The organism is Streptomyces sp. NPDC040622, assembly GCF_055593965.1.
The window spans coordinates 1-52,123 of the sequence record NZ_JBVIXD010000027.1 but is presented as its reverse complement, the minus strand read 5'-3'; the positions used below and the strand labels follow the sequence as shown (position 1 = coordinate 52,123).

Sequence of the window (52,123 nt, the reverse complement as noted above, 5' to 3'; positions counted from 1 at the left end):
CGCTGATGCAGATTCTCCAACGACAGCTTCGCGTCCTTCAGGAAGATCTGCCGATCCGCCCAGTACCGCACCCGCGTACCCGTACGAGCCTTGGGCGTCCTGGCGGTCTTGCGCAGGCCGCTGGCCGGCGTGAAGTCCGCCGTGGGGCCCTCGCCGGCGAAGACACCGGGGGTGCCCCGGCGAAAGCTGACGGCGTGTGTGTGGCCGTGTCGGTCGACTTCCACGTCCAGCCGGTGGGCCAGGGCGTTGACCACGGAGGCGCCGACGCCGTGCAGACCGCCGGAGGCCGCGTATGAACCACCGCCGAACTTTCCGCCCGCGTGCAGCTTGGTGTAGGCGACCTCGACGCCCGAAAGACCCGAGCGCGGCTCGGTGTCGACGGGAATGCCGCGGCCGTTGTCCCGGACCTCCACGGACGCGTCGCCGTGCAGGATGACCTCGATGTGGTCGCAGTACCCGCCCAGGGCCTCGTCGACGGAGTTGTCGATGATCTCCCAGAGGCAGTGCATCAGGCCCCGGCTGTCCGTCGACCCGATGTACATGCCCGGACGCTTGCGGACGGCCTCCAAGCCCTCAAGGACCATCAAGTGGCGTGCCGTGTAGTTGGATCCGCCGGTGTCGGGCCCGGCCAGGGCGGCTGCGGACGGGGAGTGGCGGGACGCGCTCATGCGGGTGTTCCTCCGATGCGGCGACGGCGGATTTCGACGAACAGGAGATTCGTCGGAGGGGAGATTCGACGGACGGGGGTCTCGTCGGACAGAGGCTTCCGCGGAGGAAGCTTCGGCGGGCAGAAGCGATATGAGTGGTGTTCCGAATACGGCAGACCAAACCTCGCACGACTCCGGGGTCAGATGTCCAGGAAACGAACGTCCTTGGCGTTGCGCTGGATGAACGAGCGGCGGGCCTCGACGTCCTCGCCCATGAGAACGGAGAAGAGGTCGTCGGCGACGGCCGCGTCGTCCAGGCTCACTTGCCCGAGGACGCGGTGGTCGACGTCCATGGTGGTGACGCGCAGTTCCTCGGCGTTCATTTCGCCCAGGCCCTTGAATCGCTGGATGGAGTCGTCCTTGATGCGCCGCCCCTGGCTGCGGCCCTGTTCGACGAGGGCGTCGCGTTCCCGGTCGGAGAAGGCGTACTCGGCGTGCTCCCGGCTCCACTTGACCTTGTAGAGGGGCGGCCGGGAGAGATAGACGTGACCGTGCTCGATCAGGGGACGCATGAAGCGGAACAGGAACGTCAGGAGCAGCGTGTTGATGTGCTGCCCGTCGACGTCGGCGTCCGCCATCAGGATGATCTTGTGATAGCGGAGCTTGGTGAGGTCGAAGTCCTCGTGCACTCCGGTACCGAAGGCCGAGATCAGGGCCTGGATCTCCTGGTTGTGCAGGATCTTGTCGATGCGCGCCTTCTCGACGTTCAGGATCTTGCCGCGGATCGGGAGGATCGCCTGGAATGCGGGATTGCGGCCCGCCTTGGCCGAGCCACCGGCCGAATCGCCCTCGACGATGAAGATCTCGGACCTGCCCGGGTCCTTGGACTGGCAGTCGGAGAGCTTGCCCGGCAGGGCCGTCGACTCCAGCAGACCCTTGCGGCGGGTCAGGTCCCGGGCCTTGCGCGCGGCCACCCGCGCCGTGGCCGCCTGAATGCCCTTGCGGATGACGTCCGCGGCCTCGTTCGGGTTCCGGTCGAACCAGTCCGACAGCTGTTCGTGCACGATCTTCTGCACGAACGTGCGCGCCTCGGTGTTGCCGAGCTTGGTCTTGGTCTGGCCCTCGAACTGGGGCTCACCCAGCTTCACCGAGATGATCGCCGTCAGGCCCTCGCGGATGTCCTCGCCGGAGAGGTTGTCGTCCTTGTCCCGCAGGAGCCTGCGTTCGCGGGCGTACCGGTTGACGGTCGTCGTCAGCGCGGTACGGAAACCCTCTTCGTGCGTGCCGCCCTCGTGGGTGTGGATGGTGTTGGCATAGGAGTAGACGCTGTCGGTGAACTGGCTGTTCCACTGCATGGCCACCTCGACCGACAGCAGGCGCTCGGCATCCTCGACGGCGAAGTCGATGACGGTGGGATGGACCGGTTCGCCCTTGCGGGCGTTGAGATGCGTGACGAAGTCGCTGATACCGCCGTCGTAGCGGTAGGACACGGTCTTCGCTCGCTGCTCCTCGGCGGTGTCCGAGCCGGCCTCGTCCGCGGTCGCGGTGGCCCGCGCCCCGGGCCGCTCGTCGGTGAGGGTGAGCGTCAGTCCCCTGTTGAGGAACGCCATCTCCCGCAGGCGGCGGGACAGGGTCTCGAACGAGTAGTCGGTGGTTTCGAAGATGGACCCGTCGGCCCAGAAAGTGATCGACGTACCCGTTCGCGCGGTGACATCGTGCCGGGAGAGTGGAGCCACCGGCACGCCGGCCTCGTACTCCTGGGTCCAGCGGTGCCCATCCGTCCAGATCTCCACCGACAACCGCGTGGCCAGGGCGTTCACCACCGAAAGGCCCACACCGTGCAGTCCGCCGGAGACGGCGTAACCGCCGCCGCCGAACTTGCCGCCCGCGTGCAGGACGGTGAGCACCAGTTCCACCGCGGGCTTCTTCTCCACGGGGTGCATGCCCACCGGGATGCCACGGCCGTTGTCGACGACCCGCACCCCGCCGTCCACGAGGATCGTCACGTCGATCCGGTCCGCCACCCCGGCCAGGGCCTCGTCCACCGAGTTGTCGACGATTTCCTGCACCAGATGGTGCAGCCCCTTCTCCCCTGTGGACCCGATGTACATGCCCGGGCGCTTGCGGACCGCGTCGAGACCGTCCAGGACGGTGATGGCGGTCGCGTCGTACGACGGTTCGCCACCGGAACCCGGCACGGTGGACAGTGCGATGGAGATACCAGCCTCGGTCACGGAAGCTCCTTTTTCGGGCATGACGAGCAGCGCCCTCGGCACGGCAGCCGAAAACGCCAGATCACTGACGGGGAGGTCGCCTCGCGGGCACGACGAAGTCACCCCACGCGGGCGGAACCGGCCTCGGGACTCCGGGCCGGAACATCTCCAAGAGTACCGTCCGCGCCATCGCACACCAGGGCGCCAAGAGCCCTGAGTGGCCCTCTGGCGCCCGCGCACGGGCACTTGCTACTCCCCCTACCGCTATGCAGGCATCAGGCCGCCAGGAGGGCACCTAGGGGGCTTGGGGTGGGCGAACAGATCGATCAGGGACACAGAACTTCACCGGCCGTCCGGGCCGGTGTCGACCGCGCCAGGTCAGTGGGCGCCGGCGCCGTACTCGGCATGTGCGACGACGCGGGCGTCGCCCCGTCCCTCCGGAGGAGGTGGTGCGGGAAAGGTGCCCCGGCGCGCCTCCGCCCGGAGCCGGTCCATCAGCTCGCTGAATTCCTCGTCCGTCATCGCGACCACCTCGCATCGGCTTCACAGGTGATTCGTCGCCGACGGGTCCGGGGATGGGGCGTGACCGCGTCGTATGCGACGCGGATTGAGGGGTACTCGATGAGCAGGAGCCGAAAGGGGGAGCAACGACGCGTCGTGGACCCCGGAAATGAGAAGGGGGCGAGGACAACGGGATCGTATTACGACACCGAGCCCTGCCCCGTCTGCGGGTGCCACACCGACGGCCTCTCCAATCGATTCATCTGTACATCCTGTGACGCCGTGTGGACTTCCGGGAACCCCGATTCCATCGTCTTCGCCGGACCTGTCGCACTGCTGAATGGCTTTCCTCTCTCCACCACATTGCCCCGGAGCACCTGACGGGCCCATCCGGCGACGCGTCATGGGACGACGGTGCCCCCAGGAGCGATGAGGCCCCGCCTTGCGCCGCAGGTCGGCATCACAACGCGTTGCGGGAAAGACCACCTACCCGGCCTCCGCTTCTGGCACTGTTGATTCATGGCGGCACGTCGTTCCGGCGACACCGTCCGCAGGTGACAGGCACGCGGGCGTCCGCCACCCCGAACCGCGACGGCTGTGCTGGTCATCACTGGCTGAACAGGCATGGACAGCAGGGGCAGCAGTACTAAAAAGGGGCGTCGTGCGATGCGTTCGGAAGGTGGCCACCGCGAGCCGTCGGCGCGAGCCGGGACCGATGTGTTCGCCGCCGACGTCGAGGTCGGGCGGGATCTCGCGTCGGTGGACTGGGCCGCGACACCGCTCGGCCCGCCCGAGAGCTGGTCGCAGAGCCTGCGGGCCGCGGTCAACATCATGCTGTCGTCCCGGTTCCCCATGTGGATGGCGTGGGGCGAGGAGCTGACGTTCTTCTGCAACGCGGCGTACCGGCGCGACACCCTCGGCGGCAAGTACCCCTGGGCGCTGGGCAGACCGGCCCGGGAGGTGTGGGCGGAGATCTGGGGTGACATCGGCCCCCGGATCGACACCGTCCTGACCACCGGCCGGGCGACGTGGGACGAGGGCCTGCTGCTCTTCCTGGAGCGCTCCGGATTCCCCGAGGAGACGTACCACACCTTCTCCTACAGCCCGTTGCGCGACGACGAAGGCGCGGTCGTCGGCATGCTGTGCGTCGTCAGCGAGGACACCGACCGCGTCATCGGAGAGCGCCGGATGGCGACGCTGCGGGACCTCGGCTCCGATCCGAGCGTGGTCCGCACCGAGCAGGAGATGCTGACGTTCACGGACCGTCAGCTGAGCCGGAACCTCAAGGACCTCCCCTTCACGCTCACTTACCTCTTCGCGGGCGACGGCACCGCCCGACTGGCCGGCGTCTCCGGCCTCCCCGAGGGCCATCCGGCCGCACCGGCCACGGTCGACGGCGCCGACCCCGGGGCGCTGTGGCCCGTCGCACCCCTGGCGCGGGGCGAACAGACCCGCGTCAACCTGGAGGCCGTGCCCGAGCCGCCCCCAGGGGACTGGACGGAACCGCCCCGTGAGGCACTGGTCGTGCCGCTGCTGCGGCAGGGCAGCGCGCCGTACGGCTTCCTGGTCGCGTGCATGAACCGCTACCGGCCGCTCGACGAGAGCTACCGCGGATTCATCGAACTGACGGCAGGGCACATCGCGGCCGGCATCTCCAGCGCCCGCAGCTACGAGACCCAGCAGCGCAGGGCGGAGGCGCTCGCCGAACTGGACCGGGCCAAGACCGCCTTCTTCTCCAACATCAGCCACGAGTTCCGCACGCCCCTCACCCTGATCATGGGCCCCCTGGACGAGCTGCGCGGCCGGGCGGCGGACAGCGACCCGCGGATGCGCGAGGAGCTCGAGGTCGTCCACCGCAACGCGCTGCGGCTCAGCAAGCTGGTCAACACCCTGCTGGACTTCTCCCGCATCGAGGCGGGCCGTATGCAGGCCGTATTCGAACCCGTCGACCTGGCCACCGTCACCGCGCAGCTGGCCAGCGTGTTCCGTTCGGCCGTGGACAGGGCGGGCCTCACCTTCGACGTCGACTGCGCGCCGCTCCCCGAGCCGGTCCTCCTCGACCGCGACATGTGGGAGAAGGTGATCCTCAACCTGCTCAGCAACGCGCTGAAGTTCACCTTCACCGGCTCCATCCGTGTCGCCGTGCGCGTCGACGGGACGCACGCGCTGGTCACGGTCGAGGACACCGGCGTCGGCGTCCCCGCCGACGAGATACCGCGACTGTTCGAGCGCTTCCACCGCATCCCGAACACCCGCGCGCGGTCCAACGAGGGCAGCGGCATCGGCCTGGCCCTCGTGCAGGAGCTGGTCACCCTGCACAGCGGCACGATCACCGCGCACAGCACCGAGGGCGACGGCACGCGCTTCACGATCCGGCTGCCCTTCGGCAGTGGCCACCTGCCCACGACGGCGATCGCTCCCGGGGGCGACAACCGTACGGGAGTGACCTCGGCCGATCCGTACGTACAAGAGGCGCTGCGCTGGCTGCCCTCCGAGCCCGCCGACTTCACCACGGGCCTCGCCGCGGCCACGGCCGAGGGGATGTTCCAGGCGCCGGGAGCCACCGCGCCCCCCTCGGCGCGGGTACTGATCGCCGACGACAACGCCGACATGCGGGAGTACATGAGCCGTCTCCTGACGGGCGCCGGATACCGGGTCGACGCCGTCAGCGACGGACGGGCGGCGCTGGACGCCGTTCGCACCGACGCCCCCGACCTCGTCATCAGCGACGTCATGATGCCCCGCCTGGACGGCCTCTCACTGGTCCGCGTGTTGCGGGAGGACTCCCGCACGGCCTCGGTGCCGGTCCTGCTGCTGTCGGCGCGGGCCGGGCAGGAGGCGTCCATCGAGGGCCTGCAGGCCGGCGCGGACGACTACCTGGTCAAGCCGTTCGCCGCCGCCGAGCTGCTCGCCAGGGCCCGGGCGAACGTCGAGCTGGCGCGGCTGCGCGGCCATCACGCGCGGTGGCGGACCGCGCTGGTGGACTCGTTGCAGGAGGCGTTCTTCGTCTGCGACCAGGACGGGGCGGTCATCGAGATCAACGCCGCCTTCGCGGACCTGCTCGGCTACGGACCCGAAGGCCTGCCGTACGCGCCGGTCCACCCCTGGTGGGCGGCGGACACCACCCCCGACTCCGACGGGCCGGCCGGCGACCCGTTCAGATCGATGCGCGGCGGCGGCAAGGGGTCCCGCACCGTGCCCGTCACCCACCGGGACGGGCACCGGCTGTGGGCGACCGTCACCTACGCCCAGGCCCAGGACCCCGACACCGGACGCAGGGTCACCGTCGGCACCCTGCGCGACGTCACCGCCGAGCACTACGCCATCCAGCGGGAGAGCGCCCTCGCCTCGCTCAGCACCCGCCTCTCCCGGGCCACGAGCCTGTCCGAAACGCTGGCGGGCGCGCTCGACGAACTGCGGGCCCTGTGGCAGGCGCGCGGTGTCCTCGCGGCCGTCTTCGACCGGCCTGAGGAGCCCACCCTCACCGCCACCGAAGCGGTGACCTGGCACGAGCTGCCCGAGCAACGCCGGGACGCGATCCACGCCCTGCGCCGACGCCCCGCCCTCATCCCGGTTCCCGGGGACGCCGGAGCCGGCGTCGTCCTGGAGCACCCCCAGGGGCCGATGGTCGTCTGGATCGACCTCGGCGACCGCCCCTTCACCGAGGAGGACCAGCTGCTGCTCTCCCTGCTCGCGGGACATCTGGCCCAGGGGCTGACCCGGGCCCATCAGATCGATCAGCAGCGCGAGACCGCGATCGCCCTGCAGCGCGCGATCCTCGGCCCGTCCCGGCTGCCGGAGGGGTTCGCCGTCCGCTACGAGCCCGCCACCCGTCCCCTGGAGGTCGGCGGCGACTGGTACGACACGCTCACCCTGCCCGACGGCCGCATCGGCATCGTCGTCGGCGACTGCGTGGGGCACGGCCTCACCGCGGCCACCGTCATGGGGCAGCTGCGCAGTGCCTGCCGGGCCCTGCTGCTGCAGGACGCGAGCCCCGCGGGCACGTTGATGGCGCTCGACCACTTCGCCGCCGACCTGCCCGGCGCCATGTGCACCACCGTTTTCTGCGGGGTACTCGATCCCGACACAGGGCGGCTCGTGTACTCGACCGCAGGGCATCCACCGGGCATCCTCGCGGATCCCGACGGCACCTCGCGCCAGCTGGACGGGGCGCGCTCGCTGCCGCTCGCCGTCCGGCCCGGCAGGAGCCGCCCCGAGGCGGAGTGCACCCTGCCCGCGCGAGCGACCCTGATGCTGTACACCGACGGGCTCGTCGAACGGCGCGGCGTAAGGCTGAGCGACGGCATCGACGAGGCGGGCGAGGTCGTACGGAGCCGACGGCACCTCCCGGTCGAAGAGCTCGCCACACAAGTCCTTGGCCGACTGACACCGGCGGACGGCTACGACGACGACGTCGCGCTGCTGCTCTACCGCCACCCCAGTCCGCTGACCCTGGCCTTCCCCGCGGAGTCCTCCCAGCTCGCGCCCGTGCGACACGCCCTGCGCACCTGGCTGCACCGGTGCGAGATCCCCATGACCACCAGCCAGAACATCCTGATCGCCGCCGGGGAGGCGTGCGCGAACGCCATCGAGCACGGCCACCGCAACGCCCCGGGCGACGTCATCCGTCTGCGGGCCGAGGTCTTTCTGGAGGACATGCGCCTGACCGTCATCGACTCCGGTCAGTGGCGCACACCGCAGCCCGAGGCCAGCATGCACCGCGGCCGAGGGATCATGCTGATGCGCGCACTCATGCAGCAAGTCACCATCACCCCCGGCGTTTCCGGAACCGTCGTCGACATGCGCGCGAGGATTTCGCTATGACCACCCATCTGCTCCTCTCCGCGAGCCGCCTCCCGGACGGCACCCACCGGCTGACGGCGGCGGGTGAGATCGACATGACCAATGCCGGCACCCTCGACGAAGCGATCGTGGCCGTGTCCGGCCGTGTCGTCGTCGACCTCACGTCCGTCGGCTATCTCGACAGCGCGGGCCTGAACGTCCTGTTCGCGCACGCCGAGCGCCTGGACCTGATCGTCCCCGACCTCCTCACCTCGCTGATCCAGGTCTCCGGGCTGGGCGAACTGGCCACGGTGCGCGGCCCCGACGGGGCCTCCTCACCATTGGACTGACCGCCGGGACGGCGTCCCCACCACGCTCCGTGGCGCTCCGTTTCGAAGCCGCCGGCGAAGGTCCGTACCTGATGACGAAGATCATCCACGAGTCAACGGGCCGTTATGGGGGCCGCGTTCGGAAGGCCTGCGGCCCGGTGGGCGGGCGTGCCAGTATGGCGGGGCGTGGGGGTGAATCGCCGGTGGGTCCGGTCGGCACACCCGGCGCCGTGCTGGGTGGCGACAGTATGGAGTGCGGGTGAGCACAGCGAGGTTCCGGGAGCGGCCGATCCAGGAGGTGGGCCACGGCCACCACTTGTGTCTGCTGTTCGACGACGACGTCGTGCGACAGCGGCTCATCGGTGCGTATCTCTCGGCGGGTCTCGACCGCGGCGAGCAGGTGACGTACTTCGCGGAGCGGCGGCCCGTGCCGGAGGTGCTCGCCTGGCTCGAGAGGGCCGGCGTACCGGCGAACGCGGCCGCGGAGCGCGGTCAGTTGACCGTGGCCAACACCAGGGACGGCTATCTGACGGCCGGCCGGTTCGACCCGGACGCCACGGTGGAGCGGCTGCACCACGAGGTGCGCACCGCGCTGGCGACCGGCTTCTCCGGGCTGCGGGTCAGCGGCGAGATGGGGTGGGCGCTGGGTGACGAGACGGGCGTGGCGCACCTGGAGGAGTACGAGACGAAGGTGAACGCGGTGTTCGCCGGGCAGCGGGCCTCGGCCGTCTGTCAGTACGACGCCCGCCGGTTCACCCCCGAGCAGATGAAGCGGCTCGACCACCACCACCCCAACGTGGTGGGGCTCGAGCCGTTCCACACCACACCGACCCTGAGTCTCGTACCGGAGTTCCGTGCCGGGCAGCCCTGTCTGCGTGTCGAGGGCGAGATCGACTACCACACCACGGATGCCCTCGCGCTGGCCCTGGAGTCCGTCGCACGGCGGTCCGGGGACGTGTGGGTGGACATGAGCCGGCTGGAGTTCATCGACCTCGCCGGCATGCGCACGCTGGCGCGGGCGGCCGAGAACCTCGCGCCGGGCCGGCGCCTGCACGTCGTGGAGCTGGCGCCGACGCTGTGCGAGGTGATCCGGGTGATCGGCTGGGAGGTCGGCACGGCCCTGACGGTGCGTCCGCCGGGTGCGGACGTGTGACGCGTCGACCGGATACGAGCCGTGCCTGCGGTCAGCCGGGTTCGGCGAGCCGGAACAGGTCTCACAGGCGGATGCTGGGAGGCAGACCGCGCCGACGGGCGGGGTCGCCACGAGCCACGAGCACGAGGAGGCGGGCGCCATGAGCGGACACGCGGGCAAGGTGATCTGCGACATCACGGTCTCGGCCGACGGGTACGCGGCCGGGCTCGACCAGAGCGAGGAACGCCCCTTCGGGGACGACGGCGGCGACGGCTCGGGCGGCAGGCTGCACGCCTGGATGTTCGACACGCCCGAGGAGAACCGGGCCGAGATCGACCGGCTGGCCGCCGCCGGGGCCTTCATCATGGGGCGCAACATGTTCGGCCCGGTGCGCGGCGCGTGGGATCGCGAGTGGAACGGCTGGTGGGGCGACGATCCGCCGTTCCACGCCCCGGTCTTCGTCCTCACCCACCACGCGCGCGAGCCACAGCCGATGGACGGCGGCACCACGTACCACTTCGTCACCGACGGAATCGCCTCGGCGCTGGACCGGGCACGTGCGGCGGCCGGTGCCGGCGATGTCGCGGTGCACGGCGGCGCGAGCACCGTCAACCAGTACCTCGCCGCCGGCCTGGTCGACGAGCTGCGGCTGCACATCGTGCCGTTCACGCTCGGCGCGGGGACGCGGCTGTTCGAGGGCGTTCCGCCACTGGGGCTTGAGCAGGTGTCGTCGCGGGGCGCGAGCCTGGTCACGCACGTGACCTACCGCGTGACGGCCTGAGCGGTGGCCGTCGGCCGTGTCCCTGGCCTGCGGTGTCCCGAGCACCCGGCGCCGGATGAAATCATCGGGGCATGTCTGACCTGATCATTGCCGCCTGCGACGGAGCGGCCAAGAAGAACCCTGGGCCCGCGGCCTGGGCCTGGGTGGTCGCCGACGCCGACGGCACCCCGCAGCGCTGGGAGGCCGGTCCCCTCGGCCACTCCACGAACAACGTGGCCGAGTTGTCCGCGCTGGCCGAGCTGCTGGAGTCGACCGACCCCGCGGTGCCGCTCGAGGTGCGGATGGACAGTCAGTACGCGATGAACGCGGTCACCAAGTGGATCGCCTCCTGGAAGCGCAACGGGTGGCAGACCGCGGCGAAGAAGCCGGTCGCCAACAAGGAGCTCGTCGTACGCATCGACGCGCTGCTGCAGGGCCGTGCGGTGACGTTCCGGCACGTGGCCGCACACCAGGTGGACGGCGATCACCTCAACGCGATCGCCGATGTCGCGGCCAGCGACGCGGCGACGAGCCAGCAGCCCGCGGGCACGGCCCACGGCGCGCGGGACATCCCCGAACCGCGTGCGGAGCGTATGACCGGCTCCGCCACGAGCCGCGCCCCCAAGAAGGCCGCGGGCCGCGCGAAGGGCTCCGCCTCGGGCGCCGTCATCAAGGCCAAGTTCCCCGGCCGGTGCCACTGCCAGAAGCCGTACGCCGCCGGGGAGAAGATCGCCAAGAACGCGAACGGCTGGGGCCACCCCGACTGTCGGGACACTGCCGGCGCGTGACGCCGCGGGAGCTCGCGGGTGCGTCTATGCGTCTCCGCGAGCTTTTGGCCGGTTGCCGCTACGCGGGCGTGGAGGGCGATCCGGTGCCCGGCCAGTCGGCGCAGGGCATCACCTGGAAACCCCGGCTGGGGAAGACGGTGTCCATGAAGAAGTCGTGCATGGCTTCGTCGCTGTCGGCGCAGCCGTCGCGCAGCACGGTCACGCCGTAGTCGCGGTCTGCCGCGTCGTAGCAGGTCGCGGCCACCATGGCGCTGGTCGCGACGCCGGCGACGACGAGGTCGCCGACGCCGTGCGCGCGGAGCACGAGGTCGAGGTCGGTGCCGGCGAACGCGCTGGCGCGCCGCTTCAGCACCACCACGTCCTCGTCGGCGACCGGCAGGGCGACCTCGGTTCCGGCTGATCCCTCGTGAAAGGTGTCCCCGGATTCGTAGAACGTCTTCATCATCGCGTTGCCCGGCGGCACGTCGGTCCCGTTGGCCCGGAAGGCGAAGCGCACGAACACGACCAGGGCGCCGGCCGTGCGGGCGCGCGGAATCAGTTCGGTGAGCGGCGGCACCACGCGCCTGGTGAACGGATAGGTGCCCGTTATCCCGTGCTGGATGTCGCCGACGATCAGTGCGGTGGTCATACGAGGCTCCCGTCCGGCATTGCCGTCCCGCACCCCGTGATCAGCGGGGCGGCCACTCCGGTGGCCTCGATCATACGATGGTCAACAGGGCCCCGGTGGAGCTCAGTCGACCAGCAGGACGAGCTTCCCGCGCACACGGCCGTGCTCGCTCACGTCGTGGGCCTCGGCGACATCGGCGAGCGGGAAGGCCCGCGCGACCGGCAGCGCGAAGCCTCCGGACTCGACGAGCCCGCCGATCTCGCCGAGCACGTGGACCGCGCGCCCGGCGTCCCCGCGGCTGAAGCGCACCCCGTGTTCCTCCGCTCCGGCGAAGTCGGCGACCGTGATGACGTGGTCGGCGCCGCCGGAGAGTTCGATGAGCTCGGGCAGTACACCGCTGCCCGCGACGTCGAGCGCCAGGTCCACGCCGTCGGGAGCGAGGGCGCGGACCCGGCCCGCGAGACCCTTGCCGTAGGCGACGGGGGCCGCTCCCAGCGAGCGGAGGTAGTCGTGGTTCACGGGGCTGGCCGTGCCGATCACGTGGGCGCCACGCGCCACGGCGAGCTGGGCCGCCGCGCTGCCGACGCTCCCGGAGGCTCCGTTGACCAGGAGCGTGCTGCCGCGTGTGACGCCGAGTTGGTCGAGGGCGCGCGTGGCCGTCTCGATGGCCGCAGGCAGGGCGGCGGCGCCCGCGAAGTCGAGCGACCTCGGGATCGGCGCGTAGTGGGCGAGCACGGCCAGCTCGGCCTGGGCTCCCTCCTCGGCGGTGAAGCCGAACACGCGGTCGCCGACGGCCACGTCCCTGACGTCCTCGCCGAGCTCGTCGACGATGCCCGCCGCCTCGTGACCCAGCGACTGCGGGAGCCCCTCCTCCATCAAGCCCTGGCGCTTTTTCCAGTCGCTCGGGTTGACGCCGGCCGCGCGTACCGCGATCCGGACCTGCCCCGGCCCCGGATGCGGGTCGGGGACATCCGCGAGCCGCAGGACCTCCGGGCCGCCGAACCGGTCGAAACGGACTGCCTTCATCTCTGTCTCCACTCGGGGCTCGGGGCCTCGCGCGTGCTCCGCGCACGCCCGCACGTGATGTCTACGTCCGCGACTGTGCCACACCATGATCCACCGGTGCGGAACCTCCGATGTCCGTCCCGGTGGCTCAGGAGAGCTCCTCTCCCGCGGTGAACGCCGTGATCAGGCCGTGGGGCGCGTCGTCGCCGTAGAGGAGTTCGTGGAGTTCGTTGCCGTCGGTGGCGGCTTCGGCGCCGCGCGGGAACATGGCTGCCTCGTACTCGGCGAGGGCGCCCTCGACGTCGTCGGGGTGCGCGGCGAGCGCCTTGCCGAGTTCGGCGCCGTCGAGCATGGCCAGGTTGGCGCCCTCGCCGTTCGGGGCCGCGAGGTGGGCGGCGTCACCGACCAGCGTGACCCCGGGCACGCGTTCCCACCGGTGTCCGGTCGGCAGGGTGTGCAGGGGGCGCAGCACCGGCGCGGTGTCGGTGGCGGTGATCAGCGCGGTGATCTCCGGGGCCCAGCCGTCGAATTCCCGCGCCACCCGGGCGGTGGCTCCCTCGGCGTCGGTGAAGTCGATGGCGGCGAACCACTCCTGCGTCTCGCCGAGCGCCACGTAGGTGTGCAGGGTGCCGTCCTTCTCGCGATGGGCCTGGATCCCCTTGCCCGGAGCGAGCGCGAAGAACGAGCCTCCGCCGACCGCCTTCGCGGTGGCCGGGTACCGGGCGTCGCTGTCGTACAGGAAGGTCTCGACGAACGACCTGCCGGTGTACGTGGGTGTGGCGCCGGAGAGCAGCGGCCTGACCCGCGACCAGGCGCCGTCCGCACCCACCAGCAGGCCGGTGACGACGGTGGCGCCGTCGGCGAACGTCACCTCGTGGCGGCCCTCGCCCAGCGGGCGGACGGCGCTGACCTTGTGCCCCCATCGAACGGTGCCCGCGGGGAGCGAGTCGAGGAGGATCTGTCGCAGTTCGCCGCGCTGCACCTCGGGGCGCCGGCCCGTGCCGTCGTCGTCCTTCTCAAAGAGGACGGTTCCGTCCGTGTCGAGGATCCGTATCGCTTCGCGGCCCTCCAGGATCAGGCTGCGGAACTCCTCCATCAGGCCGGCCGCCTCCAGGGCGGGCTGGCCGTTGTAGTCGTGGATGTCGAGCATTCCGCCCTGCGAGCGCGCCGTCGGCGAAGCCTCCGCCTCGTAGACGGTGGAAGGAACGCCGTGGACGTGCAGGACGCGGGCGAGCGTGAGGCCGCCGAGGCCGGCTCCGATGATCGTTACGTGGGTGGTCATGGTGGATCCCCTTTCGTGGTGCACATCTGTTCCGTGATGCCTGCCTGCGGGTGAGGGCGGCGCGGGTTCCGCCGCGGAACATCTCTGGAACGTCGTTCCACTCAGACTGGAACGGTGTTCCATGATTGTCAAGCTGGAACAGCGTTCCAGGCGTGTGTCAGGATGACCGCATGGCAACCAGAACGCGTCGGCCCGAGCGCCGGGAGGAACCCCTCTCCCGCGAGCGCATCGTCGAGGCCGCGATCGAGCTGCTCGACGCGGCGGGCGAAGGCAAACTGACGTTCCGGGCACTGGCCGAGCGCCTGGCCACCGGGCCCGGGGCGATCTACTGGCACGTGGCGAACAAGGACGAGCTGCTGGGCGCCGCGGCCGAAGCCGTCATCGCCGGCGCGCTGGCCATCGGTACGGCGTCGCCGTCGGACGCCCCGCGGGAGAGGATCCACGCTGTCGCGCTCGGCCTCTTCGACGCCGTCGAGAAGCACCCGTGGCTCGCCGCCCAACTCGCCACGCAGCTCTCCCGAAGCCCGGCACGGACCGTGGCACCTCGGATCTTCGAGAGCGTCGGGCGCCAGGTCCGTGCGCTGGGAGTGCCCAAGAACGGCTGGTTCACGGCGACTTCGGCGCTGGTGCACTACATCCTCGGCGCCGCGGGCCAGAACGCGGCCAACTCCGCGGCCGGCCGCGCTCTGGGATCCGACGCCGACCGCGGCGAGTTCCTCGACACCGTCTCCGGCGCGTGGGAAGAACTCGACCCCGACGACTATCCCTTCGTCCGGGAGGTCGCGGACCAGATGCGCGACCACGACGACCACGAGCAGTTCCTCGCGGGGATCACGCTCATCCTCGCCGGCATCACCGCACTCCACCCGCCCGTCACGCGGTGAGAGCGGCGGCGAGCTGGGTCCGGGAGCGAATGCCGAGCTTGCGGTAGATGCGGCTCAGTACGGTCTCCACCGTCTTGACCGAGATGAACATCTGCTGGGCCGCCTCCTGATTGGTGGCGCCCGCCCGCACGAGCTCGGCCAGGCGCAGCTCGTGCCCGGTCAGACGCTGCGCGGCCGGGGGCAGCACACCGCTCGGCGCGGACACGTGGCCCGTCAGATGGGACAGGTGGTCGTCCGCGAGCGCGACCCAGGGGCGGGCCTCGGCGTCCTCGAAGAGCACGCGGGCCGTTTCCCATGCGGCGCGGGCCGCGGCGGCACGTCGGCGGCGCCGCTCGACACGGCCGCGCAGCAGGTGCGTGCGCCCCTCCTCCACCGGCAGGCCCAGCCCGCCGAAGACGCACGCGGCGTCCTCCAAGAGCTCCGCGGCCTCTTCGACGGCGCCTTCGAGGTGCCGGCAGAGCCCGCGCGACCGGGTCAGCGAGGCGCGCAGGGCGGCGTGCGCGGGATGTGGACCCACCTGCTCCTGCATGCGCTCCAGCAGGTCGCGGGCCTCTCCCGTGCGCCCGGAGAGGGCGTACGCCTCCACCGTGTCGCCCTGCCAGCGCAGCACGGCGGGATCGGCGGCCCCCGAGCGGGACTCCAGTTCCGCGACCTCCGTCAGCGTCGAGGCGGCCTCTTCGACACGGCCGGTGTGCAACAACGCGGCTCCCAGGATCCACAGGCCGCGCGCCGTGTGGAGCGCGTCCCGCTCCTCGCGGGAGGCCCTAACACCGTGGGCGGCGAGGCGCAGTGCGTGGGTGAAGCTGCCGCCGCACGTCTCGGCGAGTGCCGCGGTGTACCAGGCGGGTCCTGGTGACAGTCCGGCCGCCGCCGTGAGGTCGACGGCGCGGGCCGACCAGTGCAGGGCCTGGCCGCAGGCCCCGCGTCCCGCGTCGACCTCGGCGAGGCTGCGCCACAGGTCCACCAGGTCTTCCGCCTCCCCCGACTCCTCGGCGGCGGGCACCAGTTGGAGCAGGAGGGAGCGGGCCTCGCCCAGCCGGGCGTCGAACACCGCGTGGCGGGCGGCGAGGTACTGCGGACTGTTGCGTATCCCCAGTCGCGTCGGCGGCACGGCAAGGGACAGGGCGCGGTCGAGGGCGGCCGCTGCCTCGTCGAGACAGCCGAGGACGCGCTGCATCCGGGCGGTCATCGTCAGCGCGGCGGCCGCCAGGGGAATGGCGCGGCACCGCTCGGCCAGGACCGTGGCGGCCTGTGCGTGGCGCAGGGCGCGGGCGAGGTCGTCGCCGCAGATGTTCTCCTGCACCGCGCTGCGCAGTTCGACGGCGGCGAGCAGCGCCGGGTCGTCAGCGGCGGTCCTGCGGGCGGTGGCGAGCAGGGGCCGGGTGCCTGCCGTGTCCTGGCCGTGCGCGTCGACGACCGCCAGGAGGGCGTGCACCTGCTGTGCGGAGGTGCCGTGCTCCGCCACGATCCGGTCCGCCGCGAGGCGGGTCAGGGTGGCGGATCCGGCGGCCGTCGCTTCCCGCGCCGCCTCCGCGAGGCGGTCGAGACGCAGGTGGGGGCGGTCGGCGGGGGTGAGGCGGGCGGCCAGGAACAACAGCTCGGCCGCGCGCGGGCGTTCACCGGCGGCCCGTGCCGCGCCCGCCGCGTGCGCGGTGTCCTCGGCCACGGCGCGGTCGGGGGACTCCTGGGCGAGGGCGGTGTGCAGGGCGCGCGCGACGGGGTCGTGGGAGCAGGCGGCCAGGGCCCGGTGGATCGCGGTGCGCCGCTCCCGGGTCACCGTGGCGGCCGCGGCGTCGGCCAGGGCGGTCGCCGCGAAACGGTGGGCCGGGGCGGCCCCCGCCGGGACGTGTCCCGTGCCGACCGTGGCCGTTTCCGCCGTGAGCAGTCCGGCGTCGAGCGCGTGGGTGAGGTGGTCCTCGGCCTCGCGCCGCCCGCTGTGCCGCAGCAGATCCGCGTCGCAGGTGCCCGCCAGCGCCGCGACCTGGAGCGTGGCGCGGACGCCGGCGGGTACGGAGGCGAGCCAGGCGGCGGCGAGATCGCGCACCTGCCTCGGTGGCTCGGGCGGCCCGGGGCGGCCGTCCGCGTCGCCGGTCCTTGCGGGAGCGGGCCGGCACCGGACCCATGCGTCCAGCAGGGCCCGGTGCCCGCCGCAGTAGCGGTGGACGGGCGCCGCCCAGCGCGCGGGCAGCCCGAGGCGCGCACAGGCCGCGGCCGTCTCCGCGAGGTCCGCGGGCGCCACGGGCAGCACCGTCGGATGTCCGCCGAGCAGGGCGGCCGCGGCTGCCGGGTGGCCGCTGGTGCGTTCGGCTGCCACGGCGGTCAGGCGCGCCGGGGGAAGCGTGCGGACGGCGTAGCCGATGAGGTGGGCGCTTGCGGGGTCCAGCCACTGCGCGCCATCGATCAGGAGCAGCACCGGAGGGCCTTCGTCGAGCAGACGCGTCAGAGCCACGCGCAGCCGCAGGGGATCGTCGACGCCCACGGAGGGCCGGGTGAGGCGGCGCGTGCCGTCCCGGTTTCTGTCGGGTGCCCGTGCGGCGGACGGCGCCGCTGAGGTCCGCGCGGATGCCGTGTCGCGGTGGAGGAGCGCGGTGGTGGCGCCCTCCGGGAGCGGGAGGGCGGCCGCCGCGCGATCGGTCGTACGGCTGGAGCTCTGCGGGTCGCAGCAGGGGGAGCCGTGATCCGTGCCGTGCGGGTCGCGGAGGTCGGGGCCAGGTCCTCCGTCGTACGGGGCGGAACGGTCCGAGCCGCGCTCGGAGGGATCCGAGGCAGAGCGCCCCGGCCCGCTGGCCGCTCCCGGATGCCCCGCCCGCACCGCGTCATCCGTACCGCCACCCCCCGCCTCGGCCGCGCTGAGCAGTTGGACCAGCGCGCCGTACGGCACCTCCGCGTCGCCTTCCTGCGTACGCACCCGCAGGCAGCGTCGCGCCGACGACGTGCCCGGCGCCGTCGTCGCCCGCTCGGCCAGCGCGTCCAGCAACGTGCTCTTGCCCGCGCCCCACGGACCGCTCACCGCAAGCCGCCCGTGGCGCTCCAACAGCGCGGCGGCGCCGCGGACCACGGCGGCCCAGCCGTCGTCGTCCGCACCCGCCGCGCTGTCCGCGCTCGCCCGTCCTCGCACACCGGGCACCGTAGGCGCAGGTCCGCCCCGCCACAACGCCCGTGCGCCGCCCACGTACAGGGCAGGGGACGGACAAGGGATCTCCCTGACATGCCCGCCCTTCCGCCAGGGTCGCCGAGCTCGACGTACGGCGCCGGCGGAACGGTGCGGTGCGTCGGCTTCGCCCCGGCCCGGAAAGCGCCGGCGCCGTGCATCACGTCGCACGGCGTCCGTTCACCGATCCGGCCCGTCCGCGTACCGGAGCGCCCATGACAGGGGCCTTCCCGGATACCGCCGCCGTCCCGCCGCCAGGACGCTGTGGCCGTCCCGGGCAGCACCCCTCGTGTCCTGGGCGGTACGCCCACCGACTTCCCCACTCCGCCCGGACGGCACCACACCTCCGCTGATGCCCGTCACCAGCGGTCCCCTGAACGCCGAAAGGAACACACCCCCATGCGCTCTCACTCCCCCCGGCCGATCCTGACCGGCCTCGTGGCCGCGGCGGCCCTCGCCGGACTGGCCGCCGTGCCCGTCCCGGCCGCACACGCCGCCGCCCCCACGCCGTCACCAGGCACGACGGCCCAGCCACCGCTGCCGGCCGGACTCCGCGCCGCCCTGGCCCGTGACCTCGGCCTTGATGCCGAGGGCGTGCAGGAGCGCCTGGCCGAGGAGACCCGGGCCCAGCGCGCCGCGACCGCCGTGCGCGCCACGGTCGGCGACCGCGCCACGGCTCTCTGGTTCGACGCCTCCGACGGCCGGCTGCACGCCGCCGTCACCACGGACCGGGCCGCGAAGGCGGTGCGGGCCGCCGGAGCCGTCCCGCACCAAGTGAACAGCACCCGGGCCGAGTCGGAGTCGGCGGCGCGGACCGTCGGCGCATGGAGCCGAGGGGTGCCCGGCGTCCGGTCGTGGGGCCCTGACGCCCGAACAGGACGGGTCGAGGTGGTCGTCGATCCCGCCGCGTCGACCGCGGCCACCAAGAAGCTGCGGACGCAACTCGCCTCTCTCGGCGGTCTCATACGGGTCGTCGAGTCGCACGACACACCCCGCCAGCAGGGCGGCGACGTCGTGGGCGGCGAGAAGTGGACGCCCGGCAGCGAATCACCCTGCTCGATCGGTTTTCCCGTGACGCGGACCGGCGGTGACGGCAAGGCGTTCCTCACCGCCGGGCACTGCACCAACGACGTCAACCAGGCCGCGTACGGCAAGGACGGCTCCCGCGTCGGCACGTCGAACAAGAACGGCTCGGGTTCGGTCAACGCCCGCGAGGGCGACATGGGCATCGTCGACGTCGACCAGTCCGGCTGGTCGCTGGCGCCCAAGGTCGCCGGCTGGGGCCAGGGCGACATCACCGTGACGGGCTCCGCCGAAGCGGTCGTCGGCACGGCGATCTGTCACTCCGGCCAGACGACCGGCTACCAGTGCGGCGAGGTCACCAAGGTCAACCAGAGCGTGGACTACGGCAACGTGGTGATCGACGGGCTGTCCTACTCCAGCGCCTGTTCCGCGGGCGGTGACTCGGGCGGCAGTTACGTCACGGCGGCCGGGGGGCGGGCCGTGGGCCTGCACTCGGGCGGCGGCAGCGCTACGTGCAGCGGTGGCAGCGGCGAGAAGTACACCATCTTCCAGCCGGTCAACGAGGCCCTCTCCAAGTTCGGCGCCCAGCTGGCGACTTCGGACCCGCAGCCCGGCGGGGTGACGGTCTCCGCGGTGTCCGCGCAGAACAGCTCCACCGGCACCCCCGTGGAACTGCGGAACAGCGCCGAGGGCGGCACGGCCCCGTACACGTGGACCGCGACCGGCCTGCCCGCGGGGCTGTCCGTCGACGCGTCCACCGGCACCGTCTCGGGCACGCCGACGACCGCCGGCACCAGCCAGGTGACGCTGACCGCGACGGACGCGGCCGGCAAGAAGGGGTCCACGTCCTTCTCGTGGAAGGTGACCGCGCCCGGCACGGGCTCTCCGCAGCTCGCCAACCCCGGGAGTCAGAACGCGTACGTGGGGAAGCCGGTGAACGTGGCGCTCAAGGCCACCGGCGGCACGGCCCCGTACACCTTCAGCGCCACGAACCTGCCGGCCGGGCTCGCCGTCCACCCGACCACGGGCGTGATCTCGGGCACCCCCACGAGCTGGGGCTTCCGCAACGCGACACTGACGGTCACGGACGCGGCGGGCAAGAAGGCCTCCGTCTCCGCGACCTTCACGGTCTGGTCCTGACCCCGTGAAAATCGCCGCCGTCTCCGGTCCGCGGGGTCCGGGGGCGGCGGCCCGCCGTCCTGACGTGGACGCTGGCGACCGGGGCACTGAGTCGGCGCCCCCTGCAGCACGCACATGCCCGCGCCGACGCCGAACGCTGCCCGCAGGGCGCCATCGACCGCCCGCGGAGCGCGCAACACGCGCGGGCGCTCTCTGGTCCGGGGCGCCGGTGAAGGATGCCCTGAGCGGGTTCGAGCAGCCCATGGGCGGCCTCACCCTGCGCCTGCCCGGCGTCCGGGCCGACTTGGACCCGCTCCCGCAACCGCAACCGAACGCCGGCGATCCGCCGCCGGAATCGCCCGCACTCCCCCTCCCCCGGGCAGGGGGTGCCGACGACACCGGCCTGTGAACGCGCTACTCGGGCCGCGGAGCCTCCCGTGTCCTGGCCTGGTGCCGACGGGCCTTGAGCCGGTTCCCGCAGGTCTTCATCGAGCACCACCGCGCGGTGTTGGCTCGGCTGCGGTCCAGCAGGAAAAGGTGACACTCGGGGTTCTCGCACGGCCGCAGACGGCCCGGCATGCGCTCTGTGACGTCCGCCCACGCGAGGACGAGTTCCACGGCGAGCCCGCGCTCCGGCGGCGACTCCAGGTGCCACTCGACACCGGCCGCACTGGGCCGCGGCACCTTGCGAACTCCGGTGAGGATCCGGCGCAGGACGGGCTCCGCCGACGTGTCCGAGTCCACGACCTGGAGCGCGTCCCGGGCCGTGCGCAGCCACCGGCACTCCTCCTCGCCGCCGCGCCCTCCGTGCTCCCTGGCCCACCTGTCCACCGCGTGGTCGTCATGCCACAGGTCCTGGCGTACGCCCTCCACGACAGGAGTGCTGTTCAGGGCCTCCAACAGGGCCTGGTCGTCCAGCACGGACCTCACCTGCACCTTCTCGGCTAACTCCATCAAGACGTTTGACAGGTTACCTCAGGAGCGGTCTACTGGACACCGAGAGGTAACCAGCTCAATCACTCGAAGGGGTTAGCCATGGTTGAGATCCGCCACCAGTACGCGACCGCGCGGGGACACCGCGTCTTCTACCGCGAGGCAGGAAACCCCGAGTCACCCACGCTCGTCCTCCTGCACGGCTTCCCCACGAGCTCGCGCATGTTCCGCCACCTCATTCCGGCGCTGGCCGACCGATTCCACGTCATCGCCCCCGACCACCTCGGCTTCGGCAACTCCGACGCACCCTCCGTGGACGCGTTCACCTACACCTTCGACGCCCTGACCGACGTCACCGAGGCCCTACTGGCCCAACTCGGCGTCACCCGCTACGCCCTGTACGTCCAGGATTACGGCGCACCCATCGGCTGGCGGCTGGCCCTGCGCGCCCCGGACGCGGTCACCGCGGTGATCACGCAGAACGGAAACGCCTACGAGGAGGGCTTCGTGGCGGAGTTCTGGAGGCCCGTGCGGGAGTACTGGGACAACCCGGGCCCCGGGACCGAGCCCGCGGTCCGCGGCGCCCTCTCGCTCGACGCCATCCGCTGGCAGTACCTGCACGGAGTGGGCCGCCCCGAGCTGGTCGATCCCGACACCTGGGCGGCCGACCACCGCGAGGTCAACCGGCCGGGCAACGACCTCGTACAGCTCGCCCTGTTCCTCGACTACGCGAGCAACCCGCCGCTCTACCCCCAGGTGCACTCCTACTTCCGGGAACGCCAGGTTCCGCTCCTCGCGGTCTGGGGCGCCGGCGACGGGATCTTCGGGCCGGACGGTGCGCGCGCCTTCGCGAAGGACCTCCCGGACGCGGAGATCCACCTGATACCCGAAGGCGGACACTTCCTGCTCGAAAGCCACCTGGACACCGTGGCCGGGTACATCCGCGGGTTCCTGACCTCCGCACCCCTCCAACGGGACGAGCACGGCTCAGCAGCGCTGCCCCAGTCCGGTCAGCCCGCCCAACGCACCACCAGCAAGCAGGAGTGACCCGCCGCGCCACCGTCCACCCGCCAGTGCGGTCGCCAGCAGTAGTGCCGGCCCGCGCTCTCGTGCGGCGCGATCCCGCCCGGGGTGAGCTCGTACATGGCCTCGTCGCGGAGCATCCATGTCGGCAGCGGATGTGCGCCCCGATAGGTCTGCCCGTCGGAGGGCCCGCCCTCGATCCGCAGCATGTTCGTCACGCGAGGGTCAACGCCGGGCCGGAGGTGCGAGTTACGCGGTCGCTCCAAGTTGCCGGGCGGGAAGGCCACCGCCGCACCCGGTGGGTAATCTGCCCCCATGCCCGAGCTGCCCCCCTTCAGTCCGACCGTCACACTGCTCACGGTGGGGCGGGTGTGGGAGGCCGCCTTCACCGAGGGCCTCAAACCGCTCGGGCTGACCACCCGAAAGTACGGGCTGCTGGGGCACGTGCGCAGAACCCCGGGCATCTCGTTCAGCGAGCTGGCCCGACGCTCCCGCATCACCGTGCAGAGCGCGCACAGCGCGGTCGCGGGGCTTGTCGCGGCGGGACTTGTCGACGACGGGACCGCGCACGCCGGATCCGCGTCGAGCCTGCGGGTCACGGCCGAGGGTGAATCGCTGCTCGCCCGCGCCGCCGAGGTGGTGGCGCGACTGGACGCGGAGTTCGCCGGGCAGCACCCCGAGCTGACCGAGGCGCTGCGCACCCACATGAGGCGCGCGGCGTCCTGCAGCGGATGACCTCCGGGAGCGGGCGGCAACCGGCGACGGCGGTATCCGCCGGCCGGCGGCATTCCCGAGCGATCCACCTTCAGCTAGGCTGAAGGTTATGAGCTTCCGCCACTACCTGCGCCGACCGCCCGCCGTCAGTGCGGCGGAAGCGGTCCGCCTCGTCGCCGACGGCGCGCTCGTCGTGGACGTGCGCCGCGAGTTCGAGTGGAACCGGGCGCACATCCCCGGCGCCGTGCACATGCCCCTCGAAGTGCTGCCCGACCGCTGCGTGGACCTGCCCGACGACCGTCTGCTCATCACGTTCTGCACGGGCGGCCTCCGCTCCGCCGGCGCGGCGAACCTGCTCGTGGAGAACGGCTTCGACGCCGTCAACATGAGCCGCGGCCTCGTCGACTGGCGGGCCGCCGGCGGCCCGCTCTCCACACGGTGAACAGCTGACGGCCTACGGGGCCTCACCGATCGTGAAGGTGAGACCGGGATCGGCATGGGAGACAGGACCGCCGAAGCGGGCCGAGGCGCGAGCCACCGCCTGCCGCGGCGAGAGGCCGCGTCCGACATGCGTGACGATCAGCCGGTCGGCACGGGCCGCGCGAGCGGTGTCACCCGCCTCCTCCGGCGTGTGGTGCACCCGCTCTCCCCCGCCCCGCGCCTCCGCGCTCTCGGCCTCGCACAGCAGTACGTCGCAGCCCGCGGCCAGCTGTGTGAGGCCCGGGCACGGCGCGGTGTCCCCCGAGTACACCAGCGACCTGCCTGCCGCCTCGACGCGCAGGGCGAACGCCGGCATGCCGTGTGCCACCGCCCGGCTGGTCAGGCGCAGCGAGCCGACGTCGGCTCGCTGCCCGTCGTGCAACTCGGTGACGGCGAAGGCGGATTCGACGGGACTGCGCTCCGGTCCGTTGGTGAGGAACCCGGCCAGCCGGTCGGCGATACCGGGCGGCCCGTGGAGGGGGATCGGCGCTGCCAGGCGGATGTCCGCGTACAGGGCGCCGTAGTACGCGGTGAGCAGGTCCGCGCTGTGGTCGGCGTGCAGGTGAGAGATCCAGATCGCGTCGAGCTCGTCCAGCCGTACGTGCCGCTGGAGCGGGCCGAGCGTTCCGCTCCCCGCATCGACCCAGATCCGGGTGTCGCCGCTCGACACCAGATAGCCCGAGCACGGGTTGTCGACATCCGGGTACGGCGTTGCGCTCCCCAGGACCGTGAGGCGAAGCGCTTCATCATTCATCCGGGGATCTTAGTACTCCAGCCGTAGACCGTGATCTTCATGCTGGAGCGGCTTGTCGTCGGTAGTGGCTGGTCGTCGGTAGTGGCTGGTCCGGGATCGGTCCTGGTGGCGGTGGCGGTGGCGGTGGCGGTGGCCCAGCTGTTCTTGTGCGGCAGGTCTCACAGAGGTCCGAGTACCAACTTCCGGGCCCGGGGCCTAGATTCGACCCGCGTCTCTGCCGTCCAGTGTCTGGAGGACATGTGCAACGTGGCGAAGTCTGGTGGGTCCAGTTCGACGAGCGGAGGTTGGTCGTACTGCTGTCGGGGGACGACGCGTCCGGGATCCGGGTGATGCAGATCGTCGCTCCGGCGGGCGTTGACATCAGCGGTCTGGGCCTCGAAGTGATGGTGGGCACCGGTGAAGGAGTGCCGTTCGAAGGCGTGCTGCGGCTCGCGTTCCCGCGTCCAGGCTTCACCCCTTGCACGTGGCTGACCACTGTGTCACGTGACGACCTGATAGAGCGGGCGGCCGTCCTGTCCTCGGCGAAGCTCAGCGAGATTGACGATGCCCTCCGACTCGCTGAACAAGCGCAGGAGCAGACCCCGGCGACGACCGCGAAGCTCAGCGAGAAGCTCAGCGAGACAAGGGACGCCCTCCGTCTCGGTGAACTCGGGCAGAGGGAGAAGGAGCCGAAGGAGCCGACGGCGTAGGCGGTCCCGGCCAGATGGTCGACGCTGTCCGACCGCTGCCTCGGCGCCCCTCACCATCGAGATCACGATCTACGGCTGGAGTATCAGCGCGCCGCTCCCCCGGCGCATCCGACCCCGACGCGATGATCGCGGCTCCCGCCGTTCCCTGAGACGATCGATGGTGTGACGTACACCAGTTTCCGCATACCCGCGCTCCCCGCCCGTACCGCCCCCGTCGAGGCACCGTGACGCCGCCCACGCCACCCGCCGCGTTCCCCGGCGGTGCCGACCTGTTCCCGCTCGGCACCGACGTGGTCCATCTCAACCACGGGTCCTTCGGCGCCGTGCCGGTGCCCGTCGCCCGCGTCCACCGCCGTCTGACGGAGGAGGCCGCCACGGACCCGGACCGCTTCTTCCTCGGCGTCCCGGACCGGCTCGCCGAGGCCCGCGGCCGCATCGCGGCACGCCTCGGCACCGACCCCGACGGCACGGCCCTCGTCACCAACGCCACCGAGGCCGCGGGCCTGGCCCTCGACGCCCTGGGGCTGGCAGCCGACGACGAGGTGCTGGTCACCGACCACGGCTACGGCACGGTCGTCGCGGCCGCCGCCCGAAGGGCCCGAGTCACCACCGTCGCCCTCGACCCGGCACTGCCCGACGAAGAGGCCGTACGCAAAGCCGTCCTGGCCGCCGTGACGCCACGGACCCGCGTCGCGCTGCTCGATCACATCAGCTCGCCCACCGCCCGGTTCATCGCCACGCCCGCGCTCCTCTCCGACCTCGCGGAACGGGGCGTGACCACCGTGGTCGACGGCGCGCACGCCCCGGGCATGCTCGCCGAGCCCCTCGCCGGATCCCCCGACTTCTGGTTCGGCAACCTGCACAAGTGGGGGTACGCCCCGCCGGGCAGCGCGGTCCTCGTGGTCTCGCCCGAGCACCGGCACCGGGTGCCCGCGCCCGTCCCCTCGTGGGAGGACGACCGGGGATTTCCCCGCTCGGTCGAGTACCGGGCCACCGCCGACTACACCGGCCTGCTCGCCGCCCCCGAGGGCCTCGACCTCATCGCCTCCCTCGGCCCCGACCGCGTACGCGCCCACAACAGTGCACTGGCGCGCTACGGCGCCGAGCTCCTGGCCGACCTGCCGGGGTTGAGCCCGCTGCCCGCCGACGGACGTCTGGCGATGCGGGCGCTGCGCCTGCCGCCCGGCCTGGCCCGCACCCCCGCCGAGGCCGCCGCCCTGCGCGAGGAGATCGCGGCCCGGCTGGGTTTCCGCGTGCTGATCTGGGCCTGGCCCGACGGTGGCGGCATCCGCGTCTGCGGGCAGATCTACAACGCGCCCGACGAGTACGAACGCCTCGCGGTGGCCCTGCGGCCGCTCCTGGACGGACGCTGAGGAGGTACTGGGGAGCTCAGCGCACTCAACTCCGCTCGGCCGACTGTGCCAAGGTCCACAGTTCCGAGTAGGCGCGCTGGATGAAGGTTCCGGTCAGCGCGGGGCCGGTGTTGGCCAGTGCCGCGAGGGCGACGCCGGTTTGCGGGCTGAAGCCCGCGAAGGTGGTGAAGCCCCGCGTCCCTCCGGAGTGGTGGTAGAGGTCGCGGCCCGGGCGGGGTCTGATGTTCCAGATCAGCGCGATCCGCCTGCCGGTGCGCGGCAGGGCGATCCGGGCCCGGGTGACCTCCGCCAGTGCGGTGCGCAGCGAGCGGGGGGCGGCCGGCACGCGGCTGGGGTCGAGCAGGGCGTCGAGCGTGGTCAGCAGGTCGCGGGCGGTGGAGCGGCCGGTTCCTGCCGCGGGCAAAGCGGGCATCTGCCAGAGCGGCCGTGGCCTGCCGTGCCAGTAGCCGGTGGCCTGCGGCAGCTCCGTGGTGCAGCTGGTGCGGTCCAGGCCCAGCGGCGCCAGGACGCGGTCGGTGAGCAGTGCGGCGAAGTCCGTGCTGGCGTGAGTGGGGCCGTGGGCCGCGCGGGTGAGGAGTTCACCGAGCAGGCCGACGCCGAGATTGGAGTAGCGCACCCGGGTGCCCGGGGCGGCTCGCGGACGGGTGCGGGCCAGGGCCTCGTGCAGGTCCGTGGGGGTGTAGTCGGCGTAGGGGTTGCTGAACCAGGCCGGTGCGCCGCTGCGCAGGAAGCCGGGCGGGAGGCGGGGCAGGCCCGAGGTGTGGGTGGCCAGGTGGAGGAGGGTGATGCCGGCGCCGTGCAGGTGGGGTACGGCGTGGCGGGGCAGAAAACGCGTGACCGGGTCGTCGTACGCGACCTCTCCGCTTGCCGTCATCTCGGCCAGGAGGAGCGCGGTGAACGTCTTGGTCAGGGAGCCGATCTCGAACCGTGTGTCGGGGTCGGCCGGAGTGCCGCCGCGCAGCGCGGTGTCGCCGTCGGCGAGCAGGGCGTGTTCGGCGCCGCGCCGCACCGCGAGGGCCACCGTGCTCGCGCCCGGGGCGGCACTCCGCAGGGCGGCGAGGATGCCGGCCGCCCACGAGGACCCGGCCACCGATCCGGCCGCCGCCTCTGTCACCGTCACCGGGCCCGTCCGTCGCGTGGCCGCCGTGTCCTCACCCCCGCCCGGGAGACCGCGGCGGCTCATCGCGCCGCCGCTCCCCCGCCCAGCGTCCTGGACACCGCGAGGGTCCCGGCGATCGCGGCGACCACGGCGGTGTGCTGGTGGTCGGAGAACCGCTCTCCGGGGTCGTCGGAGACCGGATCGCCGTCACGGGGCACCAGGCCGTCCGGGTGCTGAACCCGGGCCAGGCGGTCCCAGTCGGCTTGCTCACAGTAGGGCTCCGCCAGGCAGCATCCGACGATCATCAGCTCGGCGACCAGGTCCCACTGCTCGACCTCGGCCCAGATGTCGATCCACACGGGCAGCCAGGCGGTCACGTACGCGGTGAGGTCGGCGGGCAGGCCGGTGGGGGCGGCGCCCCAGTCGGTGAGGTGGAAGACGGTGTGGGTGACGCAGTAGCCGGTCATCCAGTCGATGAGCCAGGGCTCCGGCGTCGCGCCGAGCCAGGTGGCGCTGGTCAGCGCGGCCCAGTCGTAGGCTCGCGGGCCGTGGTCCAAGCCGACGACGCGGGCCGCGTTGGCGACGGCGAGCCTGCGGTTGGGGACCACCTCGCCGCCCCGCACCGAGCGCAGCGCGCTCGTGTGGCCCAGCAGACGCTCCAGCGACTCGTGGCGCAGGCCGCTGCGGGCGAAGGGGCTGTAGGTCTCCAGCGGGTCGGTCATCAGCGTGTACCGCAGCAGCCGTTCGTAGAGCATGTCGCCCTCGCCGAACTGCTCCCAGCAGAAGCCGAGCAGCTCACGGGCCAGGCGCTGCTCGGTGGCGCCCGCGACCGACTCGCGCAGCACCAGCGAGGCGGCCAGGGCACTCTCACCGAGCGGTTTGTAGACGCTGTCGGGGTCGCCGAGATCGGCGGTGGTGTCGGCGGGCAGCCCGCCGAGCTCACGGTGTGCGTGGAGCCAGCCCAGGGCCTGGGCGCTCACCTCGTACGCGGTCTGTGTCACGGGCGAGGTCATGCGCTCTCCTGTCCGAGCAGCCGCCGGGCGATCGCGACGTCCAGGGCGAGTCGTGAACCGCCGCCGTGCAGGCGCAGGTGTTCGACGAGGGGCAGGGGGTCGAGCGGCAGCGGCACGCCTTCGGCGCCGAGCAGGGCGAGCCAGCGCACGATGCGTGCGGCGGTGGGGAAATCTCGGCGCAGTACGGCTCGGGTGGCTCCGCGTGCCAGGGCCAGCGGGGCGGCGCGGGCCGCGGCGTGCACGGGGCCGTCGAGGCCGGGGAGGGCGAGTGGGGAGAGCTGGCCCATGCTCACGGACCAGCGCTGCCAGTCGGAGCCGGTGGCGGTAGCGGTGGCGGTGGTTTCGCCACGTGGGGCCGGTTCGCGGGACGGTTCCGTGAGCACGGGGGCTCCCGCGGGCCGGGGCGCGAGCTCCACGCCCGCCCCACTCGTCCCGGCCGCCCCGCTGTCCCCGGGAACCACGGCTGTCGCGGTGTCGGCGAACCGTGCGTACAACGACGCCGTGGCCCAGTCACGCCACGCCACGAGCCATGGCTCGGCCGCGCCCGAAGGCGGCGGGGCGGGTGCGTTCGCCGGTGTCGGGAACACGGCGAAGGACTGGGCGACGGCCTCCGCGTCCTGGGGATGGAAGGCCGCGCCGGCCAGCAGGTACGGGGCAAAACCGTCGGCGCCGACGACACGGATGGCGGCCAGCGCCGCCTTGGGATCGTCCGCGCGTTCCACATGCTCGGCGATCATGGCCGTGCCCCCGACGCCGCGGAGGGCGTCGAGGGCACGGAGAGCCAGGTCAGCCGCCGATGCGGCGTACGCGGTCTGCGACCGATCAGGACTCACTAGCCCTTCGGCTCCTTCGGTTCCTTCGGCGAAACGAGCGCCAGCAGCAGGAGGAAGCCCCCTGCCTCAGGTGCGTACGTCGGCGCGTCGCTCAGGACCGCCTCCGGCTCCACCATGGCCGTACCGAGCGCCGTGGCGTCCGTCGGAGTAACGAGAAGCGGTGTGTGCTGAGCAAGCATTGGTGCCTCCTTGAAGAGACTTCGCCACTATGTCCAGTGACGCCCACCCTCGACCAGTTTAGGGCAATTCGCCAGTAATGCCTGTTGAGTTCGGGGTGCCTGCACGACAGTCCGGCCATCGCCGCAGCTCAGCGCACGACAGGCCGACAACAAATCAACTGCGGACCGACAGCAGAAGCCGGAAACCCGCGGACCAGGGGCCGGCACTCTCAGTGCGGTGCGAGCCGGGCGACCGCTCCGATCTCCAGGGCCGACCAGAGCGCGCCGTCCGGCCCCAGTGCGATGCCGTGCGGCTCGGAGGACGGACTGGGGAGGTCGTGTACGTCGATGCGGCCGTCCGGGGTGATCCGGCCGATGCGATTGGCTCCCCATTCGGTGAACCAGCAGTTTCCGTCGGCCCCCGCCGCGATGGCGTGCGGGCGGGACTCACGGTCGGGCAGGGGAAATTCCTCGATGCCTCCGTCCGGCGTGATCCGCCCGATCTGCCCCGCGCCGATCTCGACGAACCACAGGGCACCGTCGGCGCCGACGGTGATGCCGACGGGACCGGCTGCCGCCGTGGGCAGCGCGTGGACGGCGATCTTGCCGTCGGCCCCGATGGAGCCGATCGCGTTGGCCCGGTTCATCGTGAACCACAGCCGGCCGTCCGGTCCGGCGGCGATGGCCGACGGGAAGGCACCCGAGAGCGGGAGGGGGAACTCGGTGACATGGCCGTCGGGCGTGATGCGGCCGATGCGGTCGGCGCTCGCTTCGGTGAACCACAGCGCAGCGTCGGGGCCGACGGCGATACCGAACGGTCCGGCTTCCGGCGTCGGCAGCGGGAACGACGTGATGTCTCCGGCCGTGGTGATGCGCCCGATCCGGTGACCGCGGAATTCGGTGAACCACAGGGCGTTGTCGGGTCCTGTGGTGATGATCGAGGGTCCGCCGGACGCGGATCCGAGCCGATACGAGGTGACGTCGCCGTCGGGGGTGACGCGGCCGATCGCCCCCTGGTGGACCAGGGTGAACCACAAGGCGCCGTCCGGGCCGCAGGTGATTCCGTACGGTCCGGCCTCCGCGCCGGACACGGGGAATTCTGTGATCGGAGCGGTCGTACGGCGTTGCATGGGGCGGGCTCCTACATCGTTGGGCGGTGAAGTGCGGCGACTGAGGATGCTATGCGGAGCGTTCCGCGAACGCCTCCGGTTAATCCCGCTGCGCGATGCGGAGTTGGCGCCGCACGATGCGCACGTGATGCCGCCCGATGCAGAGTTGGCGCCGCACGATGCGGAGTTGTCCCAGACGTGGGAGGGCCCGGCGCGAGGCTGCGGCGAGTGGGCCCGGATCACGACCGACGGGCCGCCACTCAGGCAGGCACCGGAGGGTCGACCTCACCGCCGACCCCGGACCGCCCGGCCGGCACACCGACCAGTTGCACACCGACCAGGTGCAAGATCGTTCGAGCGTGTACGGGTGCCCCTCGGCCCGATGCCCTCCTGGGTACACACCCACCTGCGGGTCGTCGGCGACCGCATCCGTCTGGCACGCAAGGCTACTGGCCTTTCGCAGGCCCAACTCGGTGAGGGCATCGGCCGCGACCACAAGACGATTCACCGGTGGGAGTCCGCCACGACGCCGCCAGACCTGGTCGACCTGCTGCTCCTCGCCGACGCATTCGGGCGTCCCGCTCCGCGACCTCGTGTAATAGGCGGCCCGGCCTCGTACTGCTCGCCGTCGAGCGGACCGCCCGACCGCCGTGCCCCTCGCCCGACGGGCACGACGGGCACGACGGCGACTATGAGGACCACTCCGTTTTCGCGTACGGGTCCTTGTGCCCCAGCTCCGGAAGGTGACCGGGAGGCCACGTGCATCTGCCGGGCCCACTCGGGTTGCGCGCCCAGCAGTACCCGGCCGCGCGCCCGGCAGCCAAGGTCGTATCAACCGGCGGCGGGCCGCCGTTCTTCGGCCTGTCACTCATTGGGCACCTCGCCTCTCGCCTCGGCGCGCGCCACCCGTAGCGCCTCGCTCTCCTCCAATCGGGGGCAGCGGCACGGGCAGTCCAGCTCGGGCCCGACGGCATGCCGGGTGCCGTCGACGGTGACCGCGGTCGTCAGCCGGCAGTTGTGTGGCCCGTCGTGTGCCGTGAGGAGTGCCTGGAGGCACGGTGGACACGGCACGGACACCGGCGTACTCATGACTCACCGATGGGCTGGTAGGGGGCCAAGTCGCGCAGGTGTCGGCCGAGCTCGGAGGAGCGCATGGCCAGAGCCAGAGGGCTGGGATCGTCACCAGCCGCGTCGGCCAGCGCGTCGGTAGCGGCGTCCACAATGCGCTGATGCGCGTGCCAGCTTAGGGTGCCGCGGCCAGCAATGGCAGCTTCCTGCTCTGCGGCCGGGAGGCGGCGGCGTACCTCATGCCGCAGACGGAGGTAGAGGTCGAACAGGTACTCAGGCGGCGGCAGGTCTCTGCAGGCGGAGAACGCCGCCTGCAGGAGGTGGCCAAGGTATCCGCCAGCTGCACAGGAACGGCAGGCGCGGGGGAACCAGTGGACGACCACGTCGAGGCGGTGGACGTCGTGGGTACCTAGATCGACAGCGGTGGTGGCGGATAAGGCGATGACGCAGAACACGCACTTCTGGCCCCGCACTTGCCCATCAGACAGCATCCCGACCGAGGGCAGGAGCGGCGTCGAGAGGTGGTCGGTGGCGGTCATCGGCCGTACCTCGGGCGCGGCTGCAGGCCGAGGGTTGTGAGCGCGGCTACGGCCGGTACAGGGCACAGGGCGCCCGCGGTGCCCGGTCGCACTGCCCAGTACAGACCGGTCGGACCGATGAGGTCGGCGGCGGGGATGCCGAGGAACTGGCCAGCTCCCAGCATGGGGGCGTGGCTGTGGTGCTCCCACAGCGCGGTCGACTGCGGCACCGTGAGAGCGTGGTAGAACCCGCCGGGCCGGTTGTGGATCACGGGGCCGTTGAGGAGCTCGGCCAGCGTCCGGGCCACGATGTCCGGATCCTCCGTCCCGGCACCCGCGTGCACGATTCTGCTCGGCAGACACACGGCATTGAACTGCGTGCCAAGCGGGAGCAGCGCGATACCGCGCTCCTGCCACTCTCGGTGGGCCTGGTCCGGCTCGGCCTGAGCGCGCGCCAGCCAGTCGAAGGCGGCGCTTGTTTGGCCGGTCACTGATCTGCCACCGGCCCTCGCTTGGTCTTCGCCAGCAGGCGGCCCACCAAGAGCTCGGCCTCGGAGCGGGACATCACGAAGTCCATGTCGCCACGGTGCTCGTCGACCTCGTACAACGCGAGCGGCACCCGGACTTCACCAGTCACCTCGTCAACGGACGGCGGCTCGCTGCGGCGTGTGGACGCGTGCAACCTCACGGGAACCCCCTTGGTTCGGCAGAGCCAGAACCGTAAGGGCTCAGACAGCAGAGAAGGGGGACAGGGTGTCCCCCTGTCCCAGACTGTCCCCCTTGCTCAGCCGGTGGTGATCCCCACCGAGGCGGCGAGTTCGCTCGTTTCCTTCCGCATCGCGCGCGGCGCGTTGCGCCACAGTTCAGCCACGGCCTGCCGAGCTGAGGGCGTGTAGGAGACCGTCTCGGCCGCGATCTTCCGAGCCATCTTCATCACGTGCAGCGCGGCAGTCCGGTCGCCACGTTGCAGGTGCCCACGGGCGACCTCCACCCACAGACGGGCCCGGCGCTCTCGGGACGGCATGACGTCCGGGTCGATGTCCTCGGCCAACCCGATCGCCTTCTGCGCCTTGCGGAGGTCGGTGGCCACACTCACCGCGTGGAAGTCGACATTCGCGCGGCCGAACACCGTGCTCGGATGCACGTAGCTTGCGGGCAGGCTCTTCGCGACCTGGTCGCCCTTATCCCAGTATCGCCAGGCGTCGCCCTCGCGGCCCTCACGCGCGACGGTCACAGCAGCGTGCAGTTGCAGCGCGCCGTAGATCCCACGCCAGTCCTCAGGAGCTTCGTCTAGGTGCGGGCGGATGAGGTCGGAGGCCTCGTTGACGACGCGCAACGCCTCGTCCGGGTAAGACGTCTCGCGGAGAATGTTGCCCATGTTCCAGGCCGCGGCTGCGATGGCGGCAGGCTGGTCGGCGTCCTGCGCCGCAGCGAGCGCGCGGTCTGCCACCACCCACGCGAGTTCGGCCGGCGCGATGTACGCGGTGGCCTGTCCCGTCAGCCGGTAGATGTCCGACAGGGCAACGAGCGCCGAGCGGCGCTGCTTGCCGTCGAGAGCTCGGACCGCTGCCTCTCCGTCGCGGATGAGCGCGGGCAGCAACGCGCCGACTTCGGAGCGGTTGTAGCCGCTCGCGTGCCACAGCGTCCAGGATTGATCGGCGCGGCCTTGCAGCAGCGCAGGATCCGGGGGCGCGGTTGAGCGCTGCACGCGGGCAAGGGAGCGGTTCATCACGGCGGCCCACACCTCCGGCATACCGGGGTGTGCGAGCCGACCGAGCGGGACGGGCTGCGAGGGGCCCTCCCTCGTGCCGGTGAGAGCGGAGAGGTCGGCGATCTGCAGCGCAGCAGCGAGGCGGAGTAGCAGGGTGTAGCTGTCGAGATCGCGTTCGCCGGTCTCGATCTTCTTCAGCCAGTCGGGGCCGCGGCCGCAGAGCTGTGCGAGTTGAGGGCGCGACAGGCCGCGCGACTCGCGTATGACCTTGATGCGTTCGCCGAGGCTGAGTTCGTCGTGGCTGTCCATACCTGCTCCCTCGTAAGAGGCGGTGGTGCGTGCCGTTCTGTCAGCCTACGGCGCACGTCAATACGCGTCGCGGCACGACGAAGGGGCCCCTCCCGACCGAAGGCGGAAGGGGGCGGAAACCTGTTCCAAATCAGCTACTGGCTTTCGAACTGCCGCCTCAGCGCGAAAATCAGCGGTAGTCGTCCTCATCCAGGCCCTCCACTTCTTCCTCGAAGGTCTCCGGGTCGGTCGGGTCAACCATGTCTGCCTCCTCCTTGAAACGACAAGGGGTATCGCTCCCAACCCGACGACCGTCGTAGATGTGTGCGGGGCATGTGCTGCCACTCGGCGTGGCCGATGGCAGAGGTGTAGCCGCTCTTCCCCCAGCCGTGCGCCCAGCACAGCGCGGCGCCCGCGCGGACGATCGCCTCGACCTGCCCTGCCGGCCACGGGTCGCGGCCGTCGCCGAGGTTCTCGCACTCGAAGCCGTAGAAGTGCCGGTTGCCGTCGGGGCTCGCGTCGTTGTCCGGCGGCAGGCGCTTCTCCGCGATGACGGCGCGGAGCACGTCGTCGTCGCCGAGGCCCGCGTGGTTCGCGCGGCCCCGGCCGACGAGGTGGACCTGTCCGTCCTTCGTGATGACGCCGTGGCACAGCGGGCCCGGCAGGGTGGTGTGACCGTCGCGGCAGATGTACACGGTGGCGAAGGATCCCCTGGTGACGGTGTGACGGATCAGCACGCCGTTCACAGGGCCCACGCGCCCTTGCCGTTGCGGTTGTGGGTGCGCCGTCCGGCGACCTCGACGACGTGCACGCCCTCGGCGCGCAGGGCTTCGGTGCTGCTGCAGCGGACAGAGGCGGGGCCATGGGTTCTCCAGACGTGACGAAGCCCCGTCGCATCGTGCACGCGACGGGGCGGTGAGCCGTTCAGCAGTGAACCGAGACGGCCTGTATGAGGGGCGTAGTGGCGATCTGTATGCGGGTCAGTGGTTCACGGCATCGTTGGCGAACGTGGGGTTGAGGGCTCCAATGACGGAGGCTGAGTTGCCGGTCGCATTGACGGGAACGTCGATCGGGGCCTGCGTCATGTCGCCGCTGCCGACGCCGGGTGAGTCGAATCCCGCGCCCATCGCGTCGGCGCCGGGGCCGTCGTCTGCGGTGGCGGTGCCGGCGCCGCCGATGATGGTGGCGGTAGCGAAGGCAGCTGTGGCGAGGATCGTGCGAATCCGCATGGGGTACCTCCCGGTGGGGGAACGGGCCTGTCGGGTGCCAGGTTCACCGGTTCGACATGCCGATAAAACGATCATGGCCCATTCGTAGGTACGCAGTCGTTCGTCCGTGGGACGTTGACTGCCTCATCGGGGCGAACGCCTGCTCACTGCAGCTCCCACGCTTTCGCATGGCGGCTTGATGCCAGGCAAGAAGAAGGCCCCGGCCAGATGGCGCGGGGTGTGCAGGGCGTGGGGGCGGCTTTTGGATGTCGGCCGCGGTGGTGTTCGGCGAGGTCGAGGCGCCCTCGATCCCGTTGCCACCGGCGCCGCCGGGCCGACGCGGCCGAGGTCTTCCAGGTGGCCATCACCGTGCACGCATAGGAGACGGGTCAGCCGCGGCATGCGGTGGAGACGGCCGCGAAAAAGGCGGTGCGGCACGCAGACGAGGACCCCGTCGAGTGGCCCGAACGCACTGTCCGCGGGGGCGGATGCGGCACGAGGTGTCCACTGAGGGGACAGCCACGCGGCAGGTAAGCGGCGTCGGCCGGTCAGTGAGGTCGAGGCACGGCGAGCGCTCGCGGACGGGGTCCGGGTGTGCGCGCACTGCCGGTCGGACACGGGGCTCGGGGTGCTGGAGTGACCGGTCCGGCGCACCCTGGGGGCATGGCTCTGACCGTTGTGATTTACCCGCTCGACGAGGAGGGCGGCCGCCGCGTGCGCGTGGACGGGGCGGTCCTCGGCCGGGCCTACTCGATCGGGGACGTCGCGGCGTTCATGCAGGAGGCCGGGTTGCAGGGGTGGGACGAGATGGATGTGGTCCGCTCGTCGATGATCGAGTGGCGGGGCGGCGGCCCGGAGGCCTGGACGCAGTGAGGACGGCCGGAGCACGGCGGCGCGGACGTTGCGTGGACCGTCTCGATGCAGTCGTAGTCGATCTCTGCGGTGGTTGGCCTTGCATCGACTGCCGCAGTGGCCGCATCCCGCATAGCGTCGGCGGAGCAGTGACGCGAGTGAGGGGAGAGGTCACGTGGCGTTGGTCCGTCGCGAGGAGTTCGCGGTCCTGATTGAGCGGTACCTGCTCTGGCTGCAGGATGCCGGCGAGGACATCATGGACGCCTGGCCCGAGGGTGAGCAGGGGCTGGTTACGGCAGAGCATGGGCGGGTGGACATCAGGTCGGGTGGTCACACGCATACGGCCGCGTTCGCGGTCGAAATCTGGGACTCCCCGCCCAAGCCTGATCAGAGCGCACCGTGGGAGGCGACGGGGGAAGCGGAGCTGGACTGCGCCTCGGGGCACTTGCAGTTTCACACGGCCGGCGGTCCGGACAAGAACGAGATTGATCTTGGTGTTACAGGCCTGAGCTGGCGGCTGCGCGCTCACGCGCTGGGGCAGGAAGAGGTCACGCCCCTCGCCCAACAGGGCGTGCCGGAGGGGGTGGAACGGTTCCTGCTCCAGTTCTGGCCGGCCTGATTCTCCTGGGCGGCTCCTGCACGAAGAACCGCATTATCGACAGGACCGACGACGGATTCATGATCAAGGTGTCCTGAACCTGACCCTCCTGTGGGCGGGCGGCACCCGCCCAGTTACGCCGCGACGGGTCCACCCTCCGTCCAGACCTGTCCGCGTCCCGTGCGGTGCGGTGCGGTGCGCGAGAGGGATGCGCCTTCGCCGCCGTGGATGTCGATCTTCCCGCCGCATCTCCCGCACGGTCGCTCCAACGTCCGTCGCCGCGCGGCGATGTGAAGGGCCCGCTCGGTCCGCTCGGCGGCGCCGGCCGCGGCGGTCCCGATGTGCTCGCGCTCCAGTACGGTCAGCCGCCGGAATGGCCCCAGCCGGTCCTTGACCCGGGCCAACAGCCACAGTGCCGTGTACGGGACGGGGTGGTGGTGGCCGGTACACCCCCAGTGGCGCGGGCCCATCGCGTCGGCGCGAACGAGGCGGTTGCGAAGCTCGCGGTCGGCGGCCGGCCAAGTGCGTGGGGCGAAGCCCATGGGCGGGTGCTGGGTGGAGCCGCGATCTGGCCGGCGGTGTCGTGGAGTGCGGCCTCGATGGCGTGCGTGTGTCGAGGATCGACAGCCGGACGCGGAGATGGGTGGCGATGAGGGCCATCGCTGCGCCTGCGGCGTCTGGGGCGGTACGGTGATCAGCACCTGAGGGGCGTCCTGGTCTGGGGAGACTGAGCGGGTTTCCCTTAGTCATGTGCATTCAAAACGGGGGTAGTTGAAGGCTTATGAGTCTTCCGAAACCCGTGAAGTACCTCTTGTTGTTCATCGTGCTCTACGCGGCCGGAGTGGCCTACTTGCACTATCGGCCGCGGAATCCAGCAGGTTGGGGAGAGGCTTGCCTGATCTCGCTCGCCGCCACTCCTGTGGTGCTGGTGTGGTGGCGGATTCGAGACTGGATGATGAATCGCGCGCAGGAGGCCGGCGAGGGCATGCGGGAAGCACGTCGGGAGCGAAAGCGAGCACGAGGTGTCTGAGGGTTGCCTCGGCCCGCTCGGCGCGCTCGGTACGTTCGGCCCGCTCGGTACGTTCGGCCCGCTCGTACAAGGCGTCGAGTTGGTCACTGGTCAGGTTGTCGAGCGGGATTCGGTCGGTCATGCTGCGCTCCGGTGGTCGCGCTTCGGGCAGGCGGGTTCGTGGTCGGCGCCGGCGGATGTCCACCAGAGCTCGCAGCACGCGGCGGCGAGCTCGACTCGGGCGACTCCTTCGACGGCGTCGTACGACCCGACGATCTGCTCGACGAGGCGGGCGGCGGCGCGGAGCCGGCCGGTGACGTCGGCCTCGCGTTCTGTGGCGAGCCGGCACGCGGTGGACGTGACGATGAAGAACGCGCAGGTCCATGGGGCGCCGTTGCGGGCGGACCAGACGGTCGGTGCGGCGGTTGGTGGCGGTGACGGCAGCGGCGGCGGGTGCCACGCGGGGTGCTCCTCCCACACGGGAGACGGCTTCTCGGAGCGGCGGGCGGTCGCCTTCAGGTGGTCGGCGGCGGCGCTCCAGCTCTGCCACGGTGTCATGACCAGCGTGCAGAGGGTGGGCTTCCCGCGGCGGCGTTCGCCCTTCACGCCGACCACTCCGGTGAGGACGGCGGCATCGAGGTGGCGACGGACGTCCTGGGTGTCCGCAGGCGCCGGGAGTGGGCCGAAGGGCTGAGGGCTCACGCCGCCGCACTGGTCACATGGGGTGAAAGCGTCCCGCGGCTCGTGTCCCGTTGCAGGTCACAAGCCGTTGAGAGGGATGTGAGTAGACCGAGCACCGCCCCAATACTGCCCGTCGCCCCAGCGCCCACCGCCGTGCACGAAGTGGGCGCTGACGCCGCCCCCGCCGTACGGGACGTGGGCGCGGACACCGCCCGCGCCACAGCGCACGAGTTGGGGGCGGACACCGCGCCCGGCGTCATAGTCGTCCGCTCCTGCACCTCCCTCGGCGCCACCTTGCTGATCCACCTGGCCGGAGAGATCGATCACGCCAGTGCGGCCCCGCTCCGGGCCCTGCTGGTCTCAGCCGCCGCCGACGGCTACACCGGACTCGTCCTGGACACGGAACACGTCACGTTCTGCGACTCCGGCTTCCTCGGCGTCCTCAGCTGGTGGCCGAGTCGTGGACGCCGCCTGCGGCTCACCAACCGCTCCCGCGCCGTACGGCACCTCCAGCGCGTGGCCGGAGTCCGGCAGCCGCACGTGCCGGGATGCTTGAGGACGGCGTCCGCGTCATGACGTTCATAGTCCTGACCTGCGCTCCCCTGCTCGCGGCTGTCGCGCTGCTGCACTGGGAACCTCGTGCGCCACGGCGTCGCCGCCCCGCGCCGATGACGCGGTCCGCAGCTCGCCGCACCGTGCCTCACCGCCGCCCGACGGGTCCGCCGCTGCGCTCCACGGCGTAGCCCGTCAGGGGTGGGCCCGCCGTGGAACCGGTCCAGGCGGAGCCGACCTGCGGTCGTGCATCCGTCGGTCACCGCTCATCGAGGAGGGGCTGAACCTGCCCTCCTCGATGAGCGGCATCCTGGTTCACCGCCGACTACCGACCGCCGACCGCCGACCGCCAATCGACGACGCCTAACGTCCGCTGTCAGCCTGACGGCGGCCCGGCCTCACTTCAGGTGCCGGTCGTAGAACCGGCACCCGTCCTCGACCTCGAACCACGGAGTGCCGGTGTGGCCGCCCAGATTGGCGTGCAGCGTCTTCTCCTTGGTGCCGAAGGCGTCGAACAGGTCCAGGGCCCGCTGCCGGGGGTTCCCCTCGTCGTCCCACTGCAGCAGGAACAGCAGCGGAACGGTGACCTGTCGGGCCTCGTCGCGCTGGGCCAGGGGCACGTAACCCCCGGCGAAGAATCCGGCGGCCTCGATGCGCGGGTCGACCGCCGCGAGGTGGATGCCCAGCGCGGTCCATCCCGAGTACCCGACGGGGCCGCCGATCCCGGGCAGCGTCAGGAGGGCGTCCAGGGTGGTGCGCCATTCCGGGACCGCCTTCTCGACCAGCGGGCCGATGAGCGACTCGAAGATCTCGTCGACCGGCTCGCCGGCCTGCATCGCCCGGCGCAGGTCGGCGCGGATCTGCTCGTCGGCGGCGGAACGGGGCCGGTCGCCGCACCCGGCGGCATCGATGGTGGCCACCGCGTAACCGTGCGCCGCGGTGTGCCTGGCCCGGGCCACCAGCCGGGGCTGCGCCTTGGGCAGGCCGTTGTTGTGGGCCATCAGGATCAGCGGGACCGAGGCGGCGGATTCAGGGGTCCAGAGGGTGCCGGGGATCTCGCCGAGGGTGAATTCGCGCTCGACGACACCGTCGTCCAGGCGTTGTTCGGAAGTGAAGTGCATGGTCGTGTCCTTCGGGAGTGCTCAGAAACGGCGCTCCCGGGCGACCTGTCGCCCGACCGTGACCCCGGAGGAGAGCACCCATGTCGATACTGCGTTCACGGGTACCACCTCCTCGTCGTTCTCTCGCACGGCCTCCGGAAACGTAGCAGGGGCCGCCGTGGTCCACCAACGGGTTTTTCGTGGAGGCGCGCGAACCTTCCAAGCCGCTGTCCCCGTGTCACCGCACGGGTCGGAAAGACGAGTTGTCTGCACATCTACCACTAGGGGATGGCCTGCGTGCGCTCGCCCCCACGCACTGCCGAGCATCCCGGTCGGACACACTTCGTCCATGAATCTTCCTACGCAGCTCCCCGCGTTGCCGGGCACCGACGAACTCTTCCTTTGGGCGCCCGATGCCGCAGGCCGCTGGGGTTACGCGAACTGCCTGTGGATCGTCTCGGGACCCGATGCCGCAGTGATCGACACCCCGTACGACAGGGAGATGACCGAGGCGATGATTGCCGCGGCCCGGCCCCGGCTCGGCAGCCGTACGGTGGGGACCGTGGTCAACACCCACGCCAACGGCGACCACACCTTCGGCAATCACCTGTTTCCCGGAGCGGAGATCATCGCCACTCGGGCGACGCACGACCATCTGCACCGTGAGCCGACCCCGCAGGACATGCATGCTCTGGTGCACCAGTTGCCCGACGACGCCCCGCTGGGCCGGTATCTGCGCGACCATTTCGGCGCCTTCGACTTCCTGTCGGCCCAGGTGACCCCGCCCACCCTGACCTTCTCCGGCCGGCACACCTTCACCGTGGGTGACACGGAAGTGGAACTGCACGAAGTGGGGCCGGCGCATCACGACGGCGATCTGGTGGTCCGTATAGGGGACGTGGTGTGCACCGGCGACATCTTCTTCCACGGCGACCACCCGTCGCACTGGGCGGGCCCGCTGCAGAACGTCATCAACGCCTGCGAGCTCGTCCTCGGCTTCGGTCCCCGGGTCGTCATACCCGGCCACGGACGACCGACGGATGCGGCCGGGCTCGAAGAGCACCTGGTCTACCTCCGCACGCTGCAGCGCGAGGTGCGTCTGCGCTTCGAGGCCGGGCTGAGCTCGGAGAAGGCGATGGAAGACCTGCTCCAGCAGGGCTTCTACCCTCAGTTGGGGCTGCCCGAGCGCCTCATGATCCTGATCGCGGTGGAGTACAGCCATCTCAATGGCGACTCGTCCGCACCGACCGTCCCTGAACTCGCCGCCCGGGCAGCCGCCTGGGCATACCGGTAGGCCGCTGCCGCTCCCGGGGCGTCGGAGGCGGCCGAACCGCCACTTCCGCACATCTGGCACCTCACGTACCGCACCGGAAGAGCCGGAAGCAGACCCTCCGTGTTGGTTAGGCTGGGCGCACGAACGGAGATCGCTCTCCGACCAAGGGCGACGACACGCGAGGGAGCGCACAAGTGCAGCTGCGTGCGCGGTACTTAGGAGGGGGGACGCCCATGCATCAGGTCTGGCAGACGGTCGTCAAGGGGATCACGGGCTCGATGTCCTACATAGCCGACAGACACTGGAACGTGGTGGCGTGCAACGCCGAGTTCGAGGCCCTCTTCCCCGGCGGCCGGGCGCCCTCCAACATCATGCGGTGGATGCTCCTCGACGATCAGGCCCGCGAGGGCACCCTGCTGAACTGGGCCGACGACTGGGCACGAGGGGCCTGTCCGGCCATCAGGCACGCGGTCACGAACAACCCGGGCGACCCCGAACTCGTCAACCTGGCCAGCGACGTGCGGATGGACCCCGTCGCGGGACCCATCTACCTGGCGACCGCGGCCTCGCGAGTCATCCACCCCGACGGCGCCCTGCTCCAGGTCAACCACGCGCTGGAGGGGCCGGGTTGGGTGAGCGCGACCGCCGCCAGCACCCTTCCCGACATCGACGCCCGCTTCGTGATGATGCAGTACCGACGCGGCGCGAACCGCCCCCAGCCGCCCCCGCCCCTGAGCAAGCGCGGCGCCTGACGCTCAAGGGCGGATCGAGGGCTGATCGAGGGCGACTTGAGGGCGACTTGAGTGGGGCGATTCCAGCAGTACGCCGACAGAGCTCGCTCTGCCACCGAAGTCCTGTTCAACCCCGCGAACCCCGACCGGGCCCCGCAGGGCCCGGTCGGCGCGAGGCGTCCATGCCGCGTGGAGGGCGAGGGTCGGGGAGAGTCCGGCCGCGCGGGCCGCGGGGCAGAGGCCGGCGATGATGCCGATGACCGGGGTCGCCCAGAAGCCGCCCGCGACGGCCCAGGACGGTACGACCCACGGCATGCCGCACGAGGTGGCGTAGATGAACTGAACGGACTGGCCGACACGTTCGACGCCATGCTGGGACGCAAGGAACACCTCGTCGCCGCACAACAGCGGTCCGGCGCGACCGCCGTACACGAGCTGCGCACCCCCTCACCGTCCAGCGCACCGCGGCCGGGATCGGGCTCCTCGACCCCGGTCCCGCCATGGTGGCGCGTGTGCGCAGCAAACTGATCACCACGGCCGAGGACAGCGAGCGGCTGCTCGACGGACTGCTCCTGCCGGCATCCGTCGAGCAAGGGCTGGAGCACCGCGAGCCGGTCACGCTCGACCGGACGGCCGCCACCGCGGTCGCCGAACTCGCCGACGAGGCGGAGCAGCACGTGGTGACGGTGGAGACGCACCGGGCCGCGTGCGGCCTTGGCCTGTCCATCGTCAAGACCATCGCCGACGCCCACGGCTGGACGGTGTACCCGTCGGCCGATCCGGGCGGTGGCCCGGCGGTGCGGGTGCGGCCAGGGTCGGCCGGGTGACCGGAGCGGTCCACGGATGAGACGGTATGCGGGCGGCCGGTCAGTCCTTCGCGGCCCGTACCGCCACCGCGCGCGCCCACATCACCAGCGGAACCTGGAGCGGAAGTCGAGCCAGGGCAGCGACCTTCAAGGGAGCGGGACGGTCGCGCCAGTCGATCGCCATCTGCACATTGCCGGGGAAGACGCCCACGAAGTAGGCGGCCGCCGCGCGCGCGGCCGGACGGCGTGTACGGGGCAGGGCGACGCCGGCCGCGAGCGCGAACTCCACCACTGCGCTTGCCTGCGTCCAGGCACGCGGGGACCCGGGCAGAACGCGTGGAACCATGGCCTCGAACGGTTTCGAAGCAACGAAGTGCAGCACACCCGCACCGGCCAGCAGTCCGGCGAGCAGCAGCGACGAGCGGTCGGAGCGGGGCATGGGGCCTCCAGAGAGAGCGCACGGACGAGGGCACAACCGTGTTGTCGCAGGGCGATGTTACTCAAGAGTCAGTACGAGAGGCCGCCCTGGTCGATGGCCGGCCACGGCAGAACGCTCAGTCGGTGGCGGCAGCCGCCCTGCGGCTGCGGAACGCCGCCACACGCGTGCGGTTCTGACACGTCACCGAGCAGAAGCGGCGTCGGCCTCCGGGTGACTGATCGATGTAGACGTCGGCGCAGTGGGCCCCGGTGCAGATACCGATGCGTGCGAAGCCGTGATCGGCAAGGTATTCGCGCAAGGCGATCGCTGCCGCCGCAACCAGGGCGTGTTCCGTGTCGTCGACGCACCACGCGGCGCGCAGTGAGCCATCACCGGCGACAACGTGCACGACGGGGTGAACGCCGGTGTCGGACAGCAGGCACGTCAGCTTGCGTGCGCAACCCTCTCCGTCCGGCGCGGAGAAGACCTCGTGGAGACGGTCCGCGGCATCGGCGAGGGCCAGTGGAGTCAGTGCGGCGCTCACGCGCGCGGGCAGGCCGAGCCCCTGCGCGATCCGGGTGGCGGGCCAATGCGGCTCGTCCGCCCGGCCGTCGTCCTGCCGCGGCAGCGCCCCCCACCCGTTGACCAGTTCCGTCAGGGCTTCGAGGGGCATCCCGGTGAGCATGACAGCCATAGCCTCACGGTAACGCATTGACAGCCCTTTACGCGTTGCCTTACGCCTACCGGATGAGTAACGTACTTATTCAGTTCAATGCGTTACAGCACCCGGAGCCGGGAGGCCGCCATGCTGGACTTGACTCTGTTGCCGGCCTATCTGGCAGCGGTCGCGATCATCACCGTCGCGCCGGGGCCGGACGCCGCGTACATCGTCGCTGTGGCCCTGGAGCGGGGTCCGCGTGCCGGTCTGGTGTCCGCCGCGGGAATGGCCCTGGGCATGCTCGTGCACGTGACGGCCGCCGCGCTCGGCCTGGCCGTCCTGCTGCGCTCCACCCCCGCGGTGCTCGTGCTGGTGGAACTGATAGGCGGGCTCTATCTGGGGTGGCTTGCGGTGGCCACGGTCCGCACCGCCAGGAAGACAACGCCCACGGCTCCCAGGACGCCGGCCGGGCGTCAGCTCCTGCGGCGGGCCGTCCTCACCAATCTCCTCAATCCGAAGACCGTGTTGTTCTTCGCCGCGTTCCTGCCTCGTTTCACCCATGCCGGACACGGGCCGCTCTGGCTCCAGCTGCTCACCCTCGGGATGATCTTCCTGGTGATGGGGCTCGCCTGGGACAGCGCGATCGGCCTGTGCGCGGGGCGGCTGGGGCAGGGCCTGGTGCGGGGCCGCCACACCACCCTGACGGTGAACCTCGTCTCCGGAGCCACCTTCGCCGCCCTCGCGGCCATCCTGCTCAAGGACGTGGTGACCGACCTCGTACCGTGACGGCGCCCCGGGACTCAGCCGGCCACTCGCTCCGCCACCAGCCCGTCGAAATCAGGGAACTTCAGGGCGATGTCGCTGCCGGTGAAGTTGCCGACCCATCCGTCCTCGTCGTGGAAGAAGCGAATGACCGTGAAGGAAGGTGCGGCCCCCATGTCGAACCAGTGCCTGGTCCCACGGGGCACCCCCAACAGATCTCCCGCCTCACACAGCACGGCATGCACTTCGTGATCGACGTGCAGGTAGAAGGCCCCGGCGCCGGCGACGAAGAACCGCACCTCATCGTCGTCGTCATGCGTGTGCTCGTTGCGGAACTTCTTCCGTTCCGCCTTGGCGGTCAGCCGCCACCCCAGGTCCTTGCGCGGGCGCAGCCCCACGACGTCGATGGTGGCGAACTCCTCGGCGGCGGCCAGACGGTCCACGTCATCCCGATAGGCGTTCAGCACGGTCGCGGGGTCCGGGTCCTCGGGCAGGTCCGGGCGGAGTGCCCACTGCTCGTAGCGGACGCCCGCGGGTGCCAGCGCGGCGGCGATCTCACCGGGATCGACGGTACGGCGGACGGCCGCGCCGGGGCCGGAATCCGGCCACGTGATCAGCAGGGTCATGGCGCACTCCTCAGCACGTGTCCCATGTGCGTGTCCAATGTGGGGCCCATGTGTCTCAGCCGGTGGCGTCGGGCAGCGACAGGGCAAGGTAGTCGGGATAGGTGTGCGGCAGGCCGGGGGCCATCTCCAGCACCCGCACGGGCTCCTCGACGGAGGTCTTCTTGAAGCCCGCCAGACGGTAGACCGTGTACATCGCCTTGTTGACGTCGGTGGGCTTGAAGTCCGCTGTCAGACGCACCTGTTCGGCCTCGGCGGTCTGTGCCAGATAGCGCAGGATGGCGCCTCCGACGTTGCGGCCCATGACACGGCACGACATCAGGAACAGGCGGATCCGCCATTCCTCCGCCGTCTTGCCGACCAGGGTGAGGCCGATGGTCCCGTACGTACCGAAGCGGTCCGCGAGCCGGGCGACCAGGAGCGTCTGGTCCGGCCGGTCCATCAGTTCGCGCAGGTCCGCCTTGGAGAAGGTCAGGCCGGTGGTGTTGAGCTGGTGGGTGCGCTCGGTGAGTTCGGCGGCGCGTTCCAGGTCCTCAGGGGTGGCCACCTCGACCGTGAGGCGCATGTCAAGGGACCTGAGGAATTCGACCTGTGGGCCGGCGAACGACGTCTCGTAGGCGTTGCGCTCCTCCGCCTGCAGATACAGCGTGCGGCGTGCCCGCCCGTCCTCGGTCACCGGCCGCGTCAGCTCGGGGCGGTCGAGCAGGTCCGCGGTCTCGGCGGAGTCCACACACCGTACCTGCGGGTGCACGAACTCGACCTCGGCCCGCTCGAAGGCAGAGTCGTCCACGAACATCACGGTGTCGAGGCCGATGTTGAGCCGCTGCGCGATGCTCTGGACCAGCCCCGACTTCGGCTGCCACGAGACGTGCGGGACGAGGAAGTAGTGGCGGACGCCCAGTCGTTCGAGTTCGTCGAGGGCGGCCTTCTCGTCGTTCTTGCTGGCGATCGACTGCAGGATGCCGCGCTGGTCGAGCGTTTCGATCAGCTCACGGACGCCGGGGCGCAACTTCACTCCCGGACCTTCGGAGAGTATGCCCTCCCACACGGTGTCATCCAGGTCCCAGACGACACACTTGACCAGCTCACTCGACACGGTCAGCTCCTGCCTGCTTCGAACGGATATTGCGGGTGGCGCCTGCGGACCCGGAAGCGCTGCAGGCTCTCCTCGGCCAGAAGGTCTTGCAGCAGTTGCGTGCTGCCCTCGATGATCTGCATCACCCGTGCGTCCCGTACCCAACGGTCGACGGGGCCGCCCTCCACCAGGCCAGCGGCGCCGTGCAGTTGGGCTGCCGCGGCGGATGCCCGGTCCGCCGCACGGGACGCCGCCAGTTTGGCGGTGAGCACGTGCTGGATCTGCCAGTCGTCCTGGGTGTCCATGGCCCGCGCCGCCTGTTCGCACAGGAGCCGCGCCGCCTCGGTGTCGAGCACGGCGTCGCTGACCAGCCCACGGACGAGCTGGAGGTCGATCAACCGCCCGCCGAACTGCTTCCGGCTGCTGGTGTGGCCCAGGATCGCGTCGCAGCACGCCTCGGCGAGGCCGAGGGAACCGTACGCCACGCAGAGGCGCCCCAACGACAGCGCGCTGCCCGCCACTTGGGACACGCCGAAGCCGGGACGGCCCACCATGCGGTCGCCCGGGACACGGCAGCCGTCCAGGTGCAGGTCGGCCAGCATGGCACTGCGGAAGCCGCTGGTCGGCCGGCTGGGGACCACCGTGACGCCGGGGTCGTCGCGCTGGACGAGGAAGGCCACGCTGCGCCCGTCGTGCTGGGCGAAGACCAGGAAGCAATGGGCGAGCTGTCCGAAGGACAGCCAGCGTTTCGTGCCGTCCAGGCGCCACACGTCGTCCGCCGCACCGGCGCCTTCCGGGGATTCCTCCGGCGTCGCCGTCGTCTCGACGGCCCGTGCGTCACTGCCCGCGCTGTCCTCCGTGAGGCCGAACGCCCCGACGAGCTCACCGGTGGCGAGGCGCGGCAACAGCCGCCGCCGCACGGCCTCCGACCCCCAGCGGCTCAGGCTCGCGCACACCATTCCGTGTACGGTCAGCAGGCTCTGCAGCGACGCCGAGGTACGGGCCACGGCTTGGTTCAGCTCGCCGTACTCCTGGTGGCTCAGCGGCTGTCCCCCGTACTCCGCGGGCACCATCGCGGCCATCGCACCGGATCGGGCGATCGCCTCGAAGACGTGCGAGGGCACCGTCTTGGCCGCCTCGATCTCGTCGGCCAGCGGCAGCAGCAGTCGCCCCAGCCCGTCCGCGGTCGGCGGCTGCCGGCTCATGGCTGTTTCCCCTGCACGAACCGGACGATGCTGTCCAGCGTGTCGAAGTTCTCGATCTCCAGGTCGTCGTCATCGATGTCGATGCCGAACTCCTTCTCGAGGTGGCTCACGAGCGCGACGGTCGCCAGCGAGCTGAGCACCCCACCCGTGATCAGTTGTATGCCTTCCAGTTCGGCGGGGTCGTCCACGTATCGCGCGAGGAAGTCGAGCACACGGGATCGGACGGCTGCGTCCTCGTAGACGGCAGTCACTGCAACATCACACTCCAACTCACATGATCAACAGGGCGGTGGCGATGACGTTCAGGGCGTCATCGTCTGCCACGCCACTTCTTCTCAAGTCGGCTGATCTGGCTCTGGCTCAGGTTGACGAGGGAGAGGTCCGAGGGCGTCCGGCCGGCCGCTTCGGGCCCGTCGGCGTGTGCGGCCAGCGCCTTGAGGTGCGTGACCCAGCCCTCGCCGAGCTGCTCCACGTCCCCGGGCGTCAGCACGTCACGCGGCCACGACCACGTCGCGGACAGCTCCGGTCCCGACGGCCCCTCCGTTGCCGCCGCGTTCACCATCAGCGCATGCGTCAGACGCATCCGGGGGTCGAGACCACCCGTGGGCGTACCGCCGGTCACCTGCTGCCAGTCGTCCTCGGCGCGGGAACCGCCCGGGCCGACCCGCCCGAAGTAGTTGAACGCCACCTGCGCTCCGGGAAGCGCGGCGAGTTCCGGTGCGGTCTCCGGGTTGAGGTAGCGCAACAGGCCGTAGGCGATCCGCCGCTCCGACGCGGCGCGAAGCTGCTCCTTGACGCGCTGCAGAACCCGCCCGACGGCAGGACCGCCATGCCGGACCTCACCCCAGGACACCCTGCCGGCATCGAGCCGCACGGGAGCCACGGCCGTGAACCAGCCCACCGTCCGCGACGTGTCGGCGCCCGCGAACAGATCCTCCCGTCCGTGCCCTTCGACATCGACGAGGAGGGACGTCGCACCGGAGGCACCTGGTACACCGCGTGCGGTACGCCATTGGTTCACCGCGAGCAGGAACGCCGTCACGAGTACGTCTTCGACGCCTGCGTGCAGCGTGCTGGGCACCCGCGTGAGCAGCGCCTGGGACAACTCCGCCGGAACTGTCACGCGCAGCGTGTCGAGACGTGCCGCCGTGTCCTCACCCGACCGCAACATCCGCTGACCAAGCGGTGGTTCGGGGTCGGACAGGGCATCGGTCCAGTGCGGCAGGGCGTCCGTGCTCCGCGGTTCACCGGCGAGCGCGTGCAGTTGCTCCGCCCAGCGCTTGAAGGAGGTGGGGACGGCGGCAAGCTCCGGTGTGCGGCCGTCCGATACGGCGGCGCCCGCGGCGGCGAGGTCGGGCAGCAGGATGCGCCAGGAGACGCCGTCGACTACCAGGTGGTGGACCGTCAGGAGCAGTCGGCCCGGCTCGTCGGGACCGTGATCGAACCAGACGGCCTGCAGCATCACTCCGTCGCGCGGCGCCAGCCGTCCCTGCGCGTGCGTGGCGTGCTCGGCGCGCAGTTGTGCACGCTCGACCGTCGTCGCGCCGGTGCAGTCCACCCGGGTCAGCGCCGCGTCGGCCGTGAGGGCCTGCGGGCTGCCCGCCGGGGGGATGGACAGGGCCCAGTCGCCCTGTGCGCCGTCCCTCGTCAGATGGGCCCGCAGCACATCGTGACGGTCGACGAGTGCCTGCAGCACGTCGACCAGTCGCTCGCGCCCGACGCCTGCGGGGACCTGGACGAGTCGCGCCTGGAAGAATGCCTCATATGTGTGCTCGGGCTCGACGAGCCAGCGCATGATGGGCGTCAGCGGCACCGAGCCGGTACCGTCGTCGCCCTCCGCCGCGTCTCCACCGTCCGCCAACCTGCCTGTCGTGCGGGCTAGTTGCCGAGCCGTGTGATGGCGGAAGACGTCACGGGGTGACAGGTCGAGGCCGTGTTCACGGGCGCGGCTGACCAGGACGATGGAGCTGATGCTGTCGCCGCCTAGGCTGAAGAAGCCGTCGTCGACGCCGACGCGGTCGGGGTCGAGGCCGAGGACGTCCGCGAAGAGGCCGGTGAAGGCCTTCTCTTGGGGGGTGCTCGGGGCGCGGGTCCGGGTGGTCGGCGCGTAGTCGGGGGCGGGCAGGGCTTTGCGGTCCAGCTTGCCGTTGGGCATCAGGGGCAGCGCGTCGAGGACCATCACGGCGGACGGAACCATGTAGTCGGGCAGCCGGTCGGCCACCTGGGCGCGCACGGCGGCCGGGTCGGCTCCACTGGTGCTGTCGCTCACGATGTAGCCGACGAGGCGTCGGTCACCGGGCCGGTCCTCGCGGATGACTGCCGTGGCGGCCCGAACCCCGGCGCAGGCTGTCAACACGGCCTCGACCTCGCCGAGTTCGATGCGGAAGCCGCGCAGCTTGACCTGGTCGTCCGCACGGCCCAGGAAGCGCAGGCTGCCGTCACTGTTCCAGGACACGAGGTCACCCGTGCGGTACATGCGCGACCCGGCAGGCCCGTAGGGGTCCGAGACGAAGCGTTCGGAGGTCAGTCCGGGGCGGTTCAGGTAGCCGCGCGCAACACCCGCCCCGGCGACGTAGAGCTCACCTGGTACGCCGGGCGGCACCGGAGAAAGGCCGGCATCCAGCACGTACGTCCGTACGTTCGCGATCGGCCCACCGATCGGCGGCGCAACCGCCCCCGACACCGGCTCGCTCACCGTCGCACACACCGTCGCCTCCGACGGCCCGTACGCATTGAACATCCGCCGGCCCTCGGACCAGCGCCCCACCATCTCCGGGTCACAGGCCTCACCCGCCACGATCAGCGTCATCGCGGCCGGCACCCTCGCCGCATCCGTGACGCTCAGTGCGGACGGCGGGAGCGTGCAGTGCGTCACCCCGGCGTCCACCAAGACGGACGAAAGCGCCTCTCCGGGCGTGAGCCGATCCGGGTCTGCCACCACCAGCGCAGCGCCCGTCAGCAGCGCCGTGAAGACCTCCGACGCGGCGGCGTCGAAGCTCGGCGACGCGAACTGCAGTACGCGGCTTCCCGCGCCGATGCCCCACTGACCGCTCTGCGCGAGAGCGAGATTCACCAAGCCCGCGTGATGGGCCACCACGCCCTTGGGCGTGCCGGTCGAACCCGACGTATAGACGACGTACGCGGGGTGGGCGGAATCCAGTGGCGTCAGACGGTCGGTGTCGGTCGGGTCGGTGTCCTGCCATGTGGTCAACCGGGCCTGGACCGTGGGGTCGTCGAGGAGGACGGTGGGCGTGCCCTCGGGCCACGGCGCGCTGGTGGCGGTGTGGGTCAGGACGAGCGCGGGACGGGAGTCCTCCAGCATGAAGCGGATGCGGTCGGCCGGGTAGGTGGTGTCCAGCGGCAGGTAGGCGGCACCTGTCTTCAACACCGCGAGCAGGGCGATGATCAGTTCCGGCGAGCGGGGCAGGGCCAGGGCGACGATGCGCTCGGGGCCGACGCCCTGCTCGATCAGGTGATGCGCCAACCGGTTGGCGCGGACGTTGAGTTCGGCGTACGTGAGGTGAGTTCCGTGCACGCCGTCGGCGATCAGCGCGGTGGCGCCCGATGCGGCCTGTGCCTGTGCCTGGACGAGTTCGGGCACAGTGGCACGGGGAACCGGCACCGCGGTGTCGTTCCGACCCTCCAGGAGCCGGTGCCGTTCGCCGTCGGACAGCAGCTCGATCGATCCCACGTGCCGCTCCGCGTCGGTGGCGACACTCTTGAGTACGCGGATGAGCCGTTCGGCCATCGTGGTGACCGTGCCGTGGTCGAACAGGTCGGTGCGGTAGGAGATCACCCCGGTGATCCCGGCGTGACCGCCGTCGGCGTCACGCTGCTCGGTGAGGCTGACGGACAGGTCCATCCGGGCGGCATCGACCCGGACAGTGCTCTGCGTGGCCGTGACGCCGACGAAGTCCGGTGCGGTGCGGGGAATGTTGTTGAAGGCCAGCATCACCTGGAACAGCGGGTGGTGGGCCAGGGACCGCGTCGGGTTGAGCGCCTCGACCAGCGTCTCGAAGGGGATGTCCTGATGCGAGTAGGCGCTCAGATTCGTCGTGCAGACCCGGTCGAGGAGTTCCGTGAAGGTGGGGTCGCCGGACAGGTCGGTGCGCAGCACGAGGGTGTTGACGAAGAAGCCGACCAGATCGTCGAGTTCCTCCTCGCCGCGACCCGCCACGGGCGTACCCAGAGGGATGTCCGTGCCCGCGCCGAGCCGGTGCAACAGCACGGCGAGTGCCGACTGCAGCACCATGAACACGGTCGTCTGCCGCGAGCGCGCGAGACCGACCAGACCCTGGTGCACCTCGGCGTCCACCGACACCGGCACGGTCGCACCCTCGTATCCGGCCTGCTCGGGATACGGGTGGTCGGTCGGCAGCTCCAGGCGTTCCGGCAGCCCGGCCAGAGCCTCCTTCCAGTGGCCCAGCTGAGTGGCCAGCACACTGTCCGGGTCGCTCTCGTCCCCCAGGGCCCGGCGCTGCCACAAGGTGTAGTCGGCGTACTGGACCGGCAACGGCTCCCAGGCCGGCGGGTTCCCCGCGCACCGGGCGGCGTAGGCGGTGCTCAGGTCGCGGGTCAGCGGGCCC

The 52,123-nt window shown here is 71.3% G+C and carries 49 protein-coding genes and 3 pseudogenes; 21 read left to right on the top strand and 31 right to left on the bottom strand.

Annotated features, from left to right (window positions below; all coding sequences use genetic code 11):
* The 3 genes from ACZ592_RS39240 to ACZ592_RS39230 form a co-directional block, all read right to left on the bottom strand.
* Positions 1–668, bottom strand: a 668-nt coding sequence (locus tag ACZ592_RS39240; RefSeq protein ID WP_471586551.1) for an ATP-binding protein, incomplete at its 3' end; no start/stop codon positions are given.
* Between the two features lie 179 nt (positions 669–847).
* Entirely contained in the window at positions 848–2,902 is a 2,055-nt protein-coding gene (gene gyrB / locus ACZ592_RS39235; RefSeq protein WP_471586550.1) for a DNA topoisomerase (ATP-hydrolyzing) subunit B, read from the bottom strand.
* Positions 2,903–3,238: 336 nt separating this feature from the next.
* On the bottom strand, positions 3,239–3,382 hold the full coding sequence (locus tag ACZ592_RS39230; protein WP_471586549.1) for a hypothetical protein: 144 nt from the start codon (positions 3,380–3,382) through the stop codon (positions 3,239–3,241).
* A gap of 645 nt (positions 3,383–4,027) precedes the next feature.
* On the opposite strand from ACZ592_RS39230, the gene ACZ592_RS39225 reads away from it, so the two are divergent.
* The 5 genes from ACZ592_RS39225 to ACZ592_RS39205 all read left to right on the top strand — a co-directional run bounded on the left by ACZ592_RS39225 (position 4,028) and on the right by ACZ592_RS39205 (position 11,152).
* On the top strand, positions 4,028–8,185 hold the full coding sequence (locus tag ACZ592_RS39225; protein WP_471586548.1) for a SpoIIE family protein phosphatase: 4,158 nt from the start codon (positions 4,028–4,030) through the stop codon (positions 8,183–8,185).
* Positions 8,182–8,493, top strand: coding sequence for an STAS domain-containing protein (locus tag ACZ592_RS39220; RefSeq protein WP_471586547.1), 312 nt, complete (start codon positions 8,182–8,184; stop codon positions 8,491–8,493). The genes ACZ592_RS39225 and ACZ592_RS39220 overlap by 4 nt, the downstream gene beginning before the upstream one ends.
* Positions 8,494–8,731: 238 nt before the next feature.
* Positions 8,732–9,625 (top strand): MEDS domain-containing protein, encoded by an 894-nt coding sequence (locus tag ACZ592_RS39215; protein WP_471586546.1) that lies wholly within the window; start codon positions 8,732–8,734, stop codon positions 9,623–9,625.
* 139 nt (positions 9,626–9,764) lie between these two features.
* Entirely contained in the window at positions 9,765–10,385 is a 621-nt protein-coding gene (locus ACZ592_RS39210; protein ID WP_471586545.1) for a dihydrofolate reductase family protein, read from the top strand.
* Positions 10,386–10,456: 71 nt separating this feature from the next.
* On the top strand, positions 10,457–11,152 hold the full coding sequence (locus ACZ592_RS39205) for a ribonuclease H family protein (protein ID WP_471586544.1): 696 nt from the start codon (positions 10,457–10,459) through the stop codon (positions 11,150–11,152).
* 58 nt (positions 11,153–11,210) lie between these two features.
* On the opposite strand, the gene ACZ592_RS39200 is transcribed toward ACZ592_RS39205, so the two are convergent.
* The 3 genes from ACZ592_RS39200 to ACZ592_RS39190 all read right to left on the bottom strand — a co-directional run bounded on the left by ACZ592_RS39200 (position 11,211) and on the right by ACZ592_RS39190 (position 14,046).
* Complete coding sequence (locus tag ACZ592_RS39200; protein WP_471586543.1) at positions 11,211–11,780, bottom strand: cysteine hydrolase family protein; 570 nt, start codon at positions 11,778–11,780, stop codon at positions 11,211–11,213.
* Between the two features lie 102 nt (positions 11,781–11,882).
* Positions 11,883–12,785: an NADP-dependent oxidoreductase gene (locus tag ACZ592_RS39195; protein WP_471586542.1), complete on the bottom strand. Its 903-nt coding sequence runs from the start codon at positions 12,783–12,785 to the stop codon at positions 11,883–11,885.
* A 127-nt stretch (positions 12,786–12,912) separates the two neighbouring features.
* Positions 12,913–14,046, bottom strand: a complete 1,134-nt coding sequence (locus ACZ592_RS39190; protein ID WP_471586541.1) for an FAD-dependent oxidoreductase — start codon at positions 14,044–14,046, stop codon at positions 12,913–12,915.
* A 170-nt stretch (positions 14,047–14,216) separates the two neighbouring features.
* Here ACZ592_RS39190 and ACZ592_RS39185 point away from each other — a divergent pair, with 170 nt between their 5' ends.
* The gene (locus tag ACZ592_RS39185) at positions 14,217–14,930 is read left to right on the top strand and encodes a TetR/AcrR family transcriptional regulator (protein ID WP_471586540.1); all 714 of its coding nucleotides are present in this window, start codon (positions 14,217–14,219) and stop codon (positions 14,928–14,930) included.
* Here ACZ592_RS39185 and ACZ592_RS39180 read toward each other — a convergent pair.
* Positions 14,920–18,048: a helix-turn-helix transcriptional regulator gene (locus ACZ592_RS39180; RefSeq protein ID WP_471586539.1), complete on the bottom strand. Its 3,129-nt coding sequence runs from the start codon at positions 18,046–18,048 to the stop codon at positions 14,920–14,922. The two genes, ACZ592_RS39185 and ACZ592_RS39180, sit on opposite strands and share 11 nt — an antisense overlap.
* A 432-nt stretch (positions 18,049–18,480) precedes the next feature.
* On the opposite strand from ACZ592_RS39180, the gene ACZ592_RS39175 reads away from it, so the two are divergent.
* A complete protein-coding gene (locus ACZ592_RS39175; protein ID WP_471586538.1) occupies positions 18,481–20,244 on the top strand; it encodes a putative Ig domain-containing protein in 1,764 nt (587 codons plus the stop codon).
* Between the two features lie 393 nt (positions 20,245–20,637).
* On the opposite strand, the gene ACZ592_RS39170 is transcribed toward ACZ592_RS39175, so the two are convergent.
* A complete protein-coding gene (locus ACZ592_RS39170) occupies positions 20,638–21,144 on the bottom strand; it encodes a CGNR zinc finger domain-containing protein (RefSeq protein WP_471586537.1) in 507 nt (168 codons plus the stop codon).
* 114 nt (positions 21,145–21,258) lie between these two features.
* Between ACZ592_RS39170 and ACZ592_RS39165 the strand changes: the two genes are divergently transcribed.
* A complete protein-coding gene (locus ACZ592_RS39165; RefSeq protein ID WP_471586536.1) occupies positions 21,259–22,203 on the top strand; it encodes an alpha/beta fold hydrolase in 945 nt (314 codons plus the stop codon).
* Here the strand turns inward: ACZ592_RS39165 and ACZ592_RS39160 are convergent.
* Positions 22,167–22,397, bottom strand: coding sequence for a hypothetical protein (locus ACZ592_RS39160; RefSeq protein WP_471586535.1), 231 nt, complete (start codon positions 22,395–22,397; stop codon positions 22,167–22,169). The genes ACZ592_RS39165 and ACZ592_RS39160 overlap by 37 nt on opposite strands.
* A gap of 97 nt (positions 22,398–22,494) precedes the next feature.
* Here ACZ592_RS39160 and ACZ592_RS39155 point away from each other — a divergent pair, with 97 nt between their 5' ends.
* Positions 22,495–22,914 carry a MarR family winged helix-turn-helix transcriptional regulator gene (locus ACZ592_RS39155; RefSeq protein ID WP_471586534.1) on the top strand — a complete coding sequence of 140 codons (420 nt, stop codon included), beginning with the start codon at positions 22,495–22,497 and terminating at the stop codon, positions 22,912–22,914.
* 88 nt (positions 22,915–23,002) lie between these two features.
* A complete protein-coding gene (locus tag ACZ592_RS39150) occupies positions 23,003–23,335 on the top strand; it encodes a rhodanese-like domain-containing protein (RefSeq protein ID WP_471586533.1) in 333 nt (110 codons plus the stop codon).
* 12 nt (positions 23,336–23,347) lie between these two features.
* Here the strand turns inward: ACZ592_RS39150 and ACZ592_RS39145 are convergent, their stop codons facing one another.
* The gene (locus tag ACZ592_RS39145; protein ID WP_471586532.1) at positions 23,348–24,127 is read right to left on the bottom strand and encodes an MBL fold metallo-hydrolase; all 780 of its coding nucleotides are present in this window, start codon (positions 24,125–24,127) and stop codon (positions 23,348–23,350) included.
* A gap of 239 nt (positions 24,128–24,366) precedes the next feature.
* On the opposite strand from ACZ592_RS39145, the gene ACZ592_RS39140 reads away from it, so the two are divergent.
* Both ACZ592_RS39140 and ACZ592_RS39135 read left to right on the top strand, forming a co-directional pair.
* Positions 24,367–24,816: a type II toxin-antitoxin system PemK/MazF family toxin gene (locus tag ACZ592_RS39140; protein ID WP_471586531.1), complete on the top strand. Its 450-nt coding sequence runs from the start codon at positions 24,367–24,369 to the stop codon at positions 24,814–24,816.
* Positions 24,817–25,040: 224 nt separating this feature from the next.
* Complete coding sequence (locus ACZ592_RS39135; protein ID WP_471586530.1) at positions 25,041–26,189, top strand: aminotransferase class V-fold PLP-dependent enzyme; 1,149 nt, start codon at positions 25,041–25,043, stop codon at positions 26,187–26,189.
* Between the two features lie 25 nt (positions 26,190–26,214).
* Here the strand turns inward: ACZ592_RS39135 and ACZ592_RS39130 are convergent, their stop codons facing one another.
* The 5 genes from ACZ592_RS39130 to ACZ592_RS39110 form a co-directional block, all read right to left on the bottom strand.
* On the bottom strand, positions 26,215–27,309 hold the full coding sequence (locus ACZ592_RS39130; RefSeq protein ID WP_471586529.1) for a serine hydrolase domain-containing protein: 1,095 nt from the start codon (positions 27,307–27,309) through the stop codon (positions 26,215–26,217).
* 59 nt (positions 27,310–27,368) lie between these two features.
* A complete protein-coding gene (locus tag ACZ592_RS39125; protein ID WP_471586528.1) occupies positions 27,369–28,301 on the bottom strand; it encodes a DUF6895 family protein in 933 nt (310 codons plus the stop codon).
* Positions 28,298–29,134, bottom strand: a complete 837-nt coding sequence (locus ACZ592_RS39120; RefSeq protein ID WP_471586527.1) for a hypothetical protein — start codon at positions 29,132–29,134, stop codon at positions 28,298–28,300. The genes ACZ592_RS39125 and ACZ592_RS39120 overlap by 4 nt, the downstream gene beginning before the upstream one ends.
* Positions 29,134–29,313: a hypothetical protein gene (locus ACZ592_RS39115; protein WP_471586526.1), complete on the bottom strand. Its 180-nt coding sequence runs from the start codon at positions 29,311–29,313 to the stop codon at positions 29,134–29,136. The genes ACZ592_RS39120 and ACZ592_RS39115 overlap by 1 nt, the downstream gene beginning before the upstream one ends.
* Before the next feature lie 209 nt (positions 29,314–29,522).
* Positions 29,523–30,422, bottom strand: a complete 900-nt coding sequence (locus ACZ592_RS39110) for a Vgb family protein (RefSeq protein WP_471586525.1) — start codon at positions 30,420–30,422, stop codon at positions 29,523–29,525.
* Between ACZ592_RS39110 and ACZ592_RS39105 the strand changes: the two are divergent.
* Positions 30,421–30,972: pseudogene (locus tag ACZ592_RS39105) on the top strand (helix-turn-helix domain-containing protein); the annotation flags it as partial. The gene ACZ592_RS39110 and the pseudogene ACZ592_RS39105 sit on opposite strands and share 2 nt — an antisense overlap.
* A gap of 514 nt (positions 30,973–31,486) precedes the next feature.
* On the opposite strand, the gene ACZ592_RS39100 reads toward ACZ592_RS39105, so the two are convergent.
* The 6 genes and pseudogenes from ACZ592_RS39100 to ACZ592_RS39075 form a co-directional block, all read right to left on the bottom strand.
* On the bottom strand, positions 31,487–32,008 hold the full coding sequence (locus ACZ592_RS39100; protein WP_471586524.1) for a DUF6415 family natural product biosynthesis protein: 522 nt from the start codon (positions 32,006–32,008) through the stop codon (positions 31,487–31,489).
* On the bottom strand, positions 32,005–32,478 hold the full coding sequence (locus ACZ592_RS39095) for a hypothetical protein (RefSeq protein WP_471586523.1): 474 nt from the start codon (positions 32,476–32,478) through the stop codon (positions 32,005–32,007). The genes ACZ592_RS39100 and ACZ592_RS39095 overlap by 4 nt, the downstream gene beginning before the upstream one ends.
* Positions 32,475–32,624, bottom strand: a complete 150-nt coding sequence (locus ACZ592_RS39090; protein ID WP_471586522.1) for a hypothetical protein — start codon at positions 32,622–32,624, stop codon at positions 32,475–32,477. The genes ACZ592_RS39095 and ACZ592_RS39090 overlap by 4 nt, the downstream gene beginning before the upstream one ends.
* A 147-nt stretch (positions 32,625–32,771) precedes the next feature.
* Positions 32,772–34,007, bottom strand: a complete 1,236-nt coding sequence (locus tag ACZ592_RS39085; protein ID WP_471586521.1) for a helix-turn-helix domain-containing protein — start codon at positions 34,005–34,007, stop codon at positions 32,772–32,774.
* A gap of 317 nt (positions 34,008–34,324) precedes the next feature.
* A pseudogene (locus ACZ592_RS39080) lies at positions 34,325–34,850 on the bottom strand (peptidoglycan recognition protein family protein); the annotation flags it as partial.
* A gap of 116 nt (positions 34,851–34,966) precedes the next feature.
* Complete coding sequence (locus tag ACZ592_RS39075; protein ID WP_471586520.1) at positions 34,967–35,215, bottom strand: chaplin; 249 nt, start codon at positions 35,213–35,215, stop codon at positions 34,967–34,969.
* A 508-nt stretch (positions 35,216–35,723) separates the two neighbouring features.
* Here ACZ592_RS39075 and ACZ592_RS39070 point away from each other — a divergent pair.
* The 3 genes and pseudogenes from ACZ592_RS39070 to ACZ592_RS39060 form a co-directional block, all read left to right on the top strand.
* Positions 35,724–35,834 (top strand): annotated as a pseudogene (locus tag ACZ592_RS39070) (DUF6233 domain-containing protein); the annotation flags it as partial.
* A gap of 23 nt (positions 35,835–35,857) precedes the next feature.
* On the top strand, positions 35,858–36,067 hold the full coding sequence (locus tag ACZ592_RS39065; protein WP_471586519.1) for a hypothetical protein: 210 nt from the start codon (positions 35,858–35,860) through the stop codon (positions 36,065–36,067).
* Positions 36,068–36,221: 154 nt separating this feature from the next.
* The gene (locus ACZ592_RS39060) at positions 36,222–36,665 is read left to right on the top strand and encodes a hypothetical protein (protein WP_471586518.1); all 444 of its coding nucleotides are present in this window, start codon (positions 36,222–36,224) and stop codon (positions 36,663–36,665) included.
* Positions 36,666–36,778: 113 nt separating this feature from the next.
* On the opposite strand, the gene ACZ592_RS39055 is transcribed toward ACZ592_RS39060, so the two are convergent.
* Entirely contained in the window at positions 36,779–37,186 is a 408-nt protein-coding gene (locus tag ACZ592_RS39055; RefSeq protein WP_471586517.1) for a hypothetical protein, read from the bottom strand.
* Between the two features lie 605 nt (positions 37,187–37,791).
* Positions 37,792–38,355, bottom strand: coding sequence for a hypothetical protein (locus ACZ592_RS39050; RefSeq protein WP_471586516.1), 564 nt, complete (start codon positions 38,353–38,355; stop codon positions 37,792–37,794).
* 141 nt (positions 38,356–38,496) lie between these two features.
* Here ACZ592_RS39050 and ACZ592_RS39045 point away from each other — a divergent pair, with 141 nt between their 5' ends.
* A complete protein-coding gene (locus tag ACZ592_RS39045) occupies positions 38,497–38,910 on the top strand; it encodes an STAS domain-containing protein (protein ID WP_471586515.1) in 414 nt (137 codons plus the stop codon).
* Positions 38,911–39,284: 374 nt separating this feature from the next.
* Here ACZ592_RS39045 and ACZ592_RS39040 read toward each other — a convergent pair whose 3' ends face one another.
* Positions 39,285–40,007: a dienelactone hydrolase family protein gene (locus tag ACZ592_RS39040; RefSeq protein ID WP_471586514.1), complete on the bottom strand. Its 723-nt coding sequence runs from the start codon at positions 40,005–40,007 to the stop codon at positions 39,285–39,287.
* 328 nt (positions 40,008–40,335) lie between these two features.
* Between ACZ592_RS39040 and ACZ592_RS39035 the strand changes: the two genes are divergently transcribed.
* The 3 genes from ACZ592_RS39035 (at position 40,336) to ACZ592_RS39025 (ending at position 42,817) form a co-directional block, all read left to right on the top strand.
* Complete coding sequence (locus ACZ592_RS39035; RefSeq protein WP_471586513.1) at positions 40,336–41,280, top strand: MBL fold metallo-hydrolase; 945 nt, start codon at positions 40,336–40,338, stop codon at positions 41,278–41,280.
* A 212-nt stretch (positions 41,281–41,492) separates the two neighbouring features.
* Positions 41,493–42,011 (top strand): MmyB family transcriptional regulator, encoded by a 519-nt coding sequence (locus ACZ592_RS39030; RefSeq protein WP_471586512.1) that lies wholly within the window; start codon positions 41,493–41,495, stop codon positions 42,009–42,011.
* A 491-nt stretch (positions 42,012–42,502) separates the two neighbouring features.
* Positions 42,503–42,817 (top strand): hypothetical protein, encoded by a 315-nt coding sequence (locus tag ACZ592_RS39025; protein ID WP_471586511.1) that lies wholly within the window; start codon positions 42,503–42,505, stop codon positions 42,815–42,817.
* Between the two features lie 40 nt (positions 42,818–42,857).
* Here the strand turns inward: ACZ592_RS39025 and ACZ592_RS39020 are convergent, their stop codons facing one another.
* Complete coding sequence (locus ACZ592_RS39020) at positions 42,858–43,235, bottom strand: DoxX family protein (protein WP_471586510.1); 378 nt, start codon at positions 43,233–43,235, stop codon at positions 42,858–42,860.
* A 115-nt stretch (positions 43,236–43,350) separates the two neighbouring features.
* On the bottom strand, positions 43,351–43,908 hold the full coding sequence (locus ACZ592_RS39015) for a CGNR zinc finger domain-containing protein (protein WP_471586509.1): 558 nt from the start codon (positions 43,906–43,908) through the stop codon (positions 43,351–43,353).
* 111 nt (positions 43,909–44,019) lie between these two features.
* Between ACZ592_RS39015 and ACZ592_RS39010 the strand changes: the two genes are divergently transcribed.
* Entirely contained in the window at positions 44,020–44,658 is a 639-nt protein-coding gene (locus ACZ592_RS39010) for a LysE family translocator (RefSeq protein WP_471586508.1), read from the top strand.
* Positions 44,659–44,672: 14 nt separating this feature from the next.
* On the opposite strand, the gene ACZ592_RS39005 is transcribed toward ACZ592_RS39010, so the two are convergent.
* From ACZ592_RS39005 to ACZ592_RS38985, 5 genes are all read right to left on the bottom strand, one after another.
* The gene (locus ACZ592_RS39005) at positions 44,673–45,260 is read right to left on the bottom strand and encodes a 1,2-dihydroxy-3-keto-5-methylthiopentene dioxygenase (protein ID WP_471586507.1); all 588 of its coding nucleotides are present in this window, start codon (positions 45,258–45,260) and stop codon (positions 44,673–44,675) included.
* 55 nt (positions 45,261–45,315) lie between these two features.
* Entirely contained in the window at positions 45,316–46,353 is a 1,038-nt protein-coding gene (locus tag ACZ592_RS39000; RefSeq protein ID WP_471586506.1) for an HAD-IIIC family phosphatase, read from the bottom strand.
* 2 nt (positions 46,354–46,355) lie between these two features.
* Positions 46,356–47,537 carry an acyl-CoA dehydrogenase family protein gene (locus ACZ592_RS38995; RefSeq protein ID WP_471586505.1) on the bottom strand — a complete coding sequence of 394 codons (1,182 nt, stop codon included), beginning with the start codon at positions 47,535–47,537 and terminating at the stop codon, positions 46,356–46,358.
* Entirely contained in the window at positions 47,534–47,788 is a 255-nt protein-coding gene (locus ACZ592_RS38990) for a phosphopantetheine-binding protein (RefSeq protein WP_471586504.1), read from the bottom strand. The genes ACZ592_RS38995 and ACZ592_RS38990 overlap by 4 nt, the downstream gene beginning before the upstream one ends.
* A 59-nt stretch (positions 47,789–47,847) precedes the next feature.
* Positions 47,848–52,123: amino acid adenylation domain-containing protein (locus ACZ592_RS38985; RefSeq protein ID WP_471586503.1), on the bottom strand; the 4,276-nt coding region annotated here is incomplete at its 5' end.

Coding starts and splice junctions, on each gene's coding strand:
- ACZ592_RS39065 (WP_471586519.1), top strand. CDS start 35,858: ATGGCTCTGACCGTTGTGATTTACCCGCTCGACGAGGAGGGCGGCCGC.
- ACZ592_RS39190 (WP_471586541.1), bottom strand. CDS start 14,046: ATGACCACCCACGTAACGATCATCGGAGCCGGCCTCGGCGGCCTCACG.
- ACZ592_RS39115 (WP_471586526.1), bottom strand. CDS start 29,313: ATGCTTGCTCAGCACACACCGCTTCTCGTTACTCCGACGGACGCCACG.
- ACZ592_RS39210 (WP_471586545.1), top strand. CDS start 9,765: ATGAGCGGACACGCGGGCAAGGTGATCTGCGACATCACGGTCTCGGCC.
- ACZ592_RS39125 (WP_471586528.1), bottom strand. CDS start 28,301: ATGACCTCGCCCGTGACACAGACCGCGTACGAGGTGAGCGCCCAGGCC.
- ACZ592_RS39155 (WP_471586534.1), top strand. CDS start 22,495: ATGCCCGAGCTGCCCCCCTTCAGTCCGACCGTCACACTGCTCACGGTG.
- ACZ592_RS39175 (WP_471586538.1), top strand. CDS start 18,481: ATGCGCTCTCACTCCCCCCGGCCGATCCTGACCGGCCTCGTGGCCGCG.
- ACZ592_RS39085 (WP_471586521.1), bottom strand. CDS start 34,007: ATGGACAGCCACGACGAACTCAGCCTCGGCGAACGCATCAAGGTCATA.
- ACZ592_RS39020 (WP_471586510.1), bottom strand. CDS start 43,235: ATGCCCCGCTCCGACCGCTCGTCGCTGCTGCTCGCCGGACTGCTGGCC.
- ACZ592_RS39040 (WP_471586514.1), bottom strand. CDS start 40,007: ATGCACTTCACTTCCGAACAACGCCTGGACGACGGTGTCGTCGAGCGC.
- ACZ592_RS38995 (WP_471586505.1), bottom strand. CDS start 47,537: ATGAGCCGGCAGCCGCCGACCGCGGACGGGCTGGGGCGACTGCTGCTG.
- ACZ592_RS39225 (WP_471586548.1), top strand. CDS start 4,028: ATGCGTTCGGAAGGTGGCCACCGCGAGCCGTCGGCGCGAGCCGGGACC.
- ACZ592_RS39110 (WP_471586525.1), bottom strand. CDS start 30,422: ATGCAACGCCGTACGACCGCTCCGATCACAGAATTCCCCGTGTCCGGC.
- ACZ592_RS39195 (WP_471586542.1), bottom strand. CDS start 12,785: ATGAAGGCAGTCCGTTTCGACCGGTTCGGCGGCCCGGAGGTCCTGCGG.
- ACZ592_RS39015 (WP_471586509.1), bottom strand. CDS start 43,908: ATGGCTGTCATGCTCACCGGGATGCCCCTCGAAGCCCTGACGGAACTG.
- ACZ592_RS39035 (WP_471586513.1), top strand. CDS start 40,336: ATGAATCTTCCTACGCAGCTCCCCGCGTTGCCGGGCACCGACGAACTC.
- gyrB (WP_471586550.1), bottom strand. CDS start 2,902: ATGCCCGAAAAAGGAGCTTCCGTGACCGAGGCTGGTATCTCCATCGCA.
- ACZ592_RS39165 (WP_471586536.1), top strand. CDS start 21,259: ATGGTTGAGATCCGCCACCAGTACGCGACCGCGCGGGGACACCGCGTC.
- ACZ592_RS39185 (WP_471586540.1), top strand. CDS start 14,217: ATGGCAACCAGAACGCGTCGGCCCGAGCGCCGGGAGGAACCCCTCTCC.
- ACZ592_RS39230 (WP_471586549.1), bottom strand. CDS start 3,382: ATGACGGACGAGGAATTCAGCGAGCTGATGGACCGGCTCCGGGCGGAG.
- ACZ592_RS39010 (WP_471586508.1), top strand. CDS start 44,020: ATGCTGGACTTGACTCTGTTGCCGGCCTATCTGGCAGCGGTCGCGATC.
- ACZ592_RS39220 (WP_471586547.1), top strand. CDS start 8,182: ATGACCACCCATCTGCTCCTCTCCGCGAGCCGCCTCCCGGACGGCACC.
- ACZ592_RS39200 (WP_471586543.1), bottom strand. CDS start 11,780: ATGACCACCGCACTGATCGTCGGCGACATCCAGCACGGGATAACGGGC.
- ACZ592_RS39030 (WP_471586512.1), top strand. CDS start 41,493: ATGCATCAGGTCTGGCAGACGGTCGTCAAGGGGATCACGGGCTCGATG.
- ACZ592_RS39075 (WP_471586520.1), bottom strand. CDS start 35,215: ATGCGGATTCGCACGATCCTCGCCACAGCTGCCTTCGCTACCGCCACC.
- ACZ592_RS39005 (WP_471586507.1), bottom strand. CDS start 45,260: ATGACCCTGCTGATCACGTGGCCGGATTCCGGCCCCGGCGCGGCCGTC.
- ACZ592_RS39145 (WP_471586532.1), bottom strand. CDS start 24,127: ATGAATGATGAAGCGCTTCGCCTCACGGTCCTGGGGAGCGCAACGCCG.
- ACZ592_RS39205 (WP_471586544.1), top strand. CDS start 10,457: ATGTCTGACCTGATCATTGCCGCCTGCGACGGAGCGGCCAAGAAGAAC.
- ACZ592_RS39055 (WP_471586517.1), bottom strand. CDS start 37,186: ATGGGCTTCGCCCCACGCACTTGGCCGGCCGCCGACCGCGAGCTTCGC.
- ACZ592_RS39150 (WP_471586533.1), top strand. CDS start 23,003: ATGAGCTTCCGCCACTACCTGCGCCGACCGCCCGCCGTCAGTGCGGCG.
- ACZ592_RS39100 (WP_471586524.1), bottom strand. CDS start 32,008: ATGACCGCCACCGACCACCTCTCGACGCCGCTCCTGCCCTCGGTCGGG.